This window comes from Neisseria perflava, assembly GCF_024170405.1.
Taxonomy (GTDB): Bacteria; Pseudomonadota; Gammaproteobacteria; order Burkholderiales; family Neisseriaceae; genus Neisseria; species Neisseria perflava_B.
The window spans coordinates 1-46,114 of record NZ_JALJYC010000022.1 but is presented as its reverse complement, the minus strand read 5'-3'; the positions used below and the strand labels follow the sequence as shown (position 1 = coordinate 46,114).

The 46,114-nt window shown below is 52.2% G+C and carries 48 protein-coding genes and 2 pseudogenes; 24 read left to right on the top strand and 26 right to left on the bottom strand.

Annotation, left to right across the window (positions count from 1 at the left end; all coding sequences use genetic code 11):
- Positions 1 to 117 precede the first annotated feature (117 nt).
- Positions 118 to 432 carry an EamA family transporter gene (locus J2T37_RS08890; protein ID WP_253355240.1) on the top strand — a complete coding sequence of 105 codons (315 nt, stop codon included), beginning with the start codon at positions 118 to 120 and terminating at the stop codon, positions 430 to 432.
- A gap of 81 nt (positions 433 to 513) precedes the next feature.
- Here the strand turns inward: J2T37_RS08890 and dnrN are convergent, their stop codons facing one another.
- Positions 514 to 987, bottom strand: coding sequence for an iron-sulfur cluster repair protein DnrN (gene dnrN, locus J2T37_RS08885; RefSeq protein WP_253355239.1), 474 nt, complete (start codon positions 985 to 987; stop codon positions 514 to 516).
- A gap of 298 nt (positions 988 to 1,285) precedes the next feature.
- Positions 1,286 to 1,570, bottom strand: a complete 285-nt coding sequence (gene yhbY / locus J2T37_RS08880) for a ribosome assembly RNA-binding protein YhbY (protein ID WP_253355238.1) — start codon at positions 1,568 to 1,570, stop codon at positions 1,286 to 1,288.
- 111 nt (positions 1,571 to 1,681) lie between these two features.
- Between yhbY and J2T37_RS08875 the strand changes: the two genes are divergently transcribed.
- The 8 genes and pseudogenes from J2T37_RS08875 (at position 1,682) to J2T37_RS08840 (ending at position 7,956) form a co-directional block, all read left to right on the top strand.
- Positions 1,682 to 2,302, top strand: a complete 621-nt coding sequence (locus J2T37_RS08875; RefSeq protein WP_253355237.1) for an RlmE family RNA methyltransferase — start codon at positions 1,682 to 1,684, stop codon at positions 2,300 to 2,302.
- Positions 2,303 to 2,365: 63 nt separating this feature from the next.
- On the top strand, positions 2,366 to 4,360 hold the full coding sequence (gene ftsH / locus J2T37_RS08870; protein WP_253355236.1) for an ATP-dependent zinc metalloprotease FtsH: 1,995 nt from the start codon (positions 2,366 to 2,368) through the stop codon (positions 4,358 to 4,360).
- Positions 4,361 to 4,487: 127 nt separating this feature from the next.
- The gene (locus J2T37_RS08865; protein WP_253355235.1) at positions 4,488 to 4,919 is read left to right on the top strand and encodes a type II toxin-antitoxin system RatA family toxin; all 432 of its coding nucleotides are present in this window, start codon (positions 4,488 to 4,490) and stop codon (positions 4,917 to 4,919) included.
- On the top strand, positions 4,912 to 5,196 hold the full coding sequence (locus J2T37_RS08860; RefSeq protein ID WP_253355234.1) for an RnfH family protein: 285 nt from the start codon (positions 4,912 to 4,914) through the stop codon (positions 5,194 to 5,196). Before J2T37_RS08865 ends, J2T37_RS08860 begins: the two co-directional genes overlap by 8 nt.
- Before the next feature lie 142 nt (positions 5,197 to 5,338).
- Positions 5,339 to 5,920 carry an aminoacyl-tRNA hydrolase gene (gene pth / locus J2T37_RS08855; RefSeq protein ID WP_253355233.1) on the top strand — a complete coding sequence of 194 codons (582 nt, stop codon included), beginning with the start codon at positions 5,339 to 5,341 and terminating at the stop codon, positions 5,918 to 5,920.
- A 52-nt stretch (positions 5,921 to 5,972) separates the two neighbouring features.
- Positions 5,973 to 6,176, top strand: a complete 204-nt coding sequence (locus J2T37_RS08850; RefSeq protein ID WP_253355232.1) for a dioxygenase — start codon at positions 5,973 to 5,975, stop codon at positions 6,174 to 6,176.
- Position 6,177: 1 nt separating this feature from the next.
- A pseudogene (locus J2T37_RS08845) lies at positions 6,178 to 6,537 on the top strand (VanZ family protein); the annotation flags it as partial.
- A gap of 108 nt (positions 6,538 to 6,645) precedes the next feature.
- Complete coding sequence (locus J2T37_RS08840; protein ID WP_253355242.1) at positions 6,646 to 7,956, top strand: aminopeptidase P N-terminal domain-containing protein; 1,311 nt, start codon at positions 6,646 to 6,648, stop codon at positions 7,954 to 7,956.
- A gap of 168 nt (positions 7,957 to 8,124) precedes the next feature.
- Here the strand turns inward: J2T37_RS08840 and J2T37_RS08835 are convergent, their stop codons facing one another.
- The 4 genes from J2T37_RS08835 to J2T37_RS08820 all read right to left on the bottom strand — a co-directional run bounded on the left by J2T37_RS08835 (position 8,125) and on the right by J2T37_RS08820 (position 11,611).
- Positions 8,125 to 8,697 carry an SGNH/GDSL hydrolase family protein gene (locus tag J2T37_RS08835; RefSeq protein ID WP_253355231.1) on the bottom strand — a complete coding sequence of 191 codons (573 nt, stop codon included), beginning with the start codon at positions 8,695 to 8,697 and terminating at the stop codon, positions 8,125 to 8,127.
- 106 nt (positions 8,698 to 8,803) lie between these two features.
- Positions 8,804 to 9,061: a hypothetical protein gene (locus tag J2T37_RS08830; protein WP_253355230.1), complete on the bottom strand. Its 258-nt coding sequence runs from the start codon at positions 9,059 to 9,061 to the stop codon at positions 8,804 to 8,806.
- 108 nt (positions 9,062 to 9,169) lie between these two features.
- Positions 9,170 to 11,335 carry a heavy metal translocating P-type ATPase gene (locus J2T37_RS08825; protein ID WP_253355229.1) on the bottom strand — a complete coding sequence of 722 codons (2,166 nt, stop codon included), beginning with the start codon at positions 11,333 to 11,335 and terminating at the stop codon, positions 9,170 to 9,172.
- 66 nt (positions 11,336 to 11,401) lie between these two features.
- Positions 11,402 to 11,611, bottom strand: coding sequence for a heavy-metal-associated domain-containing protein (locus J2T37_RS08820; protein ID WP_253355228.1), 210 nt, complete (start codon positions 11,609 to 11,611; stop codon positions 11,402 to 11,404).
- 328 nt (positions 11,612 to 11,939) lie between these two features.
- On the opposite strand from J2T37_RS08820, the pseudogene J2T37_RS08815 reads away from it, so the two are divergent.
- A pseudogene (locus J2T37_RS08815) lies at positions 11,940 to 13,122 on the top strand (sugar transporter).
- Between the two features lie 227 nt (positions 13,123 to 13,349).
- Here J2T37_RS08815 and J2T37_RS08810 read toward each other — a convergent pair.
- Positions 13,350 to 13,790 (bottom strand): hypothetical protein, encoded by a 441-nt coding sequence (locus J2T37_RS08810; protein WP_253355227.1) that lies wholly within the window; start codon positions 13,788 to 13,790, stop codon positions 13,350 to 13,352.
- The gene (locus J2T37_RS08805; protein ID WP_253355226.1) at positions 13,783 to 15,090 is read right to left on the bottom strand and encodes a homoserine dehydrogenase; all 1,308 of its coding nucleotides are present in this window, start codon (positions 15,088 to 15,090) and stop codon (positions 13,783 to 13,785) included. The genes J2T37_RS08810 and J2T37_RS08805 overlap by 8 nt, the downstream gene beginning before the upstream one ends.
- Positions 15,091 to 15,248: 158 nt before the next feature.
- Between J2T37_RS08805 and J2T37_RS08800 the strand changes: the two genes are divergently transcribed.
- From J2T37_RS08800 to J2T37_RS08765, 8 genes are all read left to right on the top strand, one after another.
- Positions 15,249 to 15,632, top strand: a complete 384-nt coding sequence (locus J2T37_RS08800) for an Mth938-like domain-containing protein (protein WP_253355225.1) — start codon at positions 15,249 to 15,251, stop codon at positions 15,630 to 15,632.
- 88 nt (positions 15,633 to 15,720) lie between these two features.
- Positions 15,721 to 17,103 (top strand): UDP-N-acetylmuramate:L-alanyl-gamma-D-glutamyl-meso-diaminopimelate ligase, encoded by a 1,383-nt coding sequence (gene mpl, locus J2T37_RS08795; protein ID WP_253355224.1) that lies wholly within the window; start codon positions 15,721 to 15,723, stop codon positions 17,101 to 17,103.
- A gap of 130 nt (positions 17,104 to 17,233) precedes the next feature.
- The gene (alaS, locus tag J2T37_RS08790) at positions 17,234 to 20,134 is read left to right on the top strand and encodes an alanine--tRNA ligase (RefSeq protein ID WP_253355223.1); all 2,901 of its coding nucleotides are present in this window, start codon (positions 17,234 to 17,236) and stop codon (positions 20,132 to 20,134) included.
- 170 nt (positions 20,135 to 20,304) lie between these two features.
- Positions 20,305 to 21,630 (top strand): tRNA lysidine(34) synthetase TilS, encoded by a 1,326-nt coding sequence (tilS, locus tag J2T37_RS08785; protein ID WP_253355222.1) that lies wholly within the window; start codon positions 20,305 to 20,307, stop codon positions 21,628 to 21,630.
- Between the two features lie 61 nt (positions 21,631 to 21,691).
- On the top strand, positions 21,692 to 22,291 hold the full coding sequence (gene rpoE, locus J2T37_RS08780; RefSeq protein ID WP_253355221.1) for an RNA polymerase sigma factor RpoE: 600 nt from the start codon (positions 21,692 to 21,694) through the stop codon (positions 22,289 to 22,291).
- A 6-nt stretch (positions 22,292 to 22,297) separates the two neighbouring features.
- A complete protein-coding gene (locus J2T37_RS08775) occupies positions 22,298 to 22,885 on the top strand; it encodes an RseA family anti-sigma factor (protein ID WP_253355220.1) in 588 nt (195 codons plus the stop codon).
- Positions 22,886 to 22,996: 111 nt separating this feature from the next.
- The gene (locus J2T37_RS08770) at positions 22,997 to 23,776 is read left to right on the top strand and encodes a TrmH family RNA methyltransferase (protein ID WP_253355219.1); all 780 of its coding nucleotides are present in this window, start codon (positions 22,997 to 22,999) and stop codon (positions 23,774 to 23,776) included.
- 39 nt (positions 23,777 to 23,815) lie between these two features.
- Positions 23,816 to 24,478 (top strand): YecA family protein, encoded by a 663-nt coding sequence (locus J2T37_RS08765; RefSeq protein ID WP_253355218.1) that lies wholly within the window; start codon positions 23,816 to 23,818, stop codon positions 24,476 to 24,478.
- 75 nt (positions 24,479 to 24,553) lie between these two features.
- On the opposite strand, the gene J2T37_RS08760 is transcribed toward J2T37_RS08765, so the two are convergent.
- The 6 genes from J2T37_RS08760 to J2T37_RS08735 all read right to left on the bottom strand — a co-directional run bounded on the left by J2T37_RS08760 (position 24,554) and on the right by J2T37_RS08735 (position 29,676).
- Positions 24,554 to 25,042, bottom strand: a complete 489-nt coding sequence (locus J2T37_RS08760; RefSeq protein ID WP_253355217.1) for a DUF456 domain-containing protein — start codon at positions 25,040 to 25,042, stop codon at positions 24,554 to 24,556.
- A gap of 140 nt (positions 25,043 to 25,182) precedes the next feature.
- Positions 25,183 to 26,145 carry a tRNA 2-thiocytidine(32) synthetase TtcA gene (ttcA, locus tag J2T37_RS08755; protein ID WP_253355216.1) on the bottom strand — a complete coding sequence of 321 codons (963 nt, stop codon included), beginning with the start codon at positions 26,143 to 26,145 and terminating at the stop codon, positions 25,183 to 25,185.
- Positions 26,146 to 26,231: 86 nt separating this feature from the next.
- Positions 26,232 to 26,897, bottom strand: a complete 666-nt coding sequence (locus J2T37_RS08750) for an alpha/beta hydrolase (protein WP_253355215.1) — start codon at positions 26,895 to 26,897, stop codon at positions 26,232 to 26,234.
- Between the two features lie 88 nt (positions 26,898 to 26,985).
- Positions 26,986 to 27,840: a prolipoprotein diacylglyceryl transferase gene (gene lgt, locus J2T37_RS08745; RefSeq protein WP_253355214.1), complete on the bottom strand. Its 855-nt coding sequence runs from the start codon at positions 27,838 to 27,840 to the stop codon at positions 26,986 to 26,988.
- Between the two features lie 169 nt (positions 27,841 to 28,009).
- Positions 28,010 to 28,447 carry a hypothetical protein gene (locus J2T37_RS08740; RefSeq protein WP_253355213.1) on the bottom strand — a complete coding sequence of 146 codons (438 nt, stop codon included), beginning with the start codon at positions 28,445 to 28,447 and terminating at the stop codon, positions 28,010 to 28,012.
- A gap of 101 nt (positions 28,448 to 28,548) precedes the next feature.
- On the bottom strand, positions 28,549 to 29,676 hold the full coding sequence (locus J2T37_RS08735; protein ID WP_253355212.1) for a M14 family metallopeptidase: 1,128 nt from the start codon (positions 29,674 to 29,676) through the stop codon (positions 28,549 to 28,551).
- Between the two features lie 132 nt (positions 29,677 to 29,808).
- Between J2T37_RS08735 and argB the strand changes: the two genes are divergently transcribed.
- Entirely contained in the window at positions 29,809 to 30,696 is an 888-nt protein-coding gene (gene argB, locus J2T37_RS08730) for an acetylglutamate kinase (RefSeq protein ID WP_253355211.1), read from the top strand.
- A gap of 69 nt (positions 30,697 to 30,765) precedes the next feature.
- On the opposite strand, the gene corA is transcribed toward argB, so the two are convergent.
- The 9 genes from corA to J2T37_RS08685 form a co-directional block, all read right to left on the bottom strand.
- Positions 30,766 to 31,839, bottom strand: a complete 1,074-nt coding sequence (gene corA, locus J2T37_RS08725; RefSeq protein WP_253355210.1) for a magnesium/cobalt transporter CorA — start codon at positions 31,837 to 31,839, stop codon at positions 30,766 to 30,768.
- An 18-nt stretch (positions 31,840 to 31,857) separates the two neighbouring features.
- Positions 31,858 to 32,775 (bottom strand): tRNA pseudouridine(55) synthase TruB, encoded by a 918-nt coding sequence (truB, locus tag J2T37_RS08720; protein ID WP_253355209.1) that lies wholly within the window; start codon positions 32,773 to 32,775, stop codon positions 31,858 to 31,860.
- Between the two features lie 97 nt (positions 32,776 to 32,872).
- Complete coding sequence (locus J2T37_RS08715) at positions 32,873 to 33,016, bottom strand: hypothetical protein (RefSeq protein ID WP_253355208.1); 144 nt, start codon at positions 33,014 to 33,016, stop codon at positions 32,873 to 32,875.
- 60 nt (positions 33,017 to 33,076) lie between these two features.
- On the bottom strand, positions 33,077 to 33,901 hold the full coding sequence (locus tag J2T37_RS08710; RefSeq protein WP_253355207.1) for a hypothetical protein: 825 nt from the start codon (positions 33,899 to 33,901) through the stop codon (positions 33,077 to 33,079).
- Between the two features lie 74 nt (positions 33,902 to 33,975).
- Positions 33,976 to 34,347 carry a 30S ribosome-binding factor RbfA gene (gene rbfA, locus J2T37_RS08705; protein ID WP_253355206.1) on the bottom strand — a complete coding sequence of 124 codons (372 nt, stop codon included), beginning with the start codon at positions 34,345 to 34,347 and terminating at the stop codon, positions 33,976 to 33,978.
- Positions 34,348 to 34,517: 170 nt separating this feature from the next.
- Positions 34,518 to 35,582: a recombinase RecA gene (gene recA / locus J2T37_RS08700; RefSeq protein ID WP_253355205.1), complete on the bottom strand. Its 1,065-nt coding sequence runs from the start codon at positions 35,580 to 35,582 to the stop codon at positions 34,518 to 34,520.
- A gap of 146 nt (positions 35,583 to 35,728) precedes the next feature.
- On the bottom strand, positions 35,729 to 36,718 hold the full coding sequence (lipA, locus tag J2T37_RS08695) for a lipoyl synthase (RefSeq protein WP_253355204.1): 990 nt from the start codon (positions 36,716 to 36,718) through the stop codon (positions 35,729 to 35,731).
- Positions 36,719 to 36,746: 28 nt separating this feature from the next.
- The gene (gene lipB / locus J2T37_RS08690; RefSeq protein WP_253355203.1) at positions 36,747 to 37,349 is read right to left on the bottom strand and encodes a lipoyl(octanoyl) transferase LipB; all 603 of its coding nucleotides are present in this window, start codon (positions 37,347 to 37,349) and stop codon (positions 36,747 to 36,749) included.
- On the bottom strand, positions 37,349 to 37,624 hold the full coding sequence (locus J2T37_RS08685; protein ID WP_253355202.1) for an HP0495 family protein: 276 nt from the start codon (positions 37,622 to 37,624) through the stop codon (positions 37,349 to 37,351). The genes lipB and J2T37_RS08685 overlap by 1 nt, the downstream gene beginning before the upstream one ends.
- 254 nt (positions 37,625 to 37,878) lie before the next feature.
- On the opposite strand from J2T37_RS08685, the gene lon reads away from it, so the two are divergent.
- Together lon and J2T37_RS08675 are read left to right on the top strand one after the other, a co-directional pair.
- A complete protein-coding gene (lon, locus tag J2T37_RS08680) occupies positions 37,879 to 40,353 on the top strand; it encodes an endopeptidase La (RefSeq protein WP_253355201.1) in 2,475 nt (824 codons plus the stop codon).
- 185 nt (positions 40,354 to 40,538) lie between these two features.
- Positions 40,539 to 40,808, top strand: a complete 270-nt coding sequence (locus tag J2T37_RS08675; protein WP_066078839.1) for an HU family DNA-binding protein — start codon at positions 40,539 to 40,541, stop codon at positions 40,806 to 40,808.
- A gap of 344 nt (positions 40,809 to 41,152) precedes the next feature.
- Here J2T37_RS08675 and J2T37_RS08670 read toward each other — a convergent pair whose 3' ends face one another.
- From J2T37_RS08670 to aqpZ, 3 genes are all read right to left on the bottom strand, one after another.
- Positions 41,153 to 41,518 carry an NF038104 family lipoprotein gene (locus J2T37_RS08670; RefSeq protein ID WP_253355200.1) on the bottom strand — a complete coding sequence of 122 codons (366 nt, stop codon included), beginning with the start codon at positions 41,516 to 41,518 and terminating at the stop codon, positions 41,153 to 41,155.
- Entirely contained in the window at positions 41,518 to 41,847 is a 330-nt protein-coding gene (locus tag J2T37_RS08665; RefSeq protein ID WP_253355241.1) for a general secretion pathway protein GspG, read from the bottom strand. The genes J2T37_RS08670 and J2T37_RS08665 overlap by 1 nt, the downstream gene beginning before the upstream one ends.
- A gap of 174 nt (positions 41,848 to 42,021) precedes the next feature.
- Positions 42,022 to 42,717 (bottom strand): aquaporin Z, encoded by a 696-nt coding sequence (gene aqpZ / locus J2T37_RS08660; RefSeq protein ID WP_253355199.1) that lies wholly within the window; start codon positions 42,715 to 42,717, stop codon positions 42,022 to 42,024.
- A 25-nt stretch (positions 42,718 to 42,742) separates the two neighbouring features.
- Between aqpZ and J2T37_RS08655 the strand changes: the two genes are divergently transcribed.
- From J2T37_RS08655 to J2T37_RS08645, 3 genes are all read left to right on the top strand, one after another.
- Entirely contained in the window at positions 42,743 to 42,931 is a 189-nt protein-coding gene (locus tag J2T37_RS08655; protein ID WP_253355198.1) for a hypothetical protein, read from the top strand.
- A gap of 83 nt (positions 42,932 to 43,014) precedes the next feature.
- On the top strand, positions 43,015 to 45,045 hold the full coding sequence (uvrB, locus tag J2T37_RS08650) for an excinuclease ABC subunit UvrB (protein WP_253355197.1): 2,031 nt from the start codon (positions 43,015 to 43,017) through the stop codon (positions 45,043 to 45,045).
- Between the two features lie 3 nt (positions 45,046 to 45,048).
- A complete protein-coding gene (locus J2T37_RS08645; RefSeq protein ID WP_253355196.1) occupies positions 45,049 to 45,777 on the top strand; it encodes a hypothetical protein in 729 nt (242 codons plus the stop codon).
- Positions 45,778 to 46,114 lie beyond the last annotated feature (337 nt).

Below are 46,114 nucleotides of genomic sequence, written 5' to 3'. Positions count from 1 at the left end.
CTTGTTTTGCTTATAAGGGCTCAGTCGACTTTTTTTCATGGGATTTATTCTAAATGATTTTGAATAAATCTAGTTATCTAGTACAGCCCCTTTTTCTTTGTACTGATTTCGGCACTGTTGTGGCTGGAATATGTTTTAGCCGGACAGGATACGATTCATTGGAGTACGGCTTCCGCGCTGTATGCGCTGGCGGCGGGCGCTGTGGTCGGCTTGGGCTATGCAGCGTGGAATATCGGCATTAGCCAAGGCAGTATGGCAATTTTGGCCGGGGCGTCGTATTTTATTCCGATTTTTTCATCCCTGATTTCCGCTTTGCTGCTGCATGCGCCGCTGGGCTGGGCGTTTTGGCAGGGCGCGGCGATGGTGTACGCCGGTTCGGTGGTGTGTTGGCTGGCAACGAAGAGGTCATCTGAAAGCAAGAATAAACATTGAATAAGCGCGGTCAGTAAACATCAAGGCCGTCTGAATATTTCTTGTATTCAGACGGCCTTGTTGGTGATATTCCGTTTATTTTTAAGAGGCTAAAACGCGCGGGAAGAAAATTTCGTTTTCCAAATAAATATGGTCGGTCAAGTCGTTGACCATTTCTTCCGCTAATCGGTAGAGACGTGTCCAACTGGCGCAGGCGTTTTGCGGCGGCGAGAAGTTGTCGGTCAGGGCTTTTAAGCGGGCAATGGCCTGATTGTGTTCGTCATGCTCGTGCACCATGACGCTGATGGGCATGGCTGCGCCGCGACCAATGCCTTGATTTACCATCGGGAACAGCATACGTTCTTCTTTCATCATGTGCATCAGCAAATCATTTTGCATGTCGGCCAGCAAGCCGGGGATTTCGGCCGGAAAGGTGTCGGCATGCACCGTTGCAACTTTTTGCGCCAGCGGCACCAGCTCTTTAAACTGAGCGCGGTGGGTGTTGTGGTAGCGTTGCAAGATATGGTCGATGGTGGCGTTGAAAGGAGCGGTTTCCCAAAGCGTAAAATCGGTCATGATAAGGTTCCTTGTCGTTTGGTGGGGAGGTCGTTTCAGACGGCCTTTAAAGATGCATGTTTTATGAATGTATTTAACTGAGGCAAGGATACGCCGTTATAGCGGATTTGTACAGGTTTGAAATGAAAAGAATAATTTTTTGATAATCAATGCGTTTTGTTGATTTAATATAAGCATTCATCCAAATCTCTTTTGAACAATAATAAAAAGAAAAAGGCCGTCTGAAAATCAGAATAGGGATTTTCAGACGGCCTTTGCTGCTCATTAAATGTTAAATGCTTGTCAAATACAGCAGGCTTTAGTCTTCCCAATTTTTACGCCACAAAACCAGCAGCTTGCCGATATGCTGCACCAACTGCGCGTCAACCGCTTCACACAAGGCGTTGCAGATTTCAATACGTTCGGCACGGTCGTCGCCAAACACGCGCACTTTAATCAGCTCGTGCGCCGTCAGCGCGGCGTCGGTTTCTTTAATCACTGAATCGGTCAGACCGTGCTGGCCGACCATGACCACGGGATTCAAATGATGAGCACGGGCTTTAAGCTCCAGAATTTGCTTGGTGCTGAGTTTTTCGTTTGTCATTGCTTCTACTGCTTGATAAAAAATAATAATCCGCTATTGTACGCGATTTGGCGGCAAGTCGGGGGAAAATAACGTATAATAAGGCCTTTGTATCTTTGCATAAGAATCATTATGGCTGTACGTTCCAGATCTTCCAAAGCCTGGCTCAGCGAGCATGTCAACGATCATTATGTGCACATGGCGCAAAAAGACGGTTATCGTGCCCGCGCTGCATATAAACTATTGGAAATAAATGAAAAAGACAAATTAATCAAACCGGGTACGGTGTTGGCTGATTTGGGCAGTGCGCCGGGCAGTTGGTCGCAGGTGGCGGCCAAACTGGTGGGGAAAGCAGGGCAGGTGTTTGCTTTGGATATTTTGCCGATGGATTATATCGAGGGGGTATCGTTTATTCAGGGCGATTTTCGCGAAGACGAGGTATTGGCGCAATTTGAATCCCTACTCGACGGCCGCCCTTTAGACCTTGTAATTTGCGATATGGCACCCAATATGTCAGGCAATGCCGTGACCGATCAGGCGCGGAGCTTTTATTTGTGCGAACTGGCTTTGGATTTCGCCGCCAATCATTTGAAACCGGGCGGAGATTTTCTGGTGAAAGTGTTTCAGGGCGCAGGCTATCAGGAATATCTGGCGGCCATGCGCGAAACCTTTGCCGTGGTGCAGACGCGCAAACCGGAGGCTTCGCGCAATCGTTCCAGTGAGATTTATTTATTGGGGAAAAATAAACGCTGACAACGCGTGCAGCGTGTTTTAAAATCCCTTCTTTCGTTTACCTAATTATATGGAGCCTGTTCAGTGGGGAATACCATTAAACATGTATTGGTCTGGTTGGTGCTGGGCGTCTGCCTGATGGCGGCGTTTAATGCCGTGACCGACAAGCAGGAAAGTAACCAGCAAATCGAATATTCGCAGTTTATCCAGCAGGTCAACAGCGGTGAAGTCGCCAGCGTCAACATCGAAGGCTCTGTGGTCAGCGGTTATCTGATTAAAGGCGAACGCGCCGACAAAACGGCGTTTTACACCAATGCGCCGTTGGACGACAACCTGATTAAAACCCTGCTCGACAAAAACGTGCGCGTGAAAGTGACGCCGGAAGAAAAACCGAGCATGCTTAGCAGCCTGTTTTTCAGCCTGCTGCCGGTATTGCTGCTGATTGGCGCATGGTTCTACTTCATGCGTATGCAAAGCGGCGGCGGTGGCAAGGGCGGCGCGTTTTCATTCGGTAAGAGTCGCGCCAAACTGTTGGATAAAGATGCCAACAAAGTCACCTTCGCCGATGTTGCCGGTTGCGACGAAGCCAAAGAAGAAGTGCAGGAAATCGTGGATTACCTGAAAGCGCCGACCCGCTACCAAAGCCTGGGCGGACGTGTGCCGCGCGGTATTCTGCTGGCGGGCAGCCCGGGTACCGGTAAAACCCTGCTGGCCAAAGCGATTGCCGGTGAAGCGGGCGTACCGTTTTTCAGCATTTCCGGTTCTGATTTTGTGGAAATGTTTGTCGGCGTGGGCGCAAGCCGTGTGCGCGATATGTTTGAACAGGCCAAGAAAAACGCGCCGTGCATCATCTTTATCGACGAAATCGATGCGGTTGGCCGTCAGCGCGGTGCCGGTTTGGGCGGCGGTAACGACGAGCGCGAACAGACTTTGAACCAATTATTGGTGGAAATGGACGGCTTCGAGAGTAATCAAACCGTGATTGTGATTGCCGCCACCAACCGTCCGGACATCCTTGACCCAGCGTTGCAACGCCCCGGCCGTTTTGACCGTCAGGTAGTGGTTCCGTTGCCGGATATTCGCGGTCGCGAGCAGATTTTGAAAGTGCATGCGAAAAAAGTGCCGCTGGACGAATCGGTCAACTTGGTTGATTTGGCGCGCGGTACGCCCGGTTTTTCCGGTGCGGACTTGGCCAACTTGGTTAACGAGGCCGCTTTGTTTGCCGGTCGCCGAAATAAAATCAAAGTCGATCAAAGCGACTTTGAAGACGCTAAAGACAAAATTTACATGGGTCCGGAACGCCGCAGCATGGTCATGCACGAAGACGAAAAGCGTGCCACCGCTTATCATGAATCCGGTCATGCGATTGTGGCCGAAAGCCTGCCGTTTACCGATCCGGTGCATAAAGTTACCATTATGCCGCGCGGCCGTGCGCTGGGTCTGACCTGGCAGTTGCCGGAACGCGACCGTATCAGCATGTACAAAGACCAGATGTTGAGCCAGCTCTCCATTCTGTTCGGCGGCCGTATCGCCGAAGACATCTTTGTCGGCCGTATTTCTACCGGCGCGTCCAACGACTTCGAACGTGCCACCCAAATGGCGCGTGAGATGGTGACCCGCTACGGCATGAGCGACAAAATGGGTGTGATGGTGTATGCGGAAAACGAAGGCGAAGTGTTCTTGGGACGCAGCGTGACCCGTTCGCAGCATATTTCGGAAAAAACCCAGCAGGAAATCGATGCCGAAGTGCGCCGTATTTTGGACGAGCAATATGCCGTGGCTTATAAAATCTTGGACGAAAACCGCGACAAGATGGAAACCATGTGCAAAGCCCTGATGGATTGGGAAACCATCGACCGCGATCAGGTGCTGGAAATCATGGCCGGCAAACAACCGAGCCCTCCGAAAGATTACAGCCACAATCTGCGTCAGGATGATGGTGCAGAAGCGGTCGGCGAAACTGCCGCGCCCTCAGCAGAAGCCGTTCCCAGCGCTGAGCCGGTGGTAGAAAACATCCAAACGGCTGATGCGCAAAGCGCAGTAGAAACCCAAACCGATGAGCCGAAAGACAAGGTGTAAGCGGTGATTATGAAACGGCAGCGATAAGCTGCCGTTTTGTTTTTCAGACGGCCTGAGCGTTGCAAGGCCGTCTGAAAAACGGCGGAATTTCGTTTATAATAGCGTTTTTGACGAATACGCAAATTCCATGAAAAAAGTCGATAAAAGCATGCTGGTGTTGCACAGTGCGGCGCAGATGTTTGAATTGGTGGATCGTGTCGAAGATTATCCGAACTTTCTGCCGTGGTACAGCAAAACCGAAATCATCGAGCGCAGCGGCAACGAGCTAAAAGCGCGTCTGTTTATGGACTATATGGGCGTGAAGCAGTCGTTTGCCACGCATAACCACAATATTCCCGGGCAGGAAATCCGCATGGATTTGCTGGAAGGGCCGTTTAAAACCCTGCACGGTACGTGGAAATTTATCGATTTGGGCGGCGACATGTGCAAAATCGAATTTCATTTGGAATACGATTTTTCCAGCTCGATTCTATCGGCTGTGATTTCGCCGGTGTTCAGCCATTTGAGCGGCACGCTGGTGGATGCGTTTGTCAAAGAGGCCGACCGCTGCTATGCTTAATATCGAAATTGTTTACGGCCTGTCGGACAGGCAGGCGCTGCAAAGCATGCAGGTGGCGGAAGGGACAACGGTGCGTGAAGCGGCAATAGCCAGCAAAATCAACGACGAATTTCCCGATGTCGATTTGCACACCGCGCCCTTGGGCATTTTCGGTAAACGGGTTAAAGACGATACTGTGTTGCTCGATAAAGACCGCATTGAGATTTACCGTTCGCTTTTAATCGATCCGAAAGAAGCCCGCCGCCGCCGCGTGGCGCAGGAGCAGGAAGCGCAGTAACCACAGTCCGATATGCTGAGGCCGTCTGAAAAATTCAGACGGCCTTATCCCCTAAGGTTTGCAGATCGGGCGTTCTCCCGTTCATTGGATTATTTTTTTAAATGGCAGGTTAAACCCTTGTCGCTACATTACTCACTACATCATGTCCGAAAACAAAATCAAACTCATCGTCGGCCTGGGCAACCCCGGCCAAGAATATGAACACACCCGCCATAACGTCGGCTTTTGGCTGCTCGACGAATTGGCCTGGCAATGGCGCGCCACCTTTAAGGACGAAAAAAAATTCTTCGGCCAAGTCGCGCGCGTGTCGCGTGAGGGCGGCGATGTTTGGCTGCTCAAACCAATGACGTTTATGAACCGCTCCGGTCAGGCCGTGGCAGCATTGGCGCAGTTTTACAAAATCAAGCCGGAAGAAATTCTGGTGGTGCACGACGAATTGGACATCGCCTGCGGCCGGATTAAATTCAAACTCGGCGGCGGCAACGGCGGACACAACGGTTTGAAAGACATTCAGGCGCGTTTGGGTACGCTCAATTTCTACCGCTTGCGTTTGGGTATCGACCATCCGGGTGATAAAAATCTGGTGGTGGGCTATGTCTTGAACAAGCCCAGCGCCGCCGACCGCGAACTGATTGACGATTCCATCCGCAAATCCTTGCAGGGCATACCCGATTTGGTGGCGGGCGAATGGGAAACTGCGCAACGGTTTTTACACAGCAAATAATCCTGATTTTCAGACGGCCTCCCCCCCCGATTTTATTTTATACCGCATACCCATGACCGAATTATTTGACCTTATCCAAACCGAATCCGTCGGCGTTGTCGAAGAAACGCTGGATTTCTGGTTGTACGAATGCAGCTTGGACGAAGCACCGGGCCGCGACGAAGTGGCGCAATGGTGCGATATGCTGCAACAGCGCGGCGGCAAATTCGTGCGCCTGGCGGGTATCTGCCAAACTTGGTTGGACGAAGAGGATTAATATGGCTGCGCCGCGCAATAAATTCAGCGTATTGGCCTTGCTGTGGTTGGCAGCGGGGATTTATTTCCTGCTGTTTCGCGAGTCGGGCAATACGCCGCCGCCGTTTCCCCATTTTGACAAAGCCGCCCATTTCGGGCTGTTTTTTACCCAATTCTGGCTGTGCGCCAAAGCCTTTATGCAGGACAAACGGGCGATACCGTACCGCGCTTTGCTGGTGGCCGCGCTGGTTTACGCCGTTGCCAGCGAGTGCGCACAAGCTGCGTTTACCGCCACACGGCAGGGGACATTGGGCGACGGTATCGCGGATATGCTGGGGGCAGCGGCGGCTTTGTGGCTGGCTGCGCAAACCGTTGCCGCCAAACAATCTGTTGCCAACAGGCCGTCTGAAAAAAAATTGATTTCGGCAGTTTTGGTGCGGGCGCAGCCCGCCTGTTATCCGGCCTTAATCAGAAAAACGGAAGGAAAGAAGATGAACACCACCCCTTATATCGAACGCCGTCGCCGCGTATTGGAAACCATAGGCAGCGACGGCATTGCCGTCTTGTTTGCCGCGCCGGAGCAACGCCGCAGCAACGATACCGAGTTTCCGTTCCGCCAAGACAGCTATTTTCATTATCTGACCGGTTTTGACGAGCCGGAAGCCGTGTTGCTGCTTGATGGCGCGACGCAGCGCAGCATTTTGTTCTGCCGCGATAAAGACCCTCTGCGCGAAATTTGGAACGGTTTTCGCTACGGCGCACAAGCGGCGCAGGAGGTATTCGGTTTTGATGAGGCTCATGTTAACACCGAATGGCCGCAGTATTTTGCGCAGGCGCTGTTGAACAAAAAAAGCCTGTACGCCTTATGGGGCGTGTATCCCAAGCATGACCGCGCATTGATGGCGCAATGGCACGAAGTGCAGCAAAGCGCGGGGCGGCGTATCCAAACCAACAGCTATGCGCCGGAAAATCTGGCGGATTTGGCGGCGCTGCTTGATTCCATGCGCCTGATTAAAGACGAACATGAAATCAGTTTGATAAAAAAAGCAGGCGAAATCAGCGCACTGGCGCATATCCGCGCCATGCGGCAAACCCGCCCAGGTTTGGGCGAGCTGCAAATCGAAGCGGAGATTTTGCACGAATTTATGCGCCACAATGCGCGTTTCCCGTCTTACAACACCATCGTCGCCGGCGGCAAAAACGCCTGCTGCCTGCATTACATTGACAACAAAGATGTGTTGCAGGACGGCGATTTGCTGCTGATTGATGCCGGTGCGGAATACGAATTTTACGCGGGCGATATTACGCGCACGTTTCCGGTAAACGGCAAATTCAGCGCGGCGCAAAAAGACATTTACGAAGTGGTGTTGGCGGCGAACGAGGCCGCGATTGCGGCGGTGAAGCCGAATGCCGATTGGGGCGGAATCCATCTCTTGGCTTTGCGGATTTTGGTGCAGGGCTTGCTGGATTTCAAACTGCTCAAAGGCTCGGTGGACGGCAACATCGAATCGCAAGCCTACCAGCGTTTTTATATGCACGGCCTCGGCCACTGGGTCGGCATGGATGTCCACGATGTCGGCAAACGCTGGCAGGATGGCAAACCGCTGCTGTTACAGCCGGGTGTGTGTACCACCATCGAGCCGGGCTTATATATTGCTGCGGCGGATGATATTCCGGCGGACTATCACAATATCGGTATCCGCATTGAAGACAATGTATTGGTGACTGCCGACGGCGGCGAAAACTATACCGCGCTGGCGCCGAAAAGCGTGGCGGATATTGAGGCGCTTATGCGCGGATAAATGTGCATTGGCGCAAAAAGGCCGTCTGAAATTCTGTTACAGATAAACCGGTGGCAGGTTTTCAGACGGCCTTTTCGTGTGACAAATGAATGTTATAGTCGTAGGGTGGGCAGCAAGTGCCCACCCTACGACTTCTGTAACAGAACTTAATTTCTCCGACTATATCCCTTACCCCACATTCATCTGCCGCCGTATGCTTTCCGCCACGGCTTTGCCTAAAATTTCATGCCCGAATTCGTTGAAATGCAAGCCGTCGCACACCATCAGCGCGGTTAAATCCTGCTCAAACATCAGGCCGTAGAGGTCGTTGACGGCAAAGCCGAACTTGCGTGCCAGCTTGTCGGCAGACTGGTTATACAGGCAGATGTCGGCAAGATAGCGGCGCGAGGGTTTGACCAAGTTGTGCACCTGTTCCAAAAACGGCGTGCTGCTGGCCCAAATGACTTTGGCCTGCATTTTGCGTAGACTCTGGAAAATCTGCTGCAAATTGCCGAGGTAGGTATTCAAATCGGAAACGGGCAGGGCGACGCCTTGGTTGCGGCGGATGTCGTGCAGGCCGCAGTTGAGATGGACGATGTCGCCGGGCTGTATGCCGGTGGTGGCCTGAGGCAGGGTTTGGAGGACTTCGCGGGAAGATTGGCCGTTTTGCGGCAGGGTGAAAATGCGGGTGTCGGCGAGGGCGCGGCGCACGAAAGGCTCGTAGCCCAAACGGATGGAATCGCCGATAAGATATACAGTCATTGGGAAAGTGTCCTCCGAAAGATAAGGCCGTCTGAAAAACGATTATAGGCGTAATATTTTCAGACGGCCTTAACATCAATCAAATGACAGAAGACAACAAAGCGGATTAAGGCTTGCTCTTTTGACAAAAATCAAGCAACTGCTTGGCTTGCAGCATGGGCAGGCCGAAGCGTTCGCTGACGGCTTTCAAATCTTCGATTTCGACACCGCTCAAATGTTCGCGCACCCATTTGATGTTGTCGGGATTGCTTTTGATTTTTTCGTAATACGCCTGTTTGCGTTTCCAGTTGCGCGACCACACCAAGAGGGCGGTGAAGATACACAGGCCGACGAGGATGTAGTTCATGATGGTCATCATGGTCATGGGATGGATTCCGAAATATGGGGAAATGCGCTGATTATAGCGGAAAAAGGCCGTCTGAAAAGATTTCTGTCATCCCTTTCAGACGGCCTTACTCTATTGCGCGGCGGGCTAATCAATCTTTACCCGTTTCAAGCGCAGCGCATTGCCCAACACCGAAATCGAGCTCATCGCCATCGCCGCGCCTGCAATGACCGGGCTGAGAAAACCGAACGCGGCCAGCGGAATGCCCAAAATATTGTAGAAAAAGGCGAAAAACAGATTCTGCTTGATGTTTTTCAAGGTGGCGCGCGCTACCAGCTGCGCGTCGGCCAGCTGGTTGACCGAGTGCTGCATGAGCGTGGCGGAGGCGGTGTGTTCCGCCACATCCGCGCCGCCTTTCATAGCGAAGCTGACGTTGGCGGCAGCCAGCGCGGGCGCGTCGTTGACACCGTCACCCACCATCGCCACGGTTTTGCCTTCGTTTTTCAATTTTTGCACCGCCGCCGCTTTGTCGCGCGGGCTCATGTTGCCGTAGGCATGGGCTATGCCCAACTGATTGGCGATATACGACACCGTACCCTGATGGTCGCCGCTCATCACATACACTTCGATATCGTGCGCTTTCAGGCGGCGTATCGCTTCGGCGGTATCTGATTTCAGCGTATCTGCCAATGCAAATGCGCCGACGGCTTGGCCGCCCACCGATACGGCCACTATGCTGGCAATCTGCCAAATGCCGTCTGAATCGGCGGGCAGGGTCAGCTTGGCGTAATCGGCTTTGCCGACGTTGACCGTACCTACGCCTTCTACTTCAGCCGAAATACCTGCGCCGACGGCGGTTTGCGCGTGGGTTGCGGCGGGAATAGCCAAATTGCGGGCTAGGGCGGCGGACACAATCGCGTTTGCTAGCGGGTGGGTGGCGTTTTGCTCGACGGCGGCGGCGATGCGGTATAAATCGTCTTCGTCATACGCGCTGCCGGATACGACATACACAGCGGCAACCTGCGGACGGCCTTCGGTAAGCGTACCGGTTTTGTCCAGCACCACAGCATTGACGTGCGCCGACTCTTCCAGCGAAGCCGCGTCTTTAAACCATACGCCGTGTTTCACCGCTTTGCCCATGCCCACCATAATCGCGGCAGGCGTCGCCAAACCGAGGGCGCACGGGCAGGCAATCACCAGCACCGCCACGGCGTGCATTAAAGCGGTTGTCCAATCGCGCACCACCAGCCAAGTAATGATAAAGGTCAACACGGCTATGCCGACCACCACCGGCACAAACACCGCCGCCGCTTTGTTCGCCACGCGCGCAATCGGCGCTTTGCTGCCCTGCGCTTCGGACAGCGCGTTCATCATGTCGCCGAGCAGGGTTTGGCTGCCCAGCGCGGTGGTGCGGTAGACAATGCTGCCGTCGGTCATCAGCGCGCCGGCCAACACATCGCTGCCGCTTTGCTTCATTTCGGGATTGGATTCGCCGGTAAGGTGGCTTTCATCGGCCCAGCCGCTGCCGCTCTCGACCATGCCGTCGGCGGCAATGCGTTCGCCGTGGTTGGCGCGGATTAAGTCGCCGATTTGCACTTGGTCTATCGGCAGGGTCTGCCATGCGCCGCCGCGCTGCACGCTAGCGGTGGAAGGCGTGAGCTGCAACATCAGCGACAAGCTGTTGAGGCTGGATTTTTTGGTGCGGTGTTCCAAAAATTTGCCCAACGACACAAAACCGATCACCATCGCGCCCGCTTCAAAATACACATGCGCCGCGCCGTCGTGCCCCATATTCTGATAGTGCAACATCATATACACGGAATAGAGGTAAATCGACACCGTGCCGATGGTCACCAACACATCCATATTGGCCAATCCGCCCTTAATGCTCGCCCACGCACTTTTGTAAAACGGCACGGCCAGCCACAGCTGCACAATGCTTGCCAAGACAAACTGCCAAGCGACGGGCAACATCCAGTCGTGGCGGCCGATCATCATGCCCGCCATACCGATGAGAAACGGGATATTGATGATGAAGAGCAGCCACAAACGCCAACCGATATGTACCTCGCCACCGGCGGCAGCCGGCAGCGCATCGGTTTTTTCAATCGCGCCGTAGCCGGTTTTCTCGATGATTTTGGTAATGTCGCCAACATTGGTTTTACTGTCGTCAAAGGTGACTTGCGCTTCTTCGCTGGCGAAATTGACTTCGGCATGGCCGATAAAGTCTTCTTTGTTGAGGACTTTTTCAATCCGGGAAGCACAGGCTTGGCAGGTCATGCCTTCGATTTGGAAACGGACTTTTTGCTGCATGATGTGTGTCCTTTTTGAGCGGGTTTTCAGACGGCCTTTCGGGAGCGGGAAAGGCCGTCTGAAAAATCACAAAGACGCGTCGAAGCCGCCGTCTTCCACGGCTTCAATCAGCGCGGCGGGATTGGTTTTGCCCTCGTCAAATTCAACAACGGCGCTGTTATTTTCCAAGCTGACGGCGGCGGAAGAAACACCGTCCACGCCTTCCAGAATACGGGTAACGCTTTTCACGCAGCCGCCGCAGGTCATGCCGCCGATGTTTAAGGTAATGTTTGCCATGATGTTTCCTTTCTGTTTTGCTTACGGTTGGAGAATGAAGCCACTATAAACCTTAACGCGGGGTTAAGGTCAAGCGTTTCGTTAATATATGGTCGGGTAAGTGGAAACCAAGTACGGTAAGGCCGTCTGAAACTGAGCAGGGGACGTTCTATGCTTGCTGTGACCCAAACAGCCGCTAATCGGTGCAATACGGCGTACCGCCTATTGCATCCTACGATTAGGCCGTCTGAAAAATAGTTCGTTTTCAGACGGCCTAATCTGTCGTTTCAAATCATAGATGAACCAGCGTACAATACGCCTTTGCTCAAACAGGATAAGAGAATTTGAAATGCCGAATCAAAAAGAGAAAAAACAGTGGCTCAGCGTGATGGCTTTGGCGGTAGGCGCATTTATTTTCAATACCACCGAATACATCCCGATTGCGCTGTTGAGCGACATCGGCCAAAGTTTCAGTATGTCGCCGACCGAAGTCGGCATGATGATTACGGTTTACGCTTGGATTGTGGCGCTGCTGTCGCTGCCGCTGATGTTGCTGACGAAAAATGTGGAACGGCGTAAGCTGCTGCTGATTTTGTTCGGGCTGTTTGTACTCAGCCATGTGGTGTCGTTTTTTTGCTTGGAACTTCAAAATCCTGCTGGTCAGCCGTATCGGGATTGCGCTGACCCATGCTGTGTTTTGGTCGATTACGTCTTCGCTGGCGGTGCGGGTTGCGCCGAAAGGCAAGGGCAATCAGGCTTTGGGGCTGTTGAGCACGGGTACGGTGATTGCGATGGTATTGGGCATTCCGCTGGGGCGCGTGATCGGCCAGTATTACAGCTGGCAGGTCAGCTTTTTGCTGATTGGCCTGTGCGCGGCGGCGGTGATGGTAATTTTGGCGAAAAACCTGCCGCTTTTGCCGAGCGTTAACACCGGTTCGCTCGCCAGCCTGCCCGTGCTGTTTAAGCGTAAAAACCTGCTGTTGCTGTATGTATTTACCGTGTTTATCATTACGGCGCACTTTACCGCGTACAGCTATATCGAGCCGTTTGTCTTGCAAATCGGCGGCTTCCTGCCGGAGCAGGTAACGATACTTTTGGGCTTGTACGGTATTGCCGGTTTTGCCGCTTCGTATATCTTCGGCAAATGGTTTGCCAAATTCCCGCGCCGGTTTTTTATCGGCGCTACGGCCATGATTGTGGCGGTGACTTTGCTGTTGCTGCCGATGGTCAGCTCGGTGTGGACGGTGTATGTGATGTGTTTCTTTTGGGGTGTGTCGATTGCGATTGTCAGCTTGGGCATGATTTCCAAAGTGCTGAACTTCGCTTCGGATGCGACCGACGTGGCCAATTCGATTTATTCCGGCCTGTATAACATCGGTATCGGCGGCGGTGCGCTGCTGGGGCATTATGTGACCGTTTGGTTCGGTTTGAACAGCGTCGGCTTTGCCGGTGCGCTGCTGGCGGCAGCCGCATTGGTGCTGGTGTGGACGCTGGTTAAGCGGGATGATTTTATGGCAAAAGCGGGCGGTTAAACTGTTTCCGGTTGTGTAAAAAAAAAGGCCGTCTGAAAAAATATTTATTTTTCAGACGGCCTTTGCCGTATCTGTGGTCAAGGCTTAAACCATATATAGTGAAATAAGTAGAAAACCAAACTGTCTAGGTTGGGATGAAATCCCAACAGAAGTTTAGGTAAATGTTGGGTTTACAACCCAACCTACACCGTATCGATGGTTTGGTTTTTAAATAATTGCACTATAAATTATTTCGCTTTCAATCCCGCGACACACTGTTTGTCCCGCGCTTCAAACGCCGCGTTGCCGCCGAGCAAATCCACCTGCTCTTGTGCGCTGAGTTTGCCGAAATTTTGAACCTGCTGGTAAGTCAGTTTCTCCAACGGCTCGTCCCACATACAGGTACAGTAGCTGCTGATGACTTGGTCGCTTTTCCCGGCCAAACCCTGCGCTTTTAAATCAGCCTGCCATTTTTCGGCGAAAGGCACGTTTTTCACGCAGGATTCAATCACGCTTTGCTTGAATTCCGGCTTGGTCATGGCGCATTTGGAGAGAAACACGAAACACACCAGCAAGCCCATGATAATCCAGCCCCAAATGCGGATGGTGCGGATTTTGGCCTTGGCTTTTTTGGCTTTTGCCGCCTGCTCCTCCGGCGTCGGCTGCGGCGCGTTGTCGGGATTAGCCATGCAGACTTTCCATACGGATCATGGTAACGGGCACTTCCACGCAATCGAGCGCTTCGATACCGGCAATCGCCTGCTTGATGTTTTTCTCGACCGTGCTGTGGGTCAGAATCACGATTTCGGCGGTGGTTTTGTCAATTACGCCTTTTTGAATCAGCGCTTCGATGGATACGCCCGCGTTGGCTAACAAACCGGCGATTCGGCCAAGCGTACCGGTTTTGTCTTGCGCCTGCACGCGCAGATAGTAGCTGCTGGTAATCTCGTCCATCGGCAAAATGGTCTGTTCTTGCACTTCAGACGGCTGGAACGCCAGATACGGCACGCGGTTGCTGCTGTCCGCGCCGATTAAGCGGCTGATGTCGATGATGTCGGCCACCACCGCGCTGGCGGTCGGTAATGCGCCTGCGCCCGCGCCGTAATACAGGGTTTCGCCCACCATATCGGCATTCACGCGCACCGCGTTCATTACGCCGTTGACATTCGCCAGCAGGCGGCTTTCAGGAATCAATGTCGGGTGTACGCGCAATTCGATGCCTTTGGGCGTTTTGCGGGTAATGCCCAACAATTTGATGCGGTAGCCCAGCTCTTCCGCATATTTGATGTCGCGGCTTTCCAGCTTGCTGATGCCTTCCAGATAGCAGGATTCAAAGTGCATGGGCGTGCCGAATGCCAAGGCACTCATGATGGTGATTTTATGACCCGCGTCGTTGCCTTCGATGTCGAAAGTCGGATCGGCTTCGGCATAGCCCAAAGCCTGCGCTTCTTTCAATACATCGGCAAACGCGCTGCCTTTTTCGCGCATTTCGCTCAAAATAAAGTTGCTCGTGCCGTTGATGATACCGGCAATGCTGATGATATTATTGGCCGCTAAACCTTCGCGCAGCGCCTTAATAATCGGGATGCCGCCCGCCACCGCCGCTTCAAACTGCACCATTACGTTTTTTTCTTCCGCCAGCGGGAAAATCACATTGCCGTATTCGGCCAGCAGCTTTTTATTGGCGGTCACCACATGTTTACCACTCTCAATCGCTTTCAATACCGCGTCTTTGGCAATGCCGGTGCCGCCGAACAGCTCGACCACGATGTCCACATCATCGCGCTGCACCAGCGCAAACGGGTCTTTCACAAACGCCGCATTCGGGCAAACCGCTTTGGCTTTCTCTTCGCTCAAATCGCATACCGCACTGATGGCGATATCGCGCCCCAAACGGCGGCTGATTTCTGCCGCGTTTTTCTGCAATACCTCGGCCGTGCCGCCGCCGACCGTACCCAAACCCAAAAGACCGATATTCACTGGCTTCATATAATCTCCTAATCGAAAGCCCTGTTTTATAAAAATCCGTATCCCGCGCTGCTATAATCAAGCCTGACAACAGGTTCGGCAGCGGAATGAAAGGTTTCAATCCTACCCGAAATTACCTGTTTTTGCACCTTTTTTAACGAAGAAACAGAAAGCGTCCCATGCTTATCGAAGAAAACCAAATTTCAGACGGCCTCAGCGTTACCGCCTACGGTGCAGAGGGCATAGAAATCGGCGGACAGCGTTATACCGAACCCGTGGCCTTACGCGGCAGCCGCGTGGAAAAAATCCCGCAAACCAGGCCGTCTGAACTGACCGCCGCCGATTTGCTGCAAACGGCCGCTGATTCCGATACCGAAAACACCTTACCCGAAGTCATCATCATCGGCACAGGTGCAACGCAGCAGTTTCTCCACCCAAAAATCGCCGCCGAACTCGCTGCCCACGGCATCGGCCTCGAATGCATGAACACAGCCGCCGCCTGCCGCACCTTATTACTGCTGCAAGGCGAAGGTCGCAAAGTGTGGGCATGGCTGTGGCCGTAAACACGGCGCAGCGGATTTCAGACGGTCTTAACCCCGCAAAATCCGCTATAATATCCGCTTTCCCTAATCCGACAGATTCAAACCAATCATGAAACACATCCACATTATCGGTATCGGCGGTACGTTTATGGGCGGGGTTGCCGCCATCGCCCAAGAAGCGGGCTTTAAGGTCAGCGGTTGCGACGCGAAGATGTATCCGCCGATGAGTACCCAGCTTGAGGCTTTGGGCATTGACGTTCACGAAGGTTTCGATGCGGCGCAGTTGGCGCAGTTTCCGGCCGATATGTATGTTATCGGCAATGTTGCCAAGCGCGGTATGGATGTAGTTGAAGCGATTTTAAACAAAGGTCTGCCATATATCTCCGGCCCGCAATGGCTGGCGGAAAATGTGCTGCACCACCATTGGGTGTTGGGTGTAGCGGGCACGCACGGTAAAACCACCACCGCTTCCATGCTCGCTTGGGTATTGGAATATGCGGGGCTTGCGCCGGGCTTTCTGATTGGCGGCGTGCCGCAGAATTTCAGCGTGTCGGCGCGTCTGCCGCAAACGCCGCGCCAAGATCCAAACAGCAAATCGCCGTTTTTTGTGATTGAGGCCGACGAATACGATACCGCGTTTTTCGACAAGCGCAGCAAATTCGTGCATTACCGCCCGCGTACCGCCGTATTGAACAATCTGGAATACGACCACGCGGATATTTTCCCCGATTTGGCGGCGATTCAAACCCAGTTTCACCATCTCGTGCGCACCGTGCCGTCTGAAGGGCTGATTGTGTGCAATAAGCAGGAGAGTCTGCGCGAAGTGTTGGACAAGGGCTGCTGGACGCCGGTGGAAACTTTCGGCGCAGCGGGCGATTGGCAGGTAGCGAATGTCGGCGCGGACGGCTCGTTTGATGTGTTGTTAGACGGCAAAAAAGCCGGTCATGTGGCGTGGGAACTGATTGGTGAACACAACCGCCAAAACGCCGTTGCTGTGATTGCTGCCGCGCGTCATGCGGGCGTGGATATTCAGACGGCCTGCGCAGCGTTGGGTGAATTTAAAAATGTCAAACGCCGCATGGAAATCAAAGGCGTGGCAAACGGTGTGACCGTCTATGACGATTTCGCCCACCATCCGACTGCGATTGAAACCACCGTGGCCGGTTTGCGCCAAAAAGTCGGCGCGGCTCGGATTTTGGCGGTATTGGAGCCGCGTTCCAATACCATGAAACTGGGTACGATGAAAGCCGCGCTGCCCGCGAGTCTGCAAGAAGCGGATACGGTTTTCTGTTACGCCGGCGGCGTGGATTGGGATGTGGCCGAGGCACTGTCGCCTTTGGGCGCGAAATTGCACGTCGGCAAAGAATTGGAAGCCTTTGTTGCCGATATCGTGGCGCAGGCGCAAAGCGGCGACCATATTTTGGTGATGAGCAACAGCGGTTTCGGCAGCATACACGACAAGCTGCTCAAAGCCTTGACAGCCAAGAATTAAGCCCTATATCACATATGGCAGGCGATACCGTTTTACGGTAAGATACGCCCATTCATTTTTTTATTTTTCAGACGGCATGATTACATCAGACAGGCCGTCTGAAACCTTTAAACGGATACGAAAACACACCATGAAAACTTCCGAACTGCGCCAGAAATTCCTTGAATATTTCCAACAAAACGGCCACCAAATCGTGCGCTCGTCATCGCTCGTGCCGCATGACGACCCGACGCTCTTGTTTACCAATGCGGGCATGAACCAATTTAAAGACGTGTTTTTGGGCTTTGACAAACGCCCTTACACCCGCGCCACCACCGCGCAAAAATGCGTTCGTGCGGGCGGTAAGCACAACGACTTGGAAAACGTCGGCTACACCGCGCGTCACCATACCTTTTTTGAAATGCTGGGCAACTTCTCCTTCGGCGATTATTTCAAACGCGAAGCGATTCATTTCGCCTGGGGCTTTCTGACCGGCAAAGAATGGCTGAACCTGCCCAAAGAAAAACTGTTGGCGACCGTGTATGCGGAAGACGACGAAGCCTACAATATCTGGCTCAACGAAATCGGCCTGCCCGCCGACCGTATTGTGCGTATCGGCGACAACAAAGGCAGCTGCTACGCTTCCGACAACTTCTGGCAGATGGGCGATACCGGCCCCTGCGGTCCGTGTACCGAAATTTTCTACGACCACGGTGAAGAAATCTGGGGCGGCATTCCGGGCAGCCCGGAAGAAGACGGCGACCGCTGGATTGAGATTTGGAACTGCGTGTTTATGCAGTTCAACCGCGATGACAAAGGCAACATGAATCCGCTGCCTAAGCCTTCCGTGGATACCGGCATGGGCTTGGAGCGCATTTCCGCCGTGATGCAGGGCGTGCACAGCAACTACGAAATCGACTTGTTCCAAAACCTGATGAAAGCCGTGGCACGCGAAACCGGCGCCGCATTCAGCATGGACGAGCCGAGCTTGAAAGTGATTGCCGACCATATCCGCTCCTGCTCCTTCCTGATTGCGGACGGCGTGATGCCGAGCAACGAAGGTCGCGGCTATGTGTTGCGCCGCATTATCCGTCGCGCCGTGCGCCACGGTTACAAGCTCGGTCAGAAAAATCCGTTCTTCTACAAACTTGTGCCCGATTTGGTCAAAGAGATGGGCGACGCCTATCCTGAGTTGAAAGAAAAACAAACCCATATCATGGAAACCCTGCGCGGCGAAGAAACCCGCTTCGGCCAAACGCTGGAAACCGGTATGGAGCTGTTTGGCAAAGTGTTGGACGGCATGAAATTCCTGAAACTGGAATCACTGCTGCCTGCCGACGGCGTTGCCCAACCCTTGCAACTGGAAACCGCCGACGGTTTGAAATTTACTGTGGCTTCGCGCAGTAACGGCAACAGCAAACAAGTCGTTATCCGCCCGCAAGCCGAAGGCCGTCTGAATGAAACCATCGTGGTGGATTTGGCGGATGTGGTGTCTGATGAAGAGCCGGAATTGAGCGAACAAGACCACGCCATCGGCGCGGCTTTGCACAAATATGTGAAAGACAATATCGCCAACAGCAAGCTGATTATTCCGGGCGAGCATGTGTTCAAACTCTATGACACCTACGGTTTCCCGTATGATTTGACTGCGGATATGGCGCGCGAATTGGGCATTGATTTGGACGAAGAAGGCTTCGAGCGCGAAATGGAAGCGCAACGCGCCCGCGCCCGCGCCGCGCAAAACTTCAAGGCCGACGCGCAACTGGCTTACGATGGCAAAGACACCGAATTCAAAGGCTATACCGAACGCCAAACCGAATCCAAAGTCATTGCGTTGTATAAAGACGGCGAGTCTGTGCAAGTCTTGGAAGAGGGCGATCACGGCGTGATTGTCATCGACCAAACCCCGTTCTATGCCGAATCGGGCGGTCAAATCGGCGACGTCGGCTTTATCTTCAACGGCGACAACCGTTTTGAGGTACAGGACACGCAAAAAATCAAAGCTGCCGTATTCGGTCAATTCGGCGTGCAGACTTCAGGCCGTCTGAACGTGGGCGACAGTGTTACCGCTCAAGTGGATAACGACATCCGCAACGCCATCACCCTCAACCACAGCGTAACCCACCTCATGCACCAAGCCTTGCGCGAGGTATTGGGTACGCACGTCGAGCAAAAAGGTTCGCTGCAAAATGCCGAGCTAACCCGTTTCGACATTTCCCACCCGCAAGCGATTACAAGCGATGAAATCGCCGAAGTAGAGCGCCGCGTGAATTTCGCCATCATGCAAAACGTACCGGTTAAAGTCGAAACCATGAGCATGGAAGAGGCGCAAAAAACCGGCGCGATGATGTTGTTTGGCGAAAAATATGGCGACTTCGTGCGCGTGGTAACGATGGGCGAATATTCGACCGAATTGTGCGGCGGTACCCACGTTGCCCGCACCGGCGACATCGGCCTGTTTAAAATCATCAGCGAAGGCGGTATTGCCGCCGGTATCCGCCGCGTGGAAGCTATTACCGGCCTGAACGCGCTGAAATGGGCGCAAAACCAAGAGCGCCTGATTAAAGACATCATCGCCGAGGTGAAAGCGCAAACCGAAAAAGACGTGTTGGCGAAAATCCAAGCGAATGCCGCCCACACCAAAACCGTGGAAAAAGCCTTGTCTGCCGCTAAATCCGAGCTGGCTGTTCATGCTGGTGCCGCCTTGTTGGACTCTGCCTGCGACTTGGGGGCGGCCAAACTGATTGTGGCGCAACTGGATGCCGAAGCCGGTGCGTTGCGCGACATCACCACCGATTTGACCGGCAAGGCCGACAATATCGTAGTGCTGCTGGCAGCGGTGAACGACGGCAAAGTCGCCTTGTGCGCCGGTGTTTCCAAACCGCTGACCGCCAAAGTGAAAGCCGGTGATTTGGTCAAAGCCGCTGCCGAACAACTCGGCGGCAAAGGCGGCGGCCGCCCCGATTTGGCGCAAGCCGGCGGCAGCGATGTGGAAAAACTGCCGGAAGTGTTGGCCGGTGTGGAAAGCTGGGTAAGCAGCAAGCTGGCTTGATTTAGGTAATATGCTAAAGGCCGTCTGAAAGTAAAACAGGCTTTCAGACGGCCTTGTTTTACTTCAAACATTTATTGCTGAGAAACTTAATTTTGCATACGGGTAACTGTATGCATTCTAAAGTTTATTGGCTATATTTTTGTATCCGTTTTTCTTTTAGATTGAAACGCATGAATCTTTTCCATCTTATCGAGCAGTCTTTTTGTTCGCTGGCAAACCCTGCCCATATCGAAGTCGGTTTGAGCGGCGGCTTGGATTCCGTGGTTTTGCTGCATTTGCTGGTGCGTTTACGTGAGCGACATGATTTTGTGCTGACTGCCGTGCATGTCCATCACGGTTTGAGCGCTCATGCGGATGAGTGGGCGGTGTTTTGCCAGCGTTATTGTGATGATTGGGAAGTGCCGCTGCGGATTGTGCGGGTAAAAATTGAAAAAAACGGTTTAGGGGTGGAAGCGGCGGCGCGGGCGGCGCGGTATGCGGCGTTTTCAGACGGCCAATCGAATATATTGGCTTTGGCACACCATCAGGACGATCAAATCGAAACCTTTATGCTGGCGGTGTTGCGTGGCGGCGGGGTGCGGGCGATGGCGGCCATGCCGCCGCTGAGGAATTTAAATGGAAAAGCGCAAATCTGGCGGCCTTTGCTGGCGGTCACGCGGCTAGGGCTGGCAGCGTATGCGCAGGAACACGGTTTGGCTTATGTGGAAGACGAAAGCAATCGGGATTCGGCGTATTTGCGCAACTGGCTGCGCCATGAGGCTTTGCCGCACATGCGGCAGCGTGTGCCGCATTTAGACGGGCATATTTTGGCAAATGTGCGCAGTGCGCAAGATGATTTGGCGCTGTTGGATGAAATCACGGCGGCGGATTATGCGCAGGTGTGTGCGGATGGCGGATTTGCGTTGGACAAGTGGCGCGGATTGAGTGCGCCGCGCCGCCGCCGTTTGCTGCGGGAATTTGTGGTGCGGCAGGGTGCGGCTGTGCCGTCGCAGGGGAGTATTTGGGATTTTGAGCGGGTGTTGGCGCAGGCGCAAACAGGAGAATGGCGCTTGGCCGATGCGGATGTTTTTGCCTACCGAAACCGTTTGTTTCTATTGAAACGAAATAGTGATTGTTCATATCCGTGGGCGGTTGGAGGTGGGCTTAAAGGCCGTCTGAAAGATGTGTTGCAGGAAAACGGCTTTGTGTTGCAGCCTTGCGAGGCCGGATGGGATGGGTCGGTTCTGATAACTGAAGGGATAATCCGGAGTGTAGATAATACCGATTCAATATTTTTAGGATTTGGGCATAAATCGGTTAAGAAACTGTTGCAAGAAAGCCATATTTTGCCGTTTGTAAGAAAAAAATGGCCGATTATCACAAATGCAGATGGGGAATGTCTGGCAGTTGCTAATCTGAGGACAAGTAAGGATTTTCGGGCTTCTCCCGGCGTTTTGCCGGTTTATCAGCCACTTTCGGTATATTTAGGGGAACCAAATCCGACTATCGGGGTCTGATTCTGCATGGCACGCTTTGCTGTTTTATGACTTATAATGCAGTTGTATAAGAAGGTTAGATATGAATGATCGTCAAATCGATCAAATGTTGGTAGAGCGCGCACAGGCCGGTGAGCAAAAAGCATTTGAAATGCTGATGCAGAAATACCAGCGCCGGTTGATTCGATTGATTGCCCGTTTTGTGAAAGACGAACATGAAGTAAACGATGCCGCGCAGGAGGTAATGATTCGGGCTTACCGTGCATTGCCGAATTTTCGCGGTGAGAGTGCGTTCTATACTTGGTTGTACCGTATTGCCATCAATACGGCGAAAAATTTTTTAATTACTTCGGGGAAGCGGCCGTTTGTCAGTGCAGAAGCCGCCAACGAAGACGGGGATGTCCTGGATTTAGCCGATCAGATTGCGGATTACCATACGCCGGAAGCTGAGATGATAAACCGGGAGATCTTACACACTGTCGAGGCCGCCGTTGCGAAGCTGCCCGACGACTTGCGCAGAGCCATCACATTACGCGAATTAGAAGGCCTGTCTTACGAGGAAATTGCTCAGATAATGGATTGTCCAATCGGCACGGTGCGCTCGCGTATTTTTCGGGCGCGCGAGGTTATTGCGAAAGATCTGCGGCCGCTGTTGGAAACGTCCGAAGACCGAAGGTGGTAAACAACTATGGCAGTAACAGAAAAAGAAGCATTTGACTATGTCTCCGCCGCGATGGATGACGAAGATTTATCCGACGGGACGATAGCCAAATTATTGGCGGATGAGGGTGCCATGCAAAAATGGTACGAGTATCATCTGATTCGGGATTACATGCAGCAGCCTGCGGGCGAAGTCGGCCACGATGCCGATTTTATGCAGAGCGAAGCGTTTCAGACGGCCTTGGCGCAGATTAGCGCGGAACACCGGCAACGCCATGCCCAAGAGCCGGTAAGCCGGGCGCAACGTCCGGTTCAGGCGGCAAACCATGCGTTTAAAGGGTTTGCGGTGGCGGCAAGCGTGTTGGCCGTGGCCGTATCGGTGTGGCAGTTTTGGCCGCAGGCGCGTTCGGAAGCGGTTCCCGTTGCGGCTGATACGGTTGTTCCGCAGACAAATCAGGTGCATGTGGTACCCGTGAATGCAACGCCCGATAATAAAGGCGCATCGGATACGGTCGTGCCGAATGCGGCGAAGGTGCAAATGCCCGAGCGCCAGACAACCGTTAGAGTGGAAACGCAGCGGAATACTGCGGCCGACCGCCAAACGGTTGTTCAATAAATGGCATGATGTGCTGATTGCTGATTTATTTCATACAAAGCCCTTGCCTTTGGTAAGGGCTTTTTTGGCGGTATTTACCTCGGCCGTCTGAAACCCGCTATAATGCCGCCTATGAAATTGATTACCTCTGCCCACAATGAGCAGCTCAAGTATTTGGCCAAGCTGCTATCGCAAACCAAAGCGCGCCGCGAACACGGGCAAACCGTGTTGGAAGGCGTGCATTTGCTGCAAAGCTATCTGCAGGCGGGATTGACGCCGCTACATGTTTATCTGCCCGAAGCCAAAGCGCAAGACAATGAAATCCGTGCGCTGCTGCGCCGTTTGGATGAGGAGCGGATTACTTGGGTCAGCAATGAAGCCTTGTCGAAAATTACCAGCCTGACAGACGCCGATGACATCATGACCTTAATCCAAATTCCGCCGCAAGAGGATTATCCGACGGAGGGCGACTGTGTGGTATTGGAGCGGGTGCAAGACCCGGGCAATGTCGGCACGATTATCCGCAGCGCGGCGGCGGCGGGCGTTTCGCAGCTGCTCTTGAGTGACGGCAGCGTGGACGTGTGGTCGCCGAAAGTATTGCGTGCGGCGATGGGGGCGCATTTTTTGTTAAGCATCCATACGCGTGTTTTTTTGCGCCCGTGGTTGGCTGCATATCGGCATGAAATTTGGGCAACGGCGCTGGGTGAACACAATAATTTCAGCCTGTACCAATTGGATTTGCGCCAGCCGTCGGCATGGATTTTCGGCAACGAAGGCAGCGGCATCAGCACGGAAGTGTTGGAGGCAGTCAGCGGCTGCGTCAAAATTCCGATGTTGGGGCAGACCGAATCGCTGAATGTCGCCATGGCCGCTACCGTTTGCCTGTTTGAACAAATGCGCCAGCGCTTGTAAATGCCGTCTGAAAAAATATTTGAAATCAAAGGAACGATTATGCAACTTCCCGTTTTTGACACAGCCGCCCGCCAACGTCTGATGGCGCTGCTGGATGAGAAATCAAACGAACACAATACCATGCGCTGCGATGAAGTGCAGGCTTTTACGCTGGCGTTGTTATCCGGCCCCGACGCGCTTAATCCGCAGGAATGGCTGCCCGAAGTATTGGGCGATGAAGCGCTGTTTGACGCGACCGAGCGGAGCGAAATCGAGCGCTTGGTGATGGCGCTGGCTGCCGATATGCGTATCAAGCTGAATGAAAAAACGCTGCCGGATTTATGGCTGTATGAAGACGAAGCGGGCAATCCCGATGTGTACACTTGGTGTAACGCCTATCTGTATGCGCTGGATGTTGTGCCGACGGATTGGTTTGAGGCGGTGGGGCAAGATGAGTTTGAAGATTTGTTCTACCCGATTATGGCTTTGGGCGGCATTTACGATGAAGAGGAAAACGGCGAAGTGATTTTGCAGCTGACCGATAAAGAGCTGGTACAGCTCGAATCGGATTTGCCGCATGTCTTGCTGGATATTTACTGTTACTGGCAGGCCATTATCAATAAGCCGCAAACCGTGCGCCGCGAGGGTAAGAAAGTCGGCCGCAACGATCCGTGTCCATGTGGCAGCGGCAATAAATACAAGGCTTGCTGCGGTAAACATTAAGGCTTAGTTTATGAACCAATCAAAGGCCGTCTGAAAACTGAAAATGTTTTCAGACGGCCTTTGATTTGCTAAGTATCAGAACAGATGAACCACCCATACGGTTAACAACGTCAGCACTATCGTCAATGCGCAGCCAATTTTGGCGACAGTGCCGATGATAAAGCCGATAAGCGTGCCCATGCTGACTTTGCCCGCCTGCCACATGTCTTTGCGCGTAATAAATTCGCCGATACCCGCGCCTATCATCGGGCCAAACAGCAAACCGGGCAGGGAGAAAAATGCGGCGCAAATGCCGCCGATAAACGCACCCCAAACGGCCAGCTTATCCGCGCCGGTGTATTTTGCGCCGAGCATACCGGCCACATAGTCCATCGCCATGCCGATGGCGGCGACGATGCCCAGAAAAATCAGGGTGGTGCTGCCGAATACTTGGTAATCGCCGGAATAGGCAATCAGCCAGGCACCGCCGAACATCAGGCCGAGGCCGGGAATGGCGGGGTAAATTGTGCCGAGTATGCCGACAATGAGGGCAATCAGGCCGAGAATGATGAGGATGGCGGTCATGGGTTGTCCTTATGTGAAAGATTTTCAGATGGCCTAAATGTCGTCTGCAAGGCATGATGGTGGCAGCTTGGCGTTTCTGCAACCGCCTCTTGTGCAAAGAAACAAAAATCCGAGTAAACCCCGGATTTTTTTCTTTCAACCTATGCGCCGCAACTGCTTTTCGGTTTGCTGGCTAAGATATTGATGACTTTGCGCTCGGGCTTGCTGTCGATTTTGATTTCAGATTCGTCATCGTCTTCGCTGCCGTTTGAAAAACGCTCGGGTACAGGTTCGCTGTCAAAGGCCAAGTCGCCGCCGTGTTTCAGGCTTTGGCCGCGTTGCAGGCCGGCGAAGTCGAAGAGCTCGGTATCGGCCAAATGCGAGGGCACGACGTTGCGCAGGGCGGAGAACATGGATTCGATACGGCCGGGGAAGCGTTTGTCCCAATCGCGCAGCATGTCGCCGATGACTTGGCGTTGCAGGTTGGGCTGCGAGCCGCACAGGTTGCACGGGATAATCGGAAACTGTTTCAGCTCGGCATAGCGGATAAGGTCTTTTTCTTTGACATAGGCCAGCGGGCGGATGACGATGTGTTCGCCATTGTCGGAAACCAGCTTGGGCGGCATTGCTTTGAGTTTGCCGCCGTAAAACATGTTGAGGAACATGGTCGCCAGAATATCGTCGCGGTGGTGGCCGAGGGCGATTTTGGTGCAGCCCAATTCTTTGGCCGTGCGGTAGAGAATACCCCGGCGCAGGCGGCTGCACAGCGAGCAGGTGGTTTTGCCTTCTTCCAATACGCGCTTGACGGTGGAATAGGTGTCTTCTTCGACGATTTTATAGTCCACACCTATGCTTTGCAGGTATTCGGGTAATACATGCTCGGGGAAGCCGGGCTGCTTTTGGTCGAGGTTGACGGCAACCAAGTCAAAATCAATCGGTGCGCTGGCCTGCAACTGGCGCAGGATGTCTAAGAGCGCGTAGCTGTCTTTGCCGCCCGACAAGCAGACCATAATCTTGTCGCCCGGCTCAATCATATTGAAATCGTTAATCGCGTCGCCGACGGCATGGCGCAGGCGTTTGCTCAGTTTGTTGTTTTCTAATTCTTGTTTGGTTTTTTTGGACATAATGCGGAAAGTGGAAAGCTAAAAAATTTAAGGCGGTATTGTACCGGAAAATGCGGGGAGAGGCCGTCTGAAATTTGGCGGACGAATCAGGACAACAGATAATCCGCCGCTTTCGCTATTCTTTGCGCCACATCTTGAAAATGTCCGCCCCGATTGAATTCAAAGCAGCAGTTAACGCCTTGCGCCTGCCAGTTTTGCTGTGTGGCAACGGTATGGGTTTCTACCACCGCCATGCGCGGATTTTTGCTGTTTTTTTCCGTGTCGCCGACGGAAAAATAAGCAGCGTGCGGCAGCGCTGGCAAGCGGTTAGCAGCGATAAAATCCGCCCAACCGTCAAACCACAGCGAACCGGAAACGGAAGCAAAGCGGCTGAATGGTGTATTTTGATAGGCAGCATAGGCCGCAAACAGTCCGCCCAACGAATAACCGGCCAATCCGTACCATAAAGGTTGCAGGGCATGGGTTTGCACGATTTCGGGCAATACCTTACGCACCAGCCAGTTCAGATACTCATCTGCGCCGCCGCTGAAATCAGGTGCTTTTTTAAACGCGGCAGGTGCCGGCCACGGCGTAAAAGCGTGTTCCCATTGCGGTTCGTCAATTGAAACCAAAACGGCTTTGCCGTTTAATAAAGCAGCAAAATCATCGGATTCCTGTGGGGAAAGAAAGGTCAGCAGCAGCGGCAAATCGGTTTGCTCAGGGCGGTAAACGGCAATGGTTTTGCCGTCAATGGTTGAAGTGTGTTTTTGCATGGTAGCGGTTTCTTAAACTCTAAGAGGCCGTCTGAAAATAAGGATATTTTCAGACGGCCTTACGGTTGCATGGTGTATGAAAACAACATCAGTTCAAACGGTTTTTCTTGCCGAAATAGACAAAACCAATCGCGCCCAATACCACCATCGGCAGGCTCAGCCACTGACCCATCGATAAGCCCAAGGTCAGCAGACCTAAATAATCATCCGGTTGGCGGGCAAATTCGGCGATAAAGCGGAAGAAACCGTAGCCGCCGAGAAACAGCGAGGCCACTTGCCCGGTCGGGCGCGGCTTTTTGGAAAACGTCCACACCAAAATAAACAAGCACACGCCTTCCAGCGCGAATTGGTAAAGCTGCGACGGATGGCGCGGCAGCATGCCGTATTGCGCCAGCCATTGCCCCCACAGTGGATTGTGCGCCGCCGCTTCCACATCTTCATAATGCGCCTGCGGAAAGCCCATCGCCCAAAAAGCGTTGATGTCGGTCACGCGTCCCCACAATTCGCCGTTGATAAAATTACCGATACGGCCTGAAGCCAAGCCCAGCGGCACCAGCGGGGCGACGAAATCCATGGTTTTCAAGGTGCTGATGTGGTGTTTTTTCGAGAACAGCCACATCGCCACGACCACGCCCAAAAAACCGCCGTGGAACGACATGCCGCCTTCCCAAACTTTGAAAATCGACACCGGATCGGCCAAATAGTCGGACAGCTTGTAAAACAAAACATAGCCCAAACGCCCGCCGATAATCACGCCGAAAATGCCCCAAGTGAGGAAGTCATCCAGCATTTCTTTGGTAAACACGGTATTGCCCTGCGCAATGCGGCGGCGGCCGAGCCAGATAAATAGGATAAAGCCGACGATATAGCTCAAGGCATACCAGCGGATAGCCAGCGGCCCGAGGCTGAGGGCAATCGGGTCAAACTGCGGATGGATTATCATGATAGAGGAGATTCCTTATTAACGGTGTAGGGTGGGCAACTCGTTGCCCACGAGATTGGACGGTACATCGGCCGGCCTTGAAACGGCTTTGACCGGTAGGCAACAAGCTGCCCACCTTACAAACTTTCGGCAATCAGTCGGGTAGGTTGGGTCTTGACCCAACAACAGGTTAGCGGGTTGTTTCGGCCTTGCGCATTTTGTAAAACTGCCAATATTTTTTATCGTATTCCTGAAAAGCGCCACGGTATGCGCCGCGTCGGTAGGCTTCATCAAAATAGCGGTAAGCTTCATCGTATTCGCCCAATTCATAGCACACTAAGCCGGCTTGGGCATATTCGTAAGAACCGTCCATTTGGGCAGTATCGTTTTCCAAGCCGCGTAATGCCCATATTTTTACTTCGGCAAAACGTCCATCTTTTTGGTAAATATCGCAAATGATGTCGATAATCCAGTTGGCGATTTGCTCTGGGTTGTCTTGTTTTGGCTCGGGTAATTTATCCCATACGTCCAACAGATACGGCAACAGGGCATCATCATCCATTCCGGCGGACTCATGCTCCATCCTTGCTCCTAATGCCAAGGTTTCTTCACGGGTCAGTAACGCCATTATTCCTCCGGCAGTCAGGCCGTCTGAAAAACGTATTTTCAGACGGCATGCGGTAGGTTGGGTCTTGACCCAACAAGCAATTGAATAAAAGACAAACCGGCTTAACGCAAGCTGCCCGATACATTCCATACCGCCGACAACATCGCTTCGCCCAAACGCAGCGAGCGTTGGCCGTTCCAGCCGAAATCGTCGTCGGGCAGGTTGTGGTTGTCTTTAAACGGCATTTCCAGCGTGTAGGCCAAGCAGCCGAATTCCTGACCGACCCAGTTGGTCGCCAAAGTCATATTGGCTTGGCCGGGTGCGTCTTTTGGATAGCCGTATTCGTCTTGGAAATCGGGGCTGGCGGCGAGGAAGGCGGCTTTAAATTCAGCTTCCAGCGCGGCAATGCGCCCGTTGTAGGCAGGAATGCCTTCGGTACCGGCCAAGAAAACATAAGGCAGACCTTCGTCGCCATGAATGTCGAGGAACAAATCCACGCCGGTTTCGCGCATTTTTTCGCGCACGACAAATACTTCCGGGCTGCGTTCCATGCTCGGGCTGACCCATTTGCGGTTAAGGTTGGCGCCGGCGGCATTGGTGCGCAGATTGCCCAATACGGAGCCGTCGGGGTTCATATTCGGCACGATGTAAAACGTGGCGCGGTCGAGCAGGGCGCGCGCGGTCGGGTCTTGCGGGTCGAGCAGGCGGCCTAAGAAGCCTTCGATAAACCATTCGGCCATGGTCTCGCCCGGATGCTGGCGTGCAATCACCCAAACCTTCAAATCGCTTTCCACTTGGTTGCCGATGGTTAAAAGATTGATGTCGCGGCCTTGGACGGTACTGCCCAAATCGTCAATCTGACACAGGCCGCTGCCTTGCGCGTCGCCTAAAAGATTCAAATGTTGCTCGTGGGAATAGGGCTCGAAATAGGCGTAATACACGCTGTTGGAGAGCGGCGTATGGTTGATGGTCAATACGCCGTTTTCGTATTCGGTGGGCACGCGGAACCAGTTTTGCCGGTCGTAAGAGGCGCAGGCGGAATAATCCGTCCAGCCGTCGGGATAGGCGGATTCGGCGGCGTTTTCAAAATGCATCACGCAATTCTGATAAGCCGCGCCTTGCAGTCGGAAGTAAAACCATTGCGCGAAATCGGAGGCATTATCCGGGCGCAAGGCGAGGCGGATATTGGCGGGGTCGCTCAGGTCTTTGACAATCACCGAGCCGGCATCAAATTGGGTGCTGATTTTCATGGAGATGTCCTGTAAAGAACGGGGAAAGCGGTATTTTATACCAATTCGGGCAAATAACCCAACCGCGCTTGTTTCAGACGGCCTTTAGTATTAAGATTCCAAAAATCTTCCAACTTCCAGCGAAAGCCCACCATGAGCGACCTCCAGCACATCACACCCGCCGACAAAGCGGCGATACTCTCTGAAGCCCTACCGTATATCCGCCGCTTTTCCGGCTGCACCATTGTCATCAAATACGGCGGCAACGCCATGACCGAACCGGCTTTGAAAGAAGGTTTTGCCAAAGACGTGGTTTTGCTCAAGCTGGTGGGGATTAATCCCGTGATTGTGCACGGCGGCGGCCCGCAGATTAATGAGATGTTGAACAAAGTCGGCAAAGAAGGCACGTTTGTACAAGGCATGCGCGTAACCGACGGCGAAACCATGGATATTGTCGAAATGGTGCTGGGCGGTCATGTCAATAAGGAAATCGTCTCGATGATTAACACCCACGGTGGCAAAGCAGTGGGCGTAACCGGCCGCGATGCGCATTTCATCAAAGCGAAAAAACTTTACATCAACACTCCCGAGCGCAACGGCGTGGACATCGGCCAAGTCGGTGTGGTGGAAAGCATTGATACCTCGCTGATTCAAGGCATTATCGCCAACGGCCAGATTCCCGTGGTCGCGCCCATCGGCGTCGGCCGCAACGGGGAAGCGTTCAATATCAACGCCGATTTGGTGGCGGGCAAGCTGGCGGAAGAGCTGAACGCCGAAAAACTGCTGATGATGACCAACATTACCGGTGTAATGGATAAAGAAGGTAAGCTGCTGACCAACCTGACCCCGAGCCGCATTGATGAATTGGTCGCCGATGGTACGCTTTACGGCGGTATGCTGCCGAAAATCAGCAGTGCGGTCGAAGCCGCAGTCAACGGAGTGAAAGCCACCCACATCATCGACGGCCGCGTGCCCAACGCGCTGCTGTTGGAAATCTTTACCGATTCTGGTATTGGTTCGATGATTTTGGGGCAGGATTGAAGCCTGCTATCTGCGTTGAAATAATAAGAGGCCGTCTGAATTCAGACGGCCTTTTTTGAATACTGGTATTCACAGCCATTTGCGCCGATAAAAAAACACCAACAACACTACAATAATCAGCGCCATTATGCCCAGCACCATAAAATAGCCGTAATGCCAATGCAATTCGGGCATGTTTTCAAAATTCATGCCGTAAATGCCGGTAATCAGCGTCAGCGGCATAAACAGAATAGTGATGACGGTCAACACGCGCATTTGCTGGTTCATGCGGTTGGATTGGAACGACAGATACACATCCATCATGCCGACAACCATATCCCACGCCGCGTCCAGCGATTCGATTAATTGCAGGCTGTGGTCATACACATCGCGCAGATAGACTGCCGGTTCGCCGCTGAAAATGGCAAATTCGTTGCGCTCGGCCAAACGGTAGAAAATATCTTTCATCGGCGTCAGCGAGCGGCGCAGGCGCACGGCATCGCGCTTGAGCAAGTGGATACGGCCGAGAATGTCATCGTTGTTTTGCTTAAACAAAGCCTTGTCGATGGCTTCCACGCGGTTGCCGTATTCGTTGGCGACGACAAAATAATCGTCAACAATGCGGTCGAGCAGGCAATAGGCCAAAAATGCGGTGTTTTTCTGCCAAAGCTGGTGCGGATTGCAGGAAATGGTTTCGCGGAAACGGCTGAATAAGCCCAGCGGTTTTTGCTGAAATGACAACACAAAATTCTTGCCGATAATCAGATAAACCTGATCCGAATGTAGCTTCTGCGCACCATAGTGATACACCTGCGCGGCGATAAACACATAAGTGCCGTAATCCTCGATTTTCGGGCGCTGCTTGCGGCTGAGGATGTCTTCTACCACCAATTCGTGAATGCCGAAGGGCGCGAGCGTCTGCTTGAGCAGGTCGCAATCGTTGATACCGACAAAGTGCAGCCAGTTGGTCTGTCCTTCGCCGGCGGCGGCAATCGGTGGCAGCTGCTTTTTCTGCACCGGATAATCATACTGCGCGCAACCGTCAGCCGAATACAGCGTCTGGTGGACGGCGGCTTTGGGCGCATTGCTGACATTGCTGCGCGGCACGCTCTGTTCGGCACTTAAGCTTAAGGTATCGGTGTCGGCTGTCGGTATGGTGTCCATGCGTATCCTGTATCCCGTTTAGGCCTGCTGCGCCGTATTCATCAGGCGCAGCGCTTTCAGACGGCCGATGTCTTTTTGGTATTGCACCAAGCCGACAAATTCGCCGTTTTGCGTATAAACGCGGATGGGTGTATCGGCAGAGATGTTTTCTGCGAACTGCGGGCGTTGGCCGAATTTCAGCATGGCCACGGCTTTATCGTTCAAGGTAATCTCAGGCAAATGGCGTACCAATACGTCGCACGGCAGCAGCACCGCGTCGCGCTCCGCTTCGCTCAAGGCTTCCAATGCCTCCAAAGTATATGTTTGGCCGATATGAAAACCGGCAGTTTCGGTGCGGCGCAGCGCGGTCAGATGGGCAAATGTGCCCATGTGTTTGGCAATGTCTTCGCTTAGGGTGCGGATATAAGTACCCTTGCTGCAACGCACGTCTATTACGGCTTTGGGCGCGTCAAATTCCTGAATCTCAATCGAATAAATCGTAATGTCGCGCGGTTTGCGCTCAATCACGATTCCCTGCCGCGCATATTCATACAGCGGGTTGCCCTCATGCTTCAAGGCGGAAAACATGGGCGGCACTTGACGGATGTCGCCGGTCAGTGCGGCGCAGGCCGTCTGAAATTCATCGAGGGAAATATCCGCGCGGGCGGTGGCGATGATTTCCCCTTCCGCATCGCCGGTGCTGCTGGCTTCGCCCAATTTCAGCGTGGCGGTGTAGGCTTTGTCGGCATCCAAAAGATATTGCGCAAACTTGGTGGCTTCGCCGAAACACACCGGCAGCAAGCCGGTGGCCAGCGGGTCGAGCACGCCGGTATGCCCCGCTTTTTCGGCGCGGTAGAGACGGCGCGCTTTTTGCAACGCAGTATTGCTGGAAAGGTTAAGCGGCTTGTCGAGCAGCAGCACGCCGTTAACGGCGCGTTTGGCGGGTTTGGCAGTCATACGGGTTAAGGTCAGGAAAATGAATTTTGGGAGGGATTTTCGTTAAGAAAAAGAGTGCAGGCATGGTTGTATAGAGCTGTATATTTTCAGGCCGCAATCAGGATTGCTGTTCGTCAGCCGTGCCGCAACGGTAGCAATAGCGGTTGAATGCGCTTTTGCGGGTGTTGCAGCCGGTACAGGTTTTAAAAAGCTGCAAACGGCAATGCGGGCAGTAATCCATATCCGGCATCGTATAATCCAAGGGGTACTCGCAACCGGGACAGATGCTGCGGGCAACGCGTTATCTGTCTGTCCTACGAGGTTATTGCAACCATCTAAATTGATAACGGCGTTTATTGATTTTGCCATTGGGTAGATTTTCAACAACGCTGACATCGGTAGGCTGCATGGTGCGTATATCCAGTGTAGTGGTCACTTCGACATTTTTTTCTGCCCTTGCTACTGTCGGCTGCCATTCTGAACGTTTTTTTTCCGTGAGCTTCATACCGAACAGATTCTTACCGATGAGATTTTTCTCATCCAGCTTAAGCTGGACAGTGTAACGTATCGTTGCCTCATTTTTGTTTTGTTTGATTAGGCGGTATTCTGAACTACGGATGAAAGGTATGCCGCTGATTGTGTCTATTTCGGTTTGCGGTGCGGGCAGCTGCTTGGGATCTTGATCCACAAAAGAACAAACCCAATAGCACCACGGTTCTTGCATGGCTTTTTCTTTTATCAATAACGAGATTTGCTGATTGTTCATCTTAGAAGAAGACTGTGTACCCATCCGTTGCAACATATCATCGTAATAGCTACTCCAATCGGCAATATCTACGGGCAAACCTTGTTTGTCGATAATGATTTTCGGACTTGGCGGCTGCACTTTTTGCCACATTTCCGTTATTGCTTTACTGGGTGCTTGGTTGTTAAAGCTAATGATTTGGCGCTCGGATTGACTGAGAAGAAAATTCCCGTCAGGTTGTTTTTCCAATCCGATAGAATAGTGAGCCTTGACTTCAAATTGACCGTTATTACCGCTTTCGGTCACTTGGGCATGGTGCTGTTGCCACGCAAATTTTAAAGGCTCGGCTTGAGTGCTTGTCAATGCCAGTGCAAATATAGTAGCCAATATTTGTTTTTTCATCGTTTCTCTCTATTCTTTTTTGAAATATATTTACCAAGGCCGTCCGAAGATGTTCTTTTCAGACGGCCAGAGGCTTAATCTTCTACCGGTTTTTCCGCTGCCACTTGGTCGATTAGGCTGGAAATGCTCATGCCGCGTTCCAGCGATTCGTCGTATTTGAAATGCAGTTCGGGGGTTTTGAAAAGCTTGATGCGTTTGGCCAGCTCGCTGCGCAAGTGGCCTTTGGCGTGTTCAAGCGCTTCTTCGGTCACTTCGCGGGTGTTGTCGTTTAATACGGTATAAAACACGGTGGCATGGCTGTAATCGCGGGTCACTTCCACTTCGTTAATGGTGATGAATCCGGCGCGGGGGTCTTTTAGGCAGGTGCGCACCAGCTCGGCCAGCTCGCGCATGATTTGTTCTTTGACACGGTCTTGGCGGGCATAGCCGCGTTGGGGTTTTCTCATGGTGTTTCCTTTTTCTGTCGTTGCGTTCAGACAGCCTGAATCATTGGATAAGAGCTATTATAGCTGATATTTGACGCTTAAAGGCCGTCTGAAAAACAGGATGATGACTGCTTTTCAGACGGCCTTACGGTTTAGGCGTTTCAGACAAATGCCTGTTTGCCGAGTGTGGTTTATTCCTCCGGCTGCTCGCCGTCGGTTTCGTCCAGCTTGCCTTCGGTGATTTCGATATTTACGCCGACAGCTTCACGGATTTTGCGGTCGATTTCATCGGCCACTTCCGGGTTTTCTTTCAGCCAAATGCGCACGTTGTCTTTACCTTGGCCGATTTTCGCGCCGTTGTAGCTGTACCATGCGCCGGATTTTTCGACGATGTCGTATTTTACGCCGATGTCGATGAGTTCGCCTTCCCAGCTAATGCCTTCGCCGTAAAGGATGTCGAATTCAGCTTGGCGGAACGGCGGCGCGACTTTGTTTTTGATGACTTTGACGCGGGTTTCGTTACCGATAACATCGTCGCCTTTTTTAATCTGGCCGGTACGGCGGATGTCGAGGCGCACGGAAGCGTAGAATTTCAGCGCGTTACCGCCGGTGGTGGTTTCGGGGCTGCCGAACATCACGCCGATTTTCATGCGGATTTGGTTGATGAAGACCACCAGCGTGTTGGTGCGCTTGATGTGGCCGGTCAGCTTGCGCAGCGCTTGGCTCATCAGGCGGGCTTGCAAACCGACATGGCTGTCGCCCATTTCGCCTTCGATTTCAGCTTTCGGCACCAAGGCCGCGACGGAATCGACCACCACCATATCCATGCCGCCGCTGCGTACCAGCGTGTCGCAGATTTCCAAAGCCTGTTCGCCGGTATCCGGTTGCGACAGATACAGCTCTTCTACTTTTACGCCCAATTTGCGCGCGTAAATCGGATCGAAGGCGTGTTCCGCGTCGATAAAGGCGCACACGCCGCCGTTTTTCTGGCATTGGGCAATGGCTTCCAAGCAGAGGGTGGTTTTGCCGGAAGACTCCGGGCCGAAAATTTCGACAACACGACCGCGCGGCAGACCGCCGACACCCAAAGCCAAATCCAAGCCGAGCGAACCGGTGGAGATGACTTCCAGATTGTCTTCTTTCTGGCTGCCGTCCATTTTCATAATCGAGCCTTTACCAAAGTTTTTTTCGATTTGGGCTAAGGCGGCGGCAAGGGCTTTGCTTTTGTCTTCGGATTTGTTTTTGTCTTCAGCCATAATGGTGCTTTCGTATCAAGAGTGCTAAATAATTTCTTAGCTATTATCGCACAAATTAAGAAAAAGTATAGTTTATTTTGATTTTATTTCAGACGGCCTGTATAAATTCTGATACAGGTCGTCTGAAAATTTTGAAAAACAAAAGATTAGTGGTGGCCACAACCGCCGCTGCCGTGGCTTTCGCGCAGGGCTTCGGCGGCTTGCTCGTCGGCGTGGTAGCTGGAGCGAACCATCGCGCCGATGGCGGCGTTGGTAAAGCCCATTTCGTAGGCTTCTTTTTCAAACGCTTTGAATTGATCCGGTGTAACGTAGCGCAACACAGGCAGGTGGCCGTCTGAAGGTTGCAGATATTGGCCGATGGTAATCATCTCGATGTTGTTGGCACGCATATCGCGCATGATTTCGCGCACATCTTCATCGCTTTCGCCCAAACCCACCATAATGCCGGACTTGGTCGGGATGTGAGGCATCATTTCTTTGTAGCGGCGCAGCAAATCTAAAGAATGCTGGTAATTGGCACCCGGGCGCGCTTTTTTATACAGGCTGGGGTGGGTTTCGAGGTTGTGGTTCATTACATCGGGCGGATTATCGGCCAAAATTTTCAAGGCGATGTCGAGACGACCGCGGAAATCGGGCACCAAGATTTCGATTTTGGTGTTCGGGCTGCGCTCGCGGATGGCATTGATACAATCGGCAAAGTGTTGCGCACCGCCGTCGCGCAAATCATCGCGGTCAACCGAAGTAATCACGACATAGCGCAGATTCATGGCGGCTACGGATTCGGCCAAGTGTTTCGGCTCATCGGGGTCGAGCAGGTTGGGACGGCCGTGTCCCACGTCGCAGAACGGGCAGCGGCGGGTGCAGATGTCGCCCATAATCATAAAGGTGGCGGTACCCTTGCTGAAACATTCTCCGATATTCGGGCAGGATGCTTCTTCGCAAACGGTGTGCATTTTTTGTTCGCGCAGGATATCTTTGATTTCAAAGAATTTGCGCGAAGGCAGTTTGGCGCGAATCCAGGAAGGTTTTTTTAATTTTTCTTCCAAAGGCACGATTTTAATCGGAATGCGTGCGGTTTTGTCAGCGCCTTTTAATTTTACGCCGCGTTTGGGGTCGTCAACTTTAATTTCACTCATTGGGGTGTGCTTTCTTTTCTATGCGGGTCTATGCGAGCTGTTGCGTGAGGTGGGCGGTCAGTTTGCCGGCTACTTCCGCCAAATCGGGGCAGGGTTGCACCAAGTCGGCGATTTGCGTCATTTCCAAACCGGCGTAACCGCACGGGTTGATGTGGGTAAACGGGGTTAAATCCATGTTCACGTTTAAGGCCAGGCCGTGATAAACCGAGCCGTTTTTAATGCGCAGACCGAGCGAGGCGATTTTGCGTCCGGCGACATAAACGCCGGGGCGTTTGGGGTCGGCGGCGGAATCAATGCCGTATTCGGCAAGCGTGGCGATAATGCTGTTTTCCAAAGCGGAAACGATGTGGCGCACCGACTGCTTGCGGCGTTTGAAGTCAATCATGGTATAAACCACCAGCTGACCCGGGCCGTGATAGGTAATTTGGCCGCCACGGTCGATTTGCACCACCGGAATATCGTCGCGAATCAATAAATGCTCGGGTTTTCCCGCCAAACCTTGTGTAAACACGGGCGGGTGTTCCACCACCCACAATTCGTCTTCGGTATCAGCATGGCGGGCGGCATTAAAGGCTTTCATGGCCTCGAAGGTCGGCAGGTAGTCTGCCATGCCTTTGTTCAGAATCTTCATTACAGCACCACTTTGACCAGTTCGTGAGAAGTCAGGGCGCGGTAGATATTGTCGAGTTGCTCCTGATTATCCACGTTTACCAAAATGGTTGCGCTGACATAATTGCCTTTGCTGCTGGGACGGGTGGTGATGTGGTGCGATTCGGTATCCGGCGCATGTTGGCGCACGGCTTCCAAAATGGCGCTTTCAAATTCGGGATGAACGGCACCCATCACTTTTAAGGGAAAGGTGCAGGGGAATTCGATTAAGGTGGTTTTTTCGGCATCCGTAGTCATAAATCATTATCCTCGTTCTAAAGGCCGTCTGAAAACAATCTGTTACGAAATGGATTTTCAGACGGCCTGAATCATTAACAGGTATTCTAACGCAAACAACGCAGCTTGTGGCATTCTGCCGTTTGCATGATTGAGAAAAGCTGTCAGACAAATAGGCATGGGAAAGCGCTTTTTCAAGTCTTGAAATCGCCGTCTTCAGCCCAACCTAGGCGTTAATTCAGTTTAAAACCCGATTTACCCATAGGGATTAGTATATGTCACAAGACAAACATTTTGAGGAATACGCTGCATTGGCCACCCTGCCCTTGCGCGATGTGGTGGTTTACCCGCACATGGTGCTGCCGCTTTTTGTTGGCCGCCCGAAATCCATTGCCGCTTTGGAAGCAGCGATGGCGCACGACGAGCCTGTGTTTTTGCTGGCGCAGCAAAATCCGAATACCGAAGAGCCGACCGCTGCCGATTTGCACAAAACCGGTACTGTGGCGCAAGTGTTGCAAGTATTGAAACTGCCCGACGGTACGGTAAAAGTATTGGTGGAAGGCTTACGCCGCGCCCGCGCTTTGACCGTTGAAGATACCGGCGAGCTGTTTTTAGTACACATCGAAGCCATCCGCGAAGACAACGGCGAGGGCAATCCCGATACCGAAGCCCTGCGCCGCACCTTGCTGTCGCAGTTTGAGCAATATGCCAAGCTCAACAAAAAAATTCCGGCTGAAGTGGTCAGCACCATCAGCGGCATTGAAGACAATGCCCGCTTGGTGGACACCATTGCCGCCCATTTGCAGCTCAAATTGGAGCAGCGCCAGCAGATTTTGGAAACCGCCGGCGCTGCCGAACGCATGGAATTTCTGCTCGGCCAACTGGAAGCCGAGTTGGACATCATGCAGGTGGAAAAACGCATCCGTGGTCGTGTGAAACGCCAGATGGAAAAATCGCAACGCGAGTATTATTTAAACGAGCAGGTCAAAGCGATTCAGAAAGAGCTGGGCGAAGAAGACGAGCAGGGCGAATTGGACGCGCTGGAAGCGAAAATCAAAGCAGCGGGCATGAGCAAAGAGGCGGAAGAAAAATCCCTCTCCGAATTGAAAAAGCTGAAAATGATGCCGCCGATGTCGGCCGAATCCACCGTGGTGCGCAATTATATCGACACCTTGCTGGATTTGCCGTGGAAGAAAAAATCCCGCGTCAGCAAAGACATTGCCAGAGCCGATTTGGTGTTGAACGCCGATCACTATGGCTTGGAAAAAGTCAAAGAGCGTATTTTGGAATACCTCGCCGTGCAAAAACGCATGGACAAGCTCAAAGGCTCGATTCTCTGCTTGGTCGGCCCGCCGGGGGTAGGTAAAACCTCGTTGGGCGAATCCATTGCCAAAGCTACCGGCCGCCAATACGTGCGCATGGCTTTGGGGGGCGTGCGCGATGAAAGCGAAATTCGCGGTCACCGCCGTACCTATATCGGCTCTATGCCGGGCAAAATCCTGCAAAACATGATTAAAGCCGGCGTGAAAAACCCGCTCTTCCTGCTTGATGAAATCGACAAGCTGGGCAACGATTTCCGTGGCGATCCGGCGGCGGCCTTGTTGGAAGTGCTTGATCCCGAGCAAAACAACAAATTTGCTGACCACTATGCGGAAGTGGATTATGACTTGAGCGACGTGATGTTTATCGCGACATCCAACAGCCTGAACATTCCTTCTGCCTTGCTCGACCGTATGGAGATTATCCGCCTGTCGGGTTATACCGAAGACGAAAAAATCAATATTGCCATGCAGTATCTCGTGCCCAAACAGATGAAACGTAACGGCGTGAAAGAGGGCGAACTGGTGGTGGAAGAGAGCGCGGTGCGCGACATCATCCGTTACTATACCCGCGAAGCAGGCGTGCGTTCGCTGGATCGTGAGATTGCCAAAATCTGCCGCAAAGTGGTGATGAAAGTCACTTTGGCCGAAGACCAGAAAAAAGCGTCCAAAGCCAAAACCGCGAAAACGGCCAAACCGAAAGCCATCAAAGTTAATGCAGACAACCTGCATGAATACTTGGGCGTGCGCCGCTTCGATTACGGCGTGGCCGAGAGCGAAAACCGTATCGGCCAAGTGACCGGCTTGGCGTGGACGGAGGTCGGCGGCGAACTCTTAACCATCGAAGCCGTGGCCTTGCCGGGCAAAGGTCTGATTCAGAGCACCGGTCAGTTGGGCGATGTGATGAAGGAGTCGGTATCGGCGGCTTGGTCGGTGGTGCGTTCACGCGCCGAATCGGTCGGCTTGGCACCGGATTTCTACGAGAAAAAAGACATCCATGTGCATGTGCCGGAAGGAGCAACGCCGAAGGACGGCCCGAGCGCGGGTATTGCCATGACTTTGGCGATTGTATCGGCCTTTACCAAAATTCCGGTACGCGCCGATGTTGCCATGACCGGCGAAATTACCCTGCGCGGCGAAGTGTTGCCCATTGGTGGTTTGAAAGAAAAACTGCTGGCGGCGCTGCGCGGCGGTATCAAGCATGTTTTGATTCCGAAAGACAATGTCAAAGATTTGGACGAAATTCCGGAAAATGTCAAAACCGGCTTGACCATCCATCCGGTCAAATGGATAGACGAAGTCTTGGCCTTGGGTTTGGAAAGCCAGCCTGAGCCGTGGCAGGCGCCGATTGTCGCCCCTGAAGTTGTGCCTGAGGCGGCGCTGAAAAGCCCGAAAGCCAAACCGTCAAGAGCCAAGGCAACGAAACACTGATTGGGTCAAAATGTGTTGCAAAAACGCGGTTTTCGCCCGAAAGCCTGTAAAATCGGGCGATTGCGCGTTTTTTCTCTTGACACGGCAAATTCAGAATTGCTATAAAGCACGCAGGCACCGAAAAGTGCGAAAAGCCCGAATACTCGGGACGTTCAATATTTTTCAACGATAGGAAGGGACTGATTGTGAACAAGTCTGAATTAATCGAAGCGATTGCTCAAGAAGCAGGTATTTCTAAAGCGGCTGCCCAAAAAGCACTGGACGCAACCACCAACGCGGTAACCGAAGCCCTGAAAAAAGGCGACACTGTAACTCTGGTCGGCTTCGGTACTTTCTACGTTGGCGAACGTGCCGAACGTCAAGGCCGCAACCCGAAAACCGGCGAGCCGCTGACCATCGCTGCGGCGAAAACCCCGAAATTCCGCGCCGGCAAAGCTTTGAAAGACGCGCTGTAATTTTCGGCTGACGCTGATACGATGAAAAAACCGAATCTTGTTTGAGATTCGGTTTTTTTATTTTGATTAGAACAGCAAAACAGCGTGAGGCCGTCTGAAAATAATAAATATCTAATTTCAGACGGCCTCGCACTTTCTTTCTCTATTACGATAATGATAAGGCGCTCAGCCACCTGTATATGCCAGTAAGTGCCTTGGTGGCTATAGTAGAATGAGTTAAAAACCAAACCATAAGCACCGCGTAGCTTGGGTTGTAAACCTAGCATTTGTTCGAACTTCCGTTGGGATTTCATCCCAATCTACTCAGTTTGTTTTTTTAGTGATTCTACTATAGCCCGTTATTTTCAATACTGCTGATAAACCGGATAGCTAACGCTTTGGCTGCTGTCCGTACCATATGCCGCCGCGCTCGTATCTTGCGTAGAAGTTGGTGTCGCCGCATAAGGATATTGCTGCTGCACCGGCGTTGCCACTGCGGAAGACTGGGCAGTATTTCCTTCCTGCTTGTCTTTACGTTTTTTCTTTTTGTCTTTTTTCTCGTCGTCATCGCCGTCGGGAATCGCCGCCCGTACCAATGCGCCCGTACCTTTTACCGCTACTTTACCGGCGGTTACGACGGTTGTCGCCGCTAAATCGGCCACGGCTGCGACCACGCAACCGCTCAAGCTGATACACATCATCAGCGGTAGGATTAAATGCTGTATTTTCATCAGTGTTCACACCCGCAATGACCGTGATGACCGCAACCGGCGGCGGCTTGCTGCCAGGCATCATCGTCGCCGTCAAATTCTTCGGTTTCGTCGAATTCGCCGTTTGCGACCAAGGCAACCAATTCATCTAAATCGGTTGCGCCTTCGACCCAGAAGCAGGGAATATCGGGCGGCGTATCAGGCGCGAGCAGGGCTGCTGTGCCGTCGTGCCAGGCCAGCCAGTAGCCGTTGGCGGTTTGGATAAAGTGCGCATCGGGGTGGATGCTTTCGTTTTCAGTATTCACCAGCATACGTTCGGCGATTTCTGCTTGAAACGGTAAAATCTGCATATTTTTCTTTCGTGTCATAGTAGGCCGCTATTGTAATAGGCCGTCTGAAAAACGGAAATAAAAAAATACAGCCGCAGAGATATGCGGCTGTATTTCCGATAACCACCCGGCTGCAAGGTCAGCATACTTCGACAAGCCTTTTTATCGCAGCCATAAGAACATCGTCCCGTAAAATTATTCTTCGTCGTTACCCAAAACAAAGCGGTAAATCGCTGCGCCAATCGCGCCGCCGATAATCGGAGCTACCCAGAACAGCCACAGTTGTTCAATCGCCCAGCCGCCTTGGAACAAAGCAACACCGGTAGAACGAGCCGGGTTAACCGAAGTATTGGTTACCGGAATAGAAATCAAGTGGATCAGGGTCAGAGCCAAACCGATGGCAATCGGCGCAAAACCGGCCGGAGCGCGTTTGCTGGTGGCGCCCATGATGATAATCAGGAAGAAGGCAGTCAATACCACTTCAATCACCAGCGCAGACATCATGTCGTAGCCGTTGGGAGAATGTTCGCCGAAACCGTTGCTGGCGAAGCCGGAAGCGGCAGCGTCAAAACCGGCATGACCGGAAGCAATCACATACAGTACACCGGCTGCACAGATAGCGCCAATTACTTGAGCGATGATGTACGGCAGCAAATCTTTACCGTTGAAACGGCCGCCGACAAACAGACCTACGGATACGGCAGGGTTAAAGTGGCCGCCTGAAATATGACCCACGGCAAAAGCCATAGTCAATACGGTCAGACCAAACGCCAGCGCAACGCCGGCATAGCCGATACCCAAGTCGGGGATAGCCGCTGCCAACACCGCGCTACCGCAGCCGCCCAGCACCAGCCAGAATGTGCCGAAAAATTCAGCAAAATATTTTTTCATTTGTTTTCCTTTCTGAGGAGGGAAGGTGGTTACCATCGGCGCAAATGATAATTACATTTCAAGGGTGCTGGCGAACGGATTTACCTTATTTTTCAGCGATTCACAAAACAGCGTGACAGCCATTTGCGCCGTTTGTCATTTTTTTGAAAAGCAGCTTATTGAAATAAAAAGAGGTTTTCGGTTTGTAGAAAAAGCAGCTGCAAAAGCCCATTAGATTTTCAGACGGCCTTTAAATCATGCGCACTGCTACCATATATTCCATTATTTCCATAAATCAATACTTAGGCCGTCTGAAAAATGCAAATCATCCAATATCCCGATTCCCCCTTCAAACTCCATCAACCCTTTCCGCCCGCAGGCGACCAGCCGACGGCCATTAGCGGCTTATTGGAAGGGCTTTCAGACGGCCTGGCCTATCAAACCCTGCTCGGTGTCACCGGCTCTGGCAAAACTTACACCATGGCCAACGTCATCGCCCAAAGCGGCCGCCCTGCCATTATTATGGCGCACAACAAAACCCTTGCCGCCCAGCTCTACGCCGAAATGCGTGAGTTTTTCCCGGAAAACGCCGTGGAATATTTCGTGTCTTATTATGATTACTACCAGCCCGAAGCGTATGTACCCAGCCGCGATTTGTTTATTGAAAAAGACTCCGCGATTAATGAGCACATCGAGCAAATGCGCCTTTCCGCCACCAAAAATCTGATGACGCGCAATGATGTGATTATCGTCGCCACCGTATCCGCTATTTACGGTATCGGCGACCCGACCGAATACAAGCAGATGGTATTGTCGGTAAAAGAGGGCGACCAAATCGACCAGCGCGACATTATTTCCGTACTCGTCTCCATGCAGTATGACCGTGGCGAGATGGATTTCAAGCGCGGCTCGTTCCGCGTGCGCGGCGATGTGATTGACGTGTATCCCGCCGAAAGCTCCGATTTGGCTTTAAGAATCAGTCTGTTTGACGATGAAATCGACCGCTTGGATTTGTTCGACCCGCTGACCGGCGCGGTATCGCAGCGGGTGGGACGCTTTACCGTGTTCCCGTCCAGCCATTATGTAACCCCGCGTGAAACCGTGTTGCGCGCCTGTGATTCGATTAAAGAAGAATTGCGCCAACGCATCGAATTTTTCGCCAAAGAAAACCGTCCCGTAGAGCAGCAGCGTATCGAGCAGCGCACCCGTTTTGACCTCGAAATGCTCTACGAAATGGGCTTCTGCAAAGGCATTGAAAACTACTCGCGCCACTTCTCCGGCAAAAAAGAAGGCGAACCGCCGCCCACGCTGATGGATTATCTGCCGGATAACGCCATTATGTTTATCGATGAGAGCCACGTAACCGTGTCGCAAATCGGCGCGATGTATAAAGGCGACGCCTCGCGCAAACAGAATCTGGTCGATTACGGCTTCCGCCTGCCCTCCGCCCGAGATAACCGCCCGCTCAAATTCCCCGAGTTTGAAAAAATCATGCCGCAAACCATCTTCGTATCCGCCACTCCCGCCAAATACGAAGCCGAACACGCGGGGCAGGTGGTCGAGCAGGTGGTGCGCCCGACCGGATTGGTTGATCCCGAAATCATCATCCGCCCCGTCGCCACCCAAGTGGATGATTTATTAAGCGAAATCAACGAGCGTATCGCCAAAAACGAGCGTGTACTCGTTACCACGCTGACCAAGCGCATGGCCGAGCAGCTCACCGATTATTACAGCGAGCTGGGCGTAAAAGTGCGCTATCTGCACAGCGACATCGACACCGTCGAGCGCGTGGAAATCATCCGTGATTTACGCTTGGGGCTGTTTGACGTATTGGTCGGCATTAACCTGTTGCGCGAAGGCTTGGACATTCCCGAAGTGTCGCTGGTTGCCATACTCGACGCCGACAAAGAAGGCTTTTTGCGCAGCCACCGCAGTCTGATTCAAACCATAGGCCGCGCCGCGCGTAATGTACACGGTGTTGCCATTTTATATGCCGACAAAATTACCGACTCGATGAAAGCCGCCATCGACGAAACCGAACGCCGCCGCGAAAAACAAATCCGCTTCAACGAAGAACACGGCATTGTGCCGCAGCAGATTAAAAAGCAGGTCAAAGACATCATTGACGGCGTGTATCACGAAGACAGTAGCAGCGGCAAAGGCAAAAAAGGCAAGGGCAAAGGCGTAAAAGTCGGCGAAATTCGCAATGAAAACGACGCGCTCAAAGAAATCGCCAAACTGGAAAAAGCCATGCAGCAAGCGGCTAGGGATTTGCAGTTTGAAGAGGCGGCTGTACTTCGTGATAAAATTCGGGGGATTAAGGAAGGGTTGTTGTTTGGGAGTGAGTAATTTATGAATGATTTTCATTCTAATATTTTTAATAATGATGTTATGTATTTTATCCATGCTTATTTGAATAATTCATATTTTTTACTCAAGGAGCAGATAATTGGTTTAATTTTAAAAGTTAATAATTATATTAATAACTCAGGGATAGATATGGCTATTATCATTTCACTGTTATCATTCTTCGTTTCAATTTTTGCGGTTTATATATCAAAAAAGCAAGCCGATATATCTAAAAAGCAATTCACTCTCGAATACATTAATATGGAGAATAATGATAATGAATTAATAAAGGCTAGGCACTGGCTTCATAATTTAGAAAATTCTATCGGATATATTAAAGCATTTGCATCTAAAGATTCATTTTTAGCATACAAAAATAATAATGAAAATAGGGTTTTTGGCTTCAAAAATAAAGAAGAAGTTCAAGAGTATGTTGATGGTGTCAATTATTTAAACAAAATAATTATATCTAGGCAAATTGCTTCAGAGGCTATTATCTTAAATATGCTTGATGAAGATACTTACTGGCTTATAAGAAATGGTGATTTTTCAAAAGATTATAGGAAGCTTGAAGATTTTATTAAAGAACAGCACAAAGAGAAGAGTTATAACCCATCTTTTGATAGAAAGGCTTTCCGTATTGTTGTTCATAAGTGGCAAAATTCTGAAATTAGAGATATTAATGCCAAGATGAGGAAGAGAAAATGGAGTAGATATTGGAAACAAGTGTAGTCTGCTTGTAGAGTAAACGTAGCCTACTTGTCGGGTGTGTGGCGTAGCCACGCACGCGTTTTCCCCAATCTATGTCGTCTGAAAATCTCGGTGTTTTCAGACGGCTTCATTTTTCCTGCAAACTTCTTTGAAATGACTGAAATCTAAACATTGGAAAACGCATGCGTGCGTATCGCACACCCCTACCTGCCGCTGAAAACATCCTTTCAGCAAGCCGTAGCCTGCACACGGTAAAACCACATTGTAGCAACTGTGTTGCCAACCCGTCGGTCAGTAACATCAAACACGGTTAATTATGCACATTGCAGGCCGTCTGACTTCAGGTAATCCCTTACCC

Excerpts from the sequence above, each read along its gene's own strand:
- J2T37_RS08875 (WP_253355237.1), top strand. The coding sequence starts at position 1,682 with ATGGCTGTACGTTCCAGATCTTCCAAAGCCTGGCTCAGCGAGCATGTC.
- J2T37_RS08750 (WP_253355215.1), bottom strand. The coding sequence starts at position 26,897 with ATGCAAAAACACACTTCAACCATTGACGGCAAAACCATTGCCGTTTAC.
- J2T37_RS08865 (WP_253355235.1), top strand. The coding sequence starts at position 4,488 with ATGAAAAAAGTCGATAAAAGCATGCTGGTGTTGCACAGTGCGGCGCAG.
- lon (WP_253355201.1), top strand. The coding sequence starts at position 37,879 with ATGTCACAAGACAAACATTTTGAGGAATACGCTGCATTGGCCACCCTG.
- J2T37_RS08740 (WP_253355213.1), bottom strand. The coding sequence starts at position 28,447 with ATGGCGTTACTGACCCGTGAAGAAACCTTGGCATTAGGAGCAAGGATG.
- J2T37_RS08775 (WP_253355220.1), top strand. The coding sequence starts at position 22,298 with ATGGCAGTAACAGAAAAAGAAGCATTTGACTATGTCTCCGCCGCGATG.
- J2T37_RS08735 (WP_253355212.1), bottom strand. The coding sequence starts at position 29,676 with ATGAAAATCAGCACCCAATTTGATGCCGGCTCGGTGATTGTCAAAGAC.
- J2T37_RS08670 (WP_253355200.1), bottom strand. The coding sequence starts at position 41,518 with ATGAAAATACAGCATTTAATCCTACCGCTGATGATGTGTATCAGCTTG.
- J2T37_RS08860 (WP_253355234.1), top strand. The coding sequence starts at position 4,912 with ATGCTTAATATCGAAATTGTTTACGGCCTGTCGGACAGGCAGGCGCTG.
- lipB (WP_253355203.1), bottom strand. The coding sequence starts at position 37,349 with ATGAAGATTCTGAACAAAGGCATGGCAGACTACCTGCCGACCTTCGAG.
- J2T37_RS08820 (WP_253355228.1), bottom strand. The coding sequence starts at position 11,611 with ATGGCAAACATTACCTTAAACATCGGCGGCATGACCTGCGGCGGCTGC.
- dnrN (WP_253355239.1), bottom strand. The coding sequence starts at position 987 with ATGACCGATTTTACGCTTTGGGAAACCGCTCCTTTCAACGCCACCATC.
- rbfA (WP_253355206.1), bottom strand. The coding sequence starts at position 34,347 with ATGAGAAAACCCCAACGCGGCTATGCCCGCCAAGACCGTGTCAAAGAA.
- truB (WP_253355209.1), bottom strand. The coding sequence starts at position 32,775 with ATGACTGCCAAACCCGCCAAACGCGCCGTTAACGGCGTGCTGCTGCTC.
- recA (WP_253355205.1), bottom strand. The coding sequence starts at position 35,582 with ATGGCTGAAGACAAAAACAAATCCGAAGACAAAAGCAAAGCCCTTGCC.
- corA (WP_253355210.1), bottom strand. The coding sequence starts at position 31,839 with ATGGACACCATACCGACAGCCGACACCGATACCTTAAGCTTAAGTGCC.
- aqpZ (WP_253355199.1), bottom strand. The coding sequence starts at position 42,717 with ATGAAAAAATATTTTGCTGAATTTTTCGGCACATTCTGGCTGGTGCTG.
- uvrB (WP_253355197.1), top strand. The coding sequence starts at position 43,015 with ATGCAAATCATCCAATATCCCGATTCCCCCTTCAAACTCCATCAACCC.
- J2T37_RS08850 (WP_253355232.1), top strand. The coding sequence starts at position 5,973 with ATGACCGAATTATTTGACCTTATCCAAACCGAATCCGTCGGCGTTGTC.
- J2T37_RS08665 (WP_253355241.1), bottom strand. The coding sequence starts at position 41,847 with ATGCAGATTTTACCGTTTCAAGCAGAAATCGCCGAACGTATGCTGGTG.
- argB (WP_253355211.1), top strand. The coding sequence starts at position 29,809 with ATGAGCGACCTCCAGCACATCACACCCGCCGACAAAGCGGCGATACTC.
- J2T37_RS08830 (WP_253355230.1), bottom strand. The coding sequence starts at position 9,061 with ATGACCATGATGACCATCATGAACTACATCCTCGTCGGCCTGTGTATC.
- yhbY (WP_253355238.1), bottom strand. The coding sequence starts at position 1,570 with ATGACAAACGAAAAACTCAGCACCAAGCAAATTCTGGAGCTTAAAGCC.
- pth (WP_253355233.1), top strand. The coding sequence starts at position 5,339 with ATGTCCGAAAACAAAATCAAACTCATCGTCGGCCTGGGCAACCCCGGC.
- ttcA (WP_253355216.1), bottom strand. The coding sequence starts at position 26,145 with ATGTCCAAAAAAACCAAACAAGAATTAGAAAACAACAAACTGAGCAAA.
- J2T37_RS08840 (WP_253355242.1), top strand. The coding sequence starts at position 6,646 with ATGAACACCACCCCTTATATCGAACGCCGTCGCCGCGTATTGGAAACC.
- J2T37_RS08685 (WP_253355202.1), bottom strand. The coding sequence starts at position 37,624 with ATGACTACGGATGCCGAAAAAACCACCTTAATCGAATTCCCCTGCACC.
- J2T37_RS08825 (WP_253355229.1), bottom strand. The coding sequence starts at position 11,335 with ATGCAGCAAAAAGTCCGTTTCCAAATCGAAGGCATGACCTGCCAAGCC.
- tilS (WP_253355222.1), top strand. The coding sequence starts at position 20,305 with ATGAATCTTTTCCATCTTATCGAGCAGTCTTTTTGTTCGCTGGCAAAC.
- J2T37_RS08765 (WP_253355218.1), top strand. The coding sequence starts at position 23,816 with ATGCAACTTCCCGTTTTTGACACAGCCGCCCGCCAACGTCTGATGGCG.
- J2T37_RS08835 (WP_253355231.1), bottom strand. The coding sequence starts at position 8,697 with ATGACTGTATATCTTATCGGCGATTCCATCCGTTTGGGCTACGAGCCT.
- J2T37_RS08810 (WP_253355227.1), bottom strand. The coding sequence starts at position 13,790 with ATGGCTAATCCCGACAACGCGCCGCAGCCGACGCCGGAGGAGCAGGCG.
- lipA (WP_253355204.1), bottom strand. The coding sequence starts at position 36,718 with ATGAGTGAAATTAAAGTTGACGACCCCAAACGCGGCGTAAAATTAAAA.
- lgt (WP_253355214.1), bottom strand. The coding sequence starts at position 27,840 with ATGATAATCCATCCGCAGTTTGACCCGATTGCCCTCAGCCTCGGGCCG.
- J2T37_RS08760 (WP_253355217.1), bottom strand. The coding sequence starts at position 25,042 with ATGACCGCCATCCTCATCATTCTCGGCCTGATTGCCCTCATTGTCGGC.
- J2T37_RS08805 (WP_253355226.1), bottom strand. The coding sequence starts at position 15,090 with ATGAAGCCAGTGAATATCGGTCTTTTGGGTTTGGGTACGGTCGGCGGC.
- alaS (WP_253355223.1), top strand. The coding sequence starts at position 17,234 with ATGAAAACTTCCGAACTGCGCCAGAAATTCCTTGAATATTTCCAACAA.
- J2T37_RS08710 (WP_253355207.1), bottom strand. The coding sequence starts at position 33,901 with ATGAAAAAACAAATATTGGCTACTATATTTGCACTGGCATTGACAAGC.
- J2T37_RS08645 (WP_253355196.1), top strand. The coding sequence starts at position 45,049 with ATGAATGATTTTCATTCTAATATTTTTAATAATGATGTTATGTATTTT.
- mpl (WP_253355224.1), top strand. The coding sequence starts at position 15,721 with ATGAAACACATCCACATTATCGGTATCGGCGGTACGTTTATGGGCGGG.
- J2T37_RS08800 (WP_253355225.1), top strand. The coding sequence starts at position 15,249 with ATGCTTATCGAAGAAAACCAAATTTCAGACGGCCTCAGCGTTACCGCC.
- J2T37_RS08770 (WP_253355219.1), top strand. The coding sequence starts at position 22,997 with ATGAAATTGATTACCTCTGCCCACAATGAGCAGCTCAAGTATTTGGCC.
- rpoE (WP_253355221.1), top strand. The coding sequence starts at position 21,692 with ATGAATGATCGTCAAATCGATCAAATGTTGGTAGAGCGCGCACAGGCC.